The sequence below is a fragment of the Spirosoma pollinicola genome (genome assembly GCF_002831565.1).
GTDB lineage: Bacteria > Bacteroidota > Bacteroidia > Cytophagales > Spirosomataceae > Spirosoma > Spirosoma pollinicola.
Window position 1 is genome coordinate 3690969 of sequence record NZ_CP025096.1, and the last position, 57671, is coordinate 3748639.

The 57671-nt window shown below is 47.6% G+C and carries 49 protein-coding genes (2 of these 49 cut by a window edge); 27 read left to right on the forward strand and 22 right to left on the reverse strand.

What is annotated here, in order from left to right:
- Together CWM47_RS15415 and CWM47_RS15420 are read right to left on the reverse strand one after the other, a co-directional pair.
- On the reverse strand, nt 1–691 hold the start of the coding sequence (locus tag CWM47_RS15415; protein WP_100989007.1) for a DEAD/DEAH box helicase. It extends 737 nt beyond the left edge of the window; 691 of the gene's 1428 nt are visible here — the first part of the coding sequence; it begins with the start codon at nt 689–691; its stop codon lies off the left edge, out of view.
- A gap of 70 nt (nt 692–761) precedes the next feature.
- Entirely contained in the window at nt 762–1658 is an 897-nt protein-coding gene (locus CWM47_RS15420) for a fructosamine kinase family protein (RefSeq protein WP_100989008.1), read from the reverse strand.
- Nucleotides 1659–1747: 89 nt separating this feature from the next.
- On the opposite strand from CWM47_RS15420, the gene CWM47_RS15425 reads away from it, so the two are divergent.
- Nucleotides 1748–2944 carry an anhydro-N-acetylmuramic acid kinase gene (locus tag CWM47_RS15425; RefSeq protein WP_100989010.1) on the forward strand — a complete coding sequence of 399 codons (1197 nt, stop codon included), beginning with the start codon at nt 1748–1750 and terminating at the stop codon, nt 2942–2944.
- A 70-nt stretch (nt 2945–3014) separates the two neighbouring features.
- On the opposite strand, the gene mog is transcribed toward CWM47_RS15425, so the two are convergent.
- From mog to CWM47_RS15440, 3 genes are all read right to left on the reverse strand, one after another.
- Nucleotides 3015–3539, reverse strand: a complete 525-nt coding sequence (mog, locus tag CWM47_RS15430) for a molybdopterin adenylyltransferase (RefSeq protein ID WP_100989012.1) — start codon at nt 3537–3539, stop codon at nt 3015–3017.
- A 91-nt stretch (nt 3540–3630) separates the two neighbouring features.
- On the reverse strand, nt 3631–5451 hold the full coding sequence (locus tag CWM47_RS15435) for a glycosyltransferase (protein ID WP_100989014.1): 1821 nt from the start codon (nt 5449–5451) through the stop codon (nt 3631–3633).
- Nucleotides 5452–5546: 95 nt separating this feature from the next.
- Nucleotides 5547–6560, reverse strand: coding sequence for a N(4)-(beta-N-acetylglucosaminyl)-L-asparaginase (locus CWM47_RS15440; RefSeq protein ID WP_100993892.1), 1014 nt, complete (start codon nt 6558–6560; stop codon nt 5547–5549).
- Nucleotides 6561–6639: 79 nt separating this feature from the next.
- On the opposite strand from CWM47_RS15440, the gene purU reads away from it, so the two are divergent.
- Complete coding sequence (purU, locus tag CWM47_RS15445) at nt 6640–7533, forward strand: formyltetrahydrofolate deformylase (protein WP_100989016.1); 894 nt, start codon at nt 6640–6642, stop codon at nt 7531–7533.
- Nucleotides 7534–7595: 62 nt separating this feature from the next.
- Here the strand turns inward: purU and CWM47_RS15450 are convergent, their stop codons facing one another.
- On the reverse strand, nt 7596–8339 hold the full coding sequence (locus tag CWM47_RS15450; RefSeq protein WP_100989018.1) for a copper homeostasis protein CutC: 744 nt from the start codon (nt 8337–8339) through the stop codon (nt 7596–7598).
- Between the two features lie 317 nt (nt 8340–8656).
- Here CWM47_RS15450 and CWM47_RS15455 point away from each other — a divergent pair, with 317 nt between their 5' ends.
- The gene (locus CWM47_RS15455) at nt 8657–8878 is read left to right on the forward strand and encodes a DUF2795 domain-containing protein (RefSeq protein WP_009284883.1); all 222 of its coding nucleotides are present in this window, start codon (nt 8657–8659) and stop codon (nt 8876–8878) included.
- Nucleotides 8879–8966: 88 nt separating this feature from the next.
- On the opposite strand, the gene CWM47_RS15460 is transcribed toward CWM47_RS15455, so the two are convergent.
- The gene (locus CWM47_RS15460; protein ID WP_100989020.1) at nt 8967–9449 is read right to left on the reverse strand and encodes a sterol desaturase family protein; all 483 of its coding nucleotides are present in this window, start codon (nt 9447–9449) and stop codon (nt 8967–8969) included.
- 219 nt (nt 9450–9668) lie between these two features.
- Between CWM47_RS15460 and CWM47_RS15465 the strand changes: the two genes are divergently transcribed.
- Together CWM47_RS15465 and CWM47_RS15470 are read left to right on the forward strand one after the other, a co-directional pair.
- A complete protein-coding gene (locus CWM47_RS15465; RefSeq protein WP_100989021.1) occupies nt 9669–10337 on the forward strand; it encodes an AlbA family DNA-binding domain-containing protein in 669 nt (222 codons plus the stop codon).
- An 82-nt stretch (nt 10338–10419) separates the two neighbouring features.
- Nucleotides 10420–12486 (forward strand): OPT family oligopeptide transporter, encoded by a 2067-nt coding sequence (locus CWM47_RS15470; protein ID WP_100989023.1) that lies wholly within the window; start codon nt 10420–10422, stop codon nt 12484–12486.
- A 20-nt stretch (nt 12487–12506) separates the two neighbouring features.
- On the opposite strand, the gene CWM47_RS15475 is transcribed toward CWM47_RS15470, so the two are convergent.
- The 3 genes from CWM47_RS15475 to CWM47_RS15485 all read right to left on the reverse strand — a co-directional run bounded on the left by CWM47_RS15475 (nt 12507) and on the right by CWM47_RS15485 (nt 15028).
- The gene (locus CWM47_RS15475) at nt 12507–13625 is read right to left on the reverse strand and encodes a DmpA family aminopeptidase (protein WP_394341999.1); all 1119 of its coding nucleotides are present in this window, start codon (nt 13623–13625) and stop codon (nt 12507–12509) included.
- Nucleotides 13626–13753: 128 nt separating this feature from the next.
- Nucleotides 13754–14047, reverse strand: a complete 294-nt coding sequence (locus CWM47_RS15480; protein WP_100989025.1) for a chaperone modulator CbpM — start codon at nt 14045–14047, stop codon at nt 13754–13756.
- A gap of 81 nt (nt 14048–14128) precedes the next feature.
- Complete coding sequence (locus CWM47_RS15485; protein ID WP_100989027.1) at nt 14129–15028, reverse strand: DnaJ C-terminal domain-containing protein; 900 nt, start codon at nt 15026–15028, stop codon at nt 14129–14131.
- A gap of 151 nt (nt 15029–15179) precedes the next feature.
- Here CWM47_RS15485 and CWM47_RS15490 point away from each other — a divergent pair, with 151 nt between their 5' ends.
- The 3 genes from CWM47_RS15490 to CWM47_RS15500 all read left to right on the forward strand — a co-directional run bounded on the left by CWM47_RS15490 (nt 15180) and on the right by CWM47_RS15500 (nt 17014).
- Nucleotides 15180–15962 carry a hypothetical protein gene (locus CWM47_RS15490; protein ID WP_100989028.1) on the forward strand — a complete coding sequence of 261 codons (783 nt, stop codon included), beginning with the start codon at nt 15180–15182 and terminating at the stop codon, nt 15960–15962.
- Nucleotides 15952–16437, forward strand: a complete 486-nt coding sequence (locus CWM47_RS15495; protein WP_240625914.1) for a PIN domain-containing protein — start codon at nt 15952–15954, stop codon at nt 16435–16437. Before CWM47_RS15490 ends, CWM47_RS15495 begins: the two co-directional genes overlap by 11 nt.
- A gap of 97 nt (nt 16438–16534) precedes the next feature.
- Nucleotides 16535–17014: a DUF6265 family protein gene (locus CWM47_RS15500; protein WP_100989030.1), complete on the forward strand. Its 480-nt coding sequence runs from the start codon at nt 16535–16537 to the stop codon at nt 17012–17014.
- Between the two features lie 66 nt (nt 17015–17080).
- Here CWM47_RS15500 and CWM47_RS15505 read toward each other — a convergent pair whose 3' ends face one another.
- Both CWM47_RS15505 and CWM47_RS15510 read right to left on the reverse strand, forming a co-directional pair.
- Nucleotides 17081–20374, reverse strand: coding sequence for a S41 family peptidase (locus CWM47_RS15505; protein WP_100989032.1), 3294 nt, complete (start codon nt 20372–20374; stop codon nt 17081–17083).
- Between the two features lie 160 nt (nt 20375–20534).
- Nucleotides 20535–21383, reverse strand: coding sequence for a 3-keto-disaccharide hydrolase (locus tag CWM47_RS15510; RefSeq protein WP_100989034.1), 849 nt, complete (start codon nt 21381–21383; stop codon nt 20535–20537).
- 143 nt (nt 21384–21526) lie between these two features.
- On the opposite strand from CWM47_RS15510, the gene CWM47_RS15515 reads away from it, so the two are divergent.
- Nucleotides 21527–22624: an SMP-30/gluconolactonase/LRE family protein gene (locus CWM47_RS15515; RefSeq protein WP_100989037.1), complete on the forward strand. Its 1098-nt coding sequence runs from the start codon at nt 21527–21529 to the stop codon at nt 22622–22624.
- An 80-nt stretch (nt 22625–22704) separates the two neighbouring features.
- Here the strand turns inward: CWM47_RS15515 and CWM47_RS15520 are convergent, their stop codons facing one another.
- Together CWM47_RS15520 and CWM47_RS15525 are read right to left on the reverse strand one after the other, a co-directional pair.
- Nucleotides 22705–23301: a 3-keto-disaccharide hydrolase gene (locus tag CWM47_RS15520; protein WP_100989039.1), complete on the reverse strand. Its 597-nt coding sequence runs from the start codon at nt 23299–23301 to the stop codon at nt 22705–22707.
- A gap of 84 nt (nt 23302–23385) precedes the next feature.
- A complete protein-coding gene (locus CWM47_RS15525; RefSeq protein WP_100989041.1) occupies nt 23386–24507 on the reverse strand; it encodes a lactonase family protein in 1122 nt (373 codons plus the stop codon).
- Nucleotides 24508–24766: 259 nt separating this feature from the next.
- On the opposite strand from CWM47_RS15525, the gene CWM47_RS15530 reads away from it, so the two are divergent.
- Nucleotides 24767–25651 (forward strand): OmpA/MotB family protein, encoded by an 885-nt coding sequence (locus tag CWM47_RS15530; protein WP_100989043.1) that lies wholly within the window; start codon nt 24767–24769, stop codon nt 25649–25651.
- 126 nt (nt 25652–25777) lie between these two features.
- Here CWM47_RS15530 and CWM47_RS15535 read toward each other — a convergent pair whose 3' ends face one another.
- Nucleotides 25778–26551 carry a lipoprotein signal peptidase gene (locus CWM47_RS15535; RefSeq protein ID WP_100989045.1) on the reverse strand — a complete coding sequence of 258 codons (774 nt, stop codon included), beginning with the start codon at nt 26549–26551 and terminating at the stop codon, nt 25778–25780.
- Between the two features lie 65 nt (nt 26552–26616).
- The gene (locus CWM47_RS15540; RefSeq protein ID WP_100993895.1) at nt 26617–27831 is read right to left on the reverse strand and encodes a proline dehydrogenase family protein; all 1215 of its coding nucleotides are present in this window, start codon (nt 27829–27831) and stop codon (nt 26617–26619) included.
- Between the two features lie 276 nt (nt 27832–28107).
- Between CWM47_RS15540 and CWM47_RS15545 the strand changes: the two genes are divergently transcribed.
- Nucleotides 28108–29211 carry a chorismate mutase gene (locus tag CWM47_RS15545; RefSeq protein ID WP_100989047.1) on the forward strand — a complete coding sequence of 368 codons (1104 nt, stop codon included), beginning with the start codon at nt 28108–28110 and terminating at the stop codon, nt 29209–29211.
- Between the two features lie 121 nt (nt 29212–29332).
- On the opposite strand, the gene CWM47_RS15550 is transcribed toward CWM47_RS15545, so the two are convergent.
- Nucleotides 29333–30295 carry a DUF4249 domain-containing protein gene (locus tag CWM47_RS15550; protein ID WP_100989049.1) on the reverse strand — a complete coding sequence of 321 codons (963 nt, stop codon included), beginning with the start codon at nt 30293–30295 and terminating at the stop codon, nt 29333–29335.
- The gene (locus CWM47_RS15555; protein ID WP_100989051.1) at nt 30295–32721 is read right to left on the reverse strand and encodes a TonB-dependent receptor; all 2427 of its coding nucleotides are present in this window, start codon (nt 32719–32721) and stop codon (nt 30295–30297) included. Before CWM47_RS15555 ends, CWM47_RS15550 begins: the two co-directional genes overlap by 1 nt.
- A gap of 217 nt (nt 32722–32938) precedes the next feature.
- On the opposite strand from CWM47_RS15555, the gene CWM47_RS15560 reads away from it, so the two are divergent.
- Nucleotides 32939–34279 carry an NAD(P)/FAD-dependent oxidoreductase gene (locus CWM47_RS15560; protein ID WP_100989052.1) on the forward strand — a complete coding sequence of 447 codons (1341 nt, stop codon included), beginning with the start codon at nt 32939–32941 and terminating at the stop codon, nt 34277–34279.
- A gap of 109 nt (nt 34280–34388) precedes the next feature.
- Here the strand turns inward: CWM47_RS15560 and CWM47_RS15565 are convergent, their stop codons facing one another.
- Complete coding sequence (locus tag CWM47_RS15565) at nt 34389–35216, reverse strand: hypothetical protein (RefSeq protein WP_240625915.1); 828 nt, start codon at nt 35214–35216, stop codon at nt 34389–34391.
- Nucleotides 35217–35750: 534 nt separating this feature from the next.
- Between CWM47_RS15565 and CWM47_RS15570 the strand changes: the two genes are divergently transcribed.
- From CWM47_RS15570 to CWM47_RS15620, 11 genes are all read left to right on the forward strand, one after another.
- Nucleotides 35751–37898 (forward strand): S46 family peptidase, encoded by a 2148-nt coding sequence (locus CWM47_RS15570; RefSeq protein WP_100989054.1) that lies wholly within the window; start codon nt 35751–35753, stop codon nt 37896–37898.
- Nucleotides 37899–38004: 106 nt separating this feature from the next.
- The gene (locus CWM47_RS15575) at nt 38005–38529 is read left to right on the forward strand and encodes a DinB family protein (protein ID WP_100989057.1); all 525 of its coding nucleotides are present in this window, start codon (nt 38005–38007) and stop codon (nt 38527–38529) included.
- Between the two features lie 26 nt (nt 38530–38555).
- Complete coding sequence (locus CWM47_RS15580; RefSeq protein ID WP_100989059.1) at nt 38556–40763, forward strand: S9 family peptidase; 2208 nt, start codon at nt 38556–38558, stop codon at nt 40761–40763.
- Nucleotides 40764–40872: 109 nt separating this feature from the next.
- A complete protein-coding gene (locus CWM47_RS15585; protein WP_100989061.1) occupies nt 40873–41535 on the forward strand; it encodes a hypothetical protein in 663 nt (220 codons plus the stop codon).
- A 96-nt stretch (nt 41536–41631) separates the two neighbouring features.
- Nucleotides 41632–42312, forward strand: a complete 681-nt coding sequence (locus tag CWM47_RS15590; RefSeq protein WP_100989063.1) for an NUDIX hydrolase — start codon at nt 41632–41634, stop codon at nt 42310–42312.
- Between the two features lie 89 nt (nt 42313–42401).
- Complete coding sequence (locus tag CWM47_RS15595; protein ID WP_100989066.1) at nt 42402–42836, forward strand: nucleoside deaminase; 435 nt, start codon at nt 42402–42404, stop codon at nt 42834–42836.
- Nucleotides 42837–42902: 66 nt separating this feature from the next.
- Nucleotides 42903–43733, forward strand: coding sequence for a hypothetical protein (locus tag CWM47_RS15600; protein WP_240625916.1), 831 nt, complete (start codon nt 42903–42905; stop codon nt 43731–43733).
- Between the two features lie 51 nt (nt 43734–43784).
- The gene (locus CWM47_RS15605) at nt 43785–44756 is read left to right on the forward strand and encodes a polyprenyl synthetase family protein (protein WP_100989067.1); all 972 of its coding nucleotides are present in this window, start codon (nt 43785–43787) and stop codon (nt 44754–44756) included.
- 101 nt (nt 44757–44857) lie between these two features.
- Nucleotides 44858–45481 carry a rhomboid family intramembrane serine protease gene (locus tag CWM47_RS15610; RefSeq protein ID WP_100989069.1) on the forward strand — a complete coding sequence of 208 codons (624 nt, stop codon included), beginning with the start codon at nt 44858–44860 and terminating at the stop codon, nt 45479–45481.
- Between the two features lie 38 nt (nt 45482–45519).
- On the forward strand, nt 45520–46416 hold the full coding sequence (locus CWM47_RS15615; RefSeq protein ID WP_100989071.1) for a LytTR family DNA-binding domain-containing protein: 897 nt from the start codon (nt 45520–45522) through the stop codon (nt 46414–46416).
- A 135-nt stretch (nt 46417–46551) separates the two neighbouring features.
- Entirely contained in the window at nt 46552–47250 is a 699-nt protein-coding gene (locus CWM47_RS15620; protein WP_100989072.1) for a DUF2306 domain-containing protein, read from the forward strand.
- Between the two features lies 1 nt (nt 47251).
- Here CWM47_RS15620 and CWM47_RS15625 read toward each other — a convergent pair whose 3' ends face one another.
- Nucleotides 47252–47878, reverse strand: coding sequence for an SGNH/GDSL hydrolase family protein (locus CWM47_RS15625; protein WP_240625917.1), 627 nt, complete (start codon nt 47876–47878; stop codon nt 47252–47254).
- A gap of 182 nt (nt 47879–48060) precedes the next feature.
- Nucleotides 48061–49138, reverse strand: a protein-coding gene (gene prfB / locus CWM47_RS15630; protein WP_157815974.1) for a peptide chain release factor 2 whose coding sequence is annotated in 2 segments (ribosomal slippage) — nt 48061–49077 and nt 49079–49138 — 1077 coding nt in all. Because the reading frame shifts where the segments join, the coding sequence is not laid out codon by codon here.
- Between the two features lie 258 nt (nt 49139–49396).
- On the opposite strand from prfB, the gene lpdA reads away from it, so the two are divergent.
- Nucleotides 49397–50797, forward strand: coding sequence for a dihydrolipoyl dehydrogenase (gene lpdA / locus CWM47_RS15635; protein WP_100989077.1), 1401 nt, complete (start codon nt 49397–49399; stop codon nt 50795–50797).
- A gap of 114 nt (nt 50798–50911) precedes the next feature.
- Here the strand turns inward: lpdA and CWM47_RS15640 are convergent, their stop codons facing one another.
- Nucleotides 50912–51655, reverse strand: a complete 744-nt coding sequence (locus CWM47_RS15640) for a glycosyltransferase family 2 protein (RefSeq protein WP_100989079.1) — start codon at nt 51653–51655, stop codon at nt 50912–50914.
- A gap of 144 nt (nt 51656–51799) precedes the next feature.
- On the opposite strand from CWM47_RS15640, the gene CWM47_RS15645 reads away from it, so the two are divergent.
- From CWM47_RS15645 to CWM47_RS15655, 3 genes are all read left to right on the forward strand, one after another.
- The gene (locus CWM47_RS15645; RefSeq protein ID WP_100989081.1) at nt 51800–52864 is read left to right on the forward strand and encodes a TerC/Alx family metal homeostasis membrane protein; all 1065 of its coding nucleotides are present in this window, start codon (nt 51800–51802) and stop codon (nt 52862–52864) included.
- A gap of 87 nt (nt 52865–52951) precedes the next feature.
- The gene (locus CWM47_RS15650) at nt 52952–56962 is read left to right on the forward strand and encodes an AAA domain-containing protein (protein WP_100989083.1); all 4011 of its coding nucleotides are present in this window, start codon (nt 52952–52954) and stop codon (nt 56960–56962) included.
- 199 nt (nt 56963–57161) lie between these two features.
- Nucleotides 57162–57671, forward strand: partial view of a hypothetical protein gene (locus tag CWM47_RS15655; protein ID WP_100989085.1) — the 5' portion only. 408 nt of this gene lie beyond the right edge of the window; only the first 510 of its 918 coding nucleotides appear in the window; its start codon is at nt 57162–57164; its stop codon lies off the right edge, out of view.

Consider the following 57671-nt stretch of genomic DNA (forward strand, 5'->3'; position numbering starts at 1 on the left):
TGGTGCGGAAGTTGGGCGCTTCGTAAATCACCTGATTAACCATGTCGGCAGTGGATGCCTGTGGGCTTACCTCTACTTTGATAGGCGCTTCCAGAAACTCGCCCGACAGCCGTTCGACACGTCCGCCAAACGTTGCCGAAAAAAGAAGGTTCTGCCGTTTGGTCGGAATAATCTCCAAGATTGACCGAATCTGGGGCATGAAGCCCATATCCATCATCTTGTCGGCTTCGTCGAGTACCATTGTGCGAATCTCTTTCGTCACAATCTCGCCTGAACGATACAGATCCATGAACCGGCCGGGTGTTGCCACAATAATATCGACTCCTTTTCGAAGCGTTTCAATCTGTGTTTTTGGGCCAAGGCCGCCGAAAAGTGCCAGATGACGAAGGTCGGTGTATTTTCCCAGCTCCATAACGGCCTGATTAATCTGCATGACCAGTTCGCGGGTTGGCGCCAATATCAACGCACGCGGGTTATTTCCCTGTGCATACTTCACCTTCATGAGTATAGGAAGGAGGTAAGCTGCTGTTTTGCCGGTTCCGGTCTGGGCAATCCCCAGCACATCATGATTCCCCAGACTCAGCGGAATCGTTTTTTGTTGAATAGGTGTCGGTTCTGTATAACCAAGTTCGGCCACGGCATTTAGTAATTGCCGATTTAACTCGAACTGTTCGAACGAAGTAATTTCCATAAATGTCTGGCCCTATCTCCCGACAGGGCCGTTTGTATAATACTCGGATAACCTTCTGATTAGCCTGAATTTAGAACTGCTTTAATATTCGCTCTACGCCACTAACATAGCCTGAGCCAAACAGATTCACATGGACGAGCAATGGATACAAGTTATAGACGGCTACACGCTCGTTGAAGCCGTCCTGTAACGGAAACGTTTCATGATAGGCGTCATAAAAACGGTCGTCAAAACCGGCAAACAATTTCGTGAAAGCTAATTCAGCTTCACGAAAACCATAATACACCGCCGGGTCTACCAGGGCGGGTTGCCCAGCCTCATTCACCAGCACATTTCCAGACCATAGATCGCCATGAAGCAGCGCGGGCCGCTCGTTAGGAAGCAGATCGGGCAAACGCAACCTAAGCCGAAATAGCGCATCGTAGGTTTGTTTAGATAATAGGCCTTTGTAGAGCGCCAAGCCAGCCTGTGGCAGCAGCCTATGCTCAAAAAAGAAATCACATCCGTTAGCGGTAAGCGTATTACTTTGGGGTAATGAACCAATGTAATTGTCGAAGTTCAAGCCAAAGGTTGGTTGCGTATGCGAATGAAGAACGGCCAGCGATTGCCCCAGGGTTTCCCAATACATTTTGTCCGGGTTTCCGGAATCAATGTATTCGAGAATCAGATATGACTTGTCCAGAAGCCGGCCATAGCCAATTACTTTAGGAATAGGCAAGGCGTCGGTTTGTCGAAGCAGGTCAAGGCCTCTGGCTTCCGTAGCAAAAATATCAGTCAGATCATCGCCGGTTGGCTCCAGCTGATGCCACTTGACAAAAAAAACGCCTTCCGACGAAAATACCTGCGCCGACGTATTAATGTTACCCCCCGATAAAAACTGCGTTTCGATCACCTGGACCGGCTGGCCTAGTGCCGAAAACAGAATGCTTTCAAAAAAAGAAAATTGCTCGTCGCCCCAAAAATCCATGCGTTATTTGCGTGTCGGCTTTTCTAGTACACTAGTTACCATTCAATTTGTTTGTGTTTGGCAGACCAATCAGAATTAATCAACATGCTATGAATTCACAAATTCAGCACCTTTACGATATAGCCCGAAAACCGGAACGCCGAATTATTGGCCTTATGTCGGGTACGTCGCTCGATGGTCTCGATGTTGCGCTTTGCCGTATTTCGGGTAGTGGCCCTGATACAAACGTAACACTCGAACAATTCGCTACTGTACCTTTTGATGAAGAGCTCAAAGCTGAAATTCGCACGATCTTCGCCAAATCGACTATCAACTTCGAGCAACTTTGTTTATTGAACCCTTACATTGGTCGGCTTCATGGTCAACTTATTCTCGACTGCCTGCAAAACTGGCAAATTGAGCCCAGTAGTATAGATATTGTTGCGAGTCATGGGCAAACCGTTTATCACGCCCCCAAAAGTCAGCACCGGCGCGATAAGTTCCCTAATGCTACCCTGCAGATTGGGGACGGCGACCACATTGCGGCCATAACGGGTATACTTACGTTCAGCGATTTTCGGCAGAAACACGTTGCACATGGGGGCGAAGGGGCACCATTAGCCGTTTATGGTGATTATTTTATGTTTTCGGAAGCGGGTGAGAACCGCATTTTACTGAACATGGGAGGCATTGCTAATTTTACGTACCTGCCTGCCAATGGCGATGCCAGCAATGTATTTACAACGGATACCGGCCCCGGCAACACGCTTCTGGATGCATATGCCCGCAAATTTCTGAATAAGCCGTATGACGAGGATGGAGCTTTTGCTTCGCTGGGTCAAGTGAATCCGGATTTACTTCAGGCCTTGAAAACCAATCATTTTTTTGACGCTGCTTTCCCGAAAACAACCGGCCCCGAAGTGTTCAATGTAGCGTATGTTGAGCAAGCACAAGCCCTAAGTAAAACAACGAATTTACACCCCGCCAACCTAATGGCCACGCTTGTTCAGTTCAGTGCCGATACTATTGCCGAGGCCATAGAGCAGGTCACGAAAGAAGATGAAACCTACCGGATATACATGAGTGGAGGTGGCATGCACAATCCTGAACTAACGGGTAGGCTTCGGCAATTGCTGCCCAACTGTATATTCGGGCTAACGGATGAGCTTGGTATTAATGGCGATGCTAAAGAAGCAGTCTTGTTTGCCGTATTAGCGAATGAAAGTCTGGCAGGAGGAAATACCTCGTTTGGCGACAGGCAGGGCGTGCCAACCGTTTCGATGGGGAAGGTTAGTTTTCCGAAATAGTCCCAGGCTAGATCTAACAGACCTATAAGATTTCTGAAACCTTATAGGTCTGGGACGGAACTGGTATCACTTAGCTTTTTGGCCGGAAAACGGTCATTCTATCCTCATGCGTTGTTAAAAATGGACCGCCGATGAGGTCAATGCAATAAGGGATAGCCGGAAACACCACCGACAAGCATTGGCCGATGGCTTTGGGTTTGCCGGGTAAATTCAAAATGAGGGTCTGGTTTCGAATACCCGCTGTTTGGCGCGACAATATGGCCGTAGGCACGTATTTTAAACTTTCCTGGCGCATTAACTCCCCAAAACCGGGCATCATTTTCTGACAAACAGCTTCAGTAGCTTCGGGCGTAACATCGCGAAGGGCCGGGCCAGTGCCCCCGGTTGTAACAACTAAACAGCACCCTTCAACGTCGGCCAGTTCGATCATTGTGGCTTCCAACTGGTCTTGCTCGTCGGGAATGACGCGGTACACAGGCTGCCACTCGGAGCTAAGCCATTCGGTCAGGAAGCCAACCACAGCTTTTCCCGGAATGTCTTCATATATACCGGCACTCGCCCGGTCCGACACGTTGATTATACCAATGTTAATCATAGTTTGAAATAAATGTAAAATGAATAATGGTTAATGTATAATGGAATTCATGATTCCATTATACATTAACCATTATTCATTTTACATTACCTTAAGGTTTCCTCCGCTTCAGTGCTAAATCATGCGCGGTGTCGTAGTAAGACCGCAGGCTGCTCCAATCAAAAACATCGGCAATGCTTTCAACGCGGTTCCGTTGCTGAATACGGTCCCGCTGGGCCATCCGGACGAACCGATAGAGCACATCGGCTAATTGGTCGGCAGCTTCATCGAACGACTGTGTTCGACGATTGATGACGTAAATACCCCGATTCTCGTAATCACGCATGATCTGCATGATGAAATCGCCAAAGCCCGATTGGTCGCTCGTAACGGTTGGAATACCCCGCACAACGCACTCCAGGGGTGTGTATCCCCAGGGCTCATAATAGCTCGGGAATACGCCTAGGTGGCATCCGCGTACAAACTGGCTATAATCCAGACCGAAGAGGGGGTTAGTAGACGCAATGAAATCGGGGTGATAAACGATTTTTACCCGGTCATACTCGTTGTTGACCAGATTGGCCTTCTGGATAAACCGCGTCATATCGTCTTCCTGCACCAGATTGTGCGTAACAAAAGGTGGCAAATGCTTCGTTTTCCAGCTCTGCACCGTGCGCCGTAGCCGAAGCCGCCAATATTCATCGACAAAGTTATTCAGGTCGGGTAATGTTGTACCCTGAGGGTCAGAGGCCGCAGCCTGGAACAGCCGCTCACCAACCTGTTTCTCAATACTTTCGCAGGTTTCCTGAATTTCGTCCAATAGAGCTCTGGAATGAAGTACATCAGGGTTGATTGACGTGTAAGGCTGTTTGGTAACCATGAACATCACGATCGTCATGTCCATATTGGCTTCGCGCATCCGGTAGTTTACACGGGCAAGGGCTTCGAGGGTTAAGTCATATCCTTTATTGGTAAATTCAAAGCGCCCGGATGTGAAAAAGTAGAGGGTTTTTTCCAGATCAAACGAATAGCTCTGGAAAAAGTGGCCCATCACAAACTCATGAATCTTCTGCTTGAATCGAACGTGCAGGTTCTGGAATTCGTGGACGGCGGCAAAACGCGTCACGTTCAGTCCATTAGGTAGAACTAGGTCGGGGTTTCTGCCCAGAAAAACTTCGCATTCGCGAGCCGTTACATCGCTCACCGTCGTGAAAACGTGCGCCTGTAAAGCCGACAGCCGTTCGATAGTGGCCTGCGTTTCAATACCGTAATGCTGTGCTTCCCGTTTCCAGTCGAAAAAAGGAAGCTTGCCATAAAAACCGGGTTCATTCTGTGCCAGGTAGCGGCCAAGCATAGTAGCATGTGTTGTAAACACCGTGGCTACCTTAACATTGTTGCGACGCAGATCGGGCAGTCCGGTACTGGCCATCCATTCATGAAAATGAGCAACAAAATCAACACGTCGGGCGTGGTCTTCGGCTAGCAGGGTAATAAAAACGCGCACCATCTCGCCAAAAGCAATCGTTTGATTGACAAGATCTTCGATGTTAAGTGTCGACAGTTGGTGATTAAGCCAAAGCTGTGTTTTTATTTCGTTGAGTTGATTGACGTTTATGCTACTAATGTCAAATAACACCACCCGCGGGCGACCCGTAACGAGCCAGTAGCCATACTCGACGCGGTAGCCTAACTGCCGCATCTTACGAACTGTTTGCCCAATCTCGGTTTCATCAGAGTCAGTAATAGGTTCGAATTCAGCAGCAGCTCGCTGGGGAAAGTAAGGGCCTAAGGCAACGTAGTTATCGTCCCATTTCTCGACCATTGCCGGTACTTTTGACCGGATCACTGTATATATTCCGCCTACTTGATTACACACCTCCCAGGCGATTTCCAGTAGTAATTTCCGCTTCGATGTTGAGAATACCGCTTCCAAATTAGTTAGTCGTTTTGGCGCAATGATTAGTTGTGGCGTTTTTTAAGGTCTTTTCACTGCAAATAAACAATATAAACAATAAGAGATAAATTTGTTTATTTTAAATATGACTTGGCATCGGTCACCTGAGTCTGCTTATTCTGCGATAGCGTGAAGTTAAAGCCGGTTTGAATACTGAAAGCCCCGTGTTCGCCTTTCTTATTCACAGCCAGAAAGCCAACCTGTATATCTTTGAATTCCTGCCTATTAACAATGCGAAGAGCGGCTTCCTCGCACGCCTGTTGCGGTGTTCGTCCCTGGCGCATCAATTCTACAACCAAAAATGAACCGCAGGTACGCATAACTAATTCCCCCAACCCGGTGGCACAGGCTCCACCAATTTCGTTGTCGACAAAGAGGCCTGCTCCGATAATGGGCGAGTCACCAACACGACCACGCATTTTGTAGGCCAGACCGCTTGTTGTGCAGGCACCTGAAATATCGCCTTTGCTGTCGATGGCTAACATACCAATTGTATCGTGCCGCTCAATGTTGGCAATGGGTTTGTATTTGGCCGTTTTCAGCCATTCACGCCACTCCTTTTCGGCTTTTGCGGTAAGCAGATTTTCTTTTTTGAACCCTTGCGAAAGAGCAAACTGAAGAGCTCCTTCGCCACTCAGCATGACGTGGGGTGTTTTTTGCATCACGGCCTTGGCTACTGAGATGGGATGCATGATGTGTTCCAGAAACGTGACTGAGCCAGCATTTCCTTTCTCATCCATAATACAGGCATCGAGCGTAACGTGCCCATCGCGGTCGGGGCGGCCGCCATACCCTACACTCATATCCTCAGGGTCGGCTTCGGGCACGCGGACACCAGCCTCTACGGCATCCAGTGCGCTGCCCCCCTTATCGAGCACCGCTTGAGCGGCTATATTGGCTTTCGGTTGCTTCCAGGTTGAAATAACTAAAGGTGCTGGTCCGGCACCTACCACACCAGACGTAGACAAACTACCCGCCGAAGTACTACTGGATGAGCCAGAAAGCGTTGATTTAATAGTACTAAATGATAGTGAAGGGATAAGCCCGGCCAGCGAGCTAAGGGTCAGAAAACGGCGTCGATTTACCATGATATAAGGCTTACGGCTCAAATTAAAGGAATAAACGCTTGGCATTTACTACTTTTAAGCGATTTATTCCAAACGATGTATGGCTGTTCCCGATAAACATATATTGCTCATGGATGGCCCCGATAGCAAGGGCCTGATTTATCACGTGACTGGCGTCCTGTTCAGGCATGGCCTTAACATCATTCACAATGATGAATATGTAAGTCCGTCCGGGCGGTTTTTCATGCGAACAGAGTTTGAAGCCGGGTCTGTCTCCTTCGACAGTGCCGCTTTGCTTAACGAATTGCAGACGACTATACCTCAGTCGGGGAGTTCTACTGAAAGTGAAGTGAAAACGGCTCATTCGTCAGGCATTACTTTCCGGTTGAATCCAAAGCGTAAGAAAAACATTTTGGTGATGGTAACGAAAGAACATCACTGCCTTGGTGAATTGCTTATTCGGTATGCGTTTGATGAACTGGATGCTGATATTCTGGCCGTTGTAAGCAATTACAATATCCTGCAACCGCTAGTAAGCAAATTCGGCATCCCGTTTCATTACATCTCGCACGAAGGCAAAACCCGTGAGGAACACGAAGAAGCTATTTTGCGGACACTGGCAATTTATGAGCCGGAATACCTCGTTCTGGCAAAATATATGCGGGTGTTAACGGCCGGTTTTGTAGATCAATTCCCAAACCGAATCGTCAATATTCATCATTCCTTTTTGCCTGCTTTCGTCGGCGCGAATCCATACCGCCAAGCCTATGAGCGGGGTGTTAAAATTATTGGAGCAACGGCTCATTTTGTCAATAACGATCTGGACGAAGGGCCAATTATTGCTCAAAATGTGAAGGAGGTCGATCACCGTCATACCGCGGTCGATATGGCGACAGAGGGTAAAGATGTTGAAAAAATTGTGTTATCGCAGGCGCTGAAACTGGTGTTCAACGACCGGGTCTTTATTTCGGGGAATCGAGCGATTGTTTTGTGAAAAATATTGATTTTCTGTCATTCTGACGAAGGAGAAATCTTAATACGCTAAGTGAGTCAAACTCAAGATTCCTCCTTCGTCGGAATGATAGAAATAACCGCCCGAATTTTTGCTTCGTTTGCTTCAATGTATTCATACTCGTTGGGTTGTACAGATGCCATTGATACCGATGGTTGGCGGAAAACCATGCCGCTATCTTCTTTCTGCCCACCGCTTAAGTGTAGCGAACTGACACCCGCGTCAATAAGTAACTGGGCATTTTGGCCGTTTACACCCGCGCCAGCCATAATTTCGATGCGTCCGGCGGCTGCCTGGGCTAGTTGGCGGAGAGTTTCTACCCCACTTTCGGCGGTTTGTTGCTGACCGGAGGTGAGAATTCGCACGGCCCCCATACGAATAATGGCTTCTAGCGCTTCGAGTGGATCGCGGGTCATGTCGAACGCCCGATGGAAGGTGACAGGTAACGGGTTAGCCAGCTCGATAAGTTGTCGTGTCTGCGTTTCATTAACGGTTCCGTCGGCCTGCAAAACACCAAGCACAAGCCCATCGGCACCCAATGCTTTGGCTAACTGTATGTCGGCCTTCATAACGGCCAGTTCAGTTTCGGAGTATAAGAAATCTCCACCCCTGGGCCGAATCATAACGTACAGCGGAATGGTTACATTTTGGCGGGCTAGTTGAATTAAGCCTGCACTAGGGGTTGTGCCGCCTTCGGCCAAACCACCACATAGTTCGATTCGACCAGCCCCTGACCGCTGGGCCGTCAGGCACGAATTAAGAGAATAAGCACATATTTCAATAAGCATAAATTAGTTTAGGCAACTGATACGTAAATGAAATTTGGCAAATCGCCATTCTGAATCTATATTAGGACTAACTAGTTAATTTTAAGGAATGTAGACTCGAAGGCAAATAAAGCATTTACCCAGCTTGTTTCTATCCGAAACGCTAAATAGTGACTTTATTTTACGGGGAAGAAACATTCGCCAGTTTTAGGCGTTAATGGCCTAAATCCTGTAAAAAGAAGAGCCGAGAACATTTTTGCTAAAAAGAGCTTGGATATTAACGGTTTTTTTACTTTTGCACCCATATCAAAAATAGTCATTAAAATATCGGACATACTATGTACTGGACACTTGAACTGGCATCCTATCTGGAAGATGCCCCCTGGCCTGCAACCAAAGATGAATTAATTGATTATTCGATCCGCTCAGGCGCCCCGCTCGAAGTTGTTGAAAACCTTCAGGAACTTGAAGATGATGGGCAGCCTTACGAGAGCATCGAAGAAATCTGGCCGGATTATCCAACCAAAGATGACTTCTTCTTCAACGAAGACGAATACTAGTTGTCCGGGCATTTCACTAAAAAAGGCGTATCCATTAATGTAGATGCGCCTTTTTTAGTGATAAACTCAAGTAAAAGCTGTTGTTGCTCTAGTGCGACTTCGCTTCAGTTTCAGCTTTTGCCGTTTTTACAGGTCGGTCATATTTTTTGGGAGCATACAGAAAGCCAAAAGCTTCGGCGCCTTCGCGCGTATGCACTTTATGATGAATGTAATGCGCACTCATAATACGTTGCATGTATCGGCCACTGGTATCAATTTTTACTTTCACCCGCCGATGGACAATGACATCATGGAAAACGAAGTAGAAAAAACCATAGAGGGTAACCCCGGCACCGATCCAAGCTAAATACGCCAGCTCAGGAATTTCGACGCCCGCGAGAATCAGGCCAATAGCTGTTAAGCTAAAAACTACTGCGAATAAATCATTTATTTCAAAAAAGCCTTTGTGATGATTGTGGTGATCGTTGTGCCAACTCCACAAAAAACCGTGCATCACGTACTTGTGCGTAAACCACGCAACGCCTTCCATGAATAGGAAAGTCCCCAGAACCAAAGCAACATTTACCAGCATTTTTGTGTTTCTTAAGTAGTTTAGATAAGAAGTTATCAGAAGTGACATCGTTGTGCCAATTCTGCTTTATTTGTCCTGTTACCTATTTTGCTAACGGTTTGTAACATCAAAAAGTTGACAATACTAAACCACGATTTTAATACGAAATAGAGATAAGGGCCAAATAATTGCAAGTTTGTGGAAAAGCCGTATATTTATAGGGAGTCAGTTTTCAACCAGATGAACCCATCGGTTATGGACTATCAGGCACTCAAGAACCTGGTAAAACGGGGAGAGGGTAGCAATTTAGAGTTCAAGCTGAAAACAAATCATCCCGAAAAAATTATTCGGGGCGTGGTTGCCTTCGCTAATACCAACGGAGGGATCATGCTGATCGGTGTCGGCGATGATAAGAAAATTCCCGGTTTGAAGTATGCCGATGAGGACGAATACCTGCTCGTTCGGGCGATCAATAAATTCTGTTTTCCGCACATTTCCTATACCATCGACCGGGTGCAGCTCTACGATGAGCGCGAAGTACTGGTAATTCGGGTGCCGCGCAGCCCAACGCGTCCGCACTACATTATTCCCGATCCGGCCGATCCCGATAACAAAAAAGCGTATGTGCGCGTGGGTGACAAGTCTGTGCAGGCAAGCCGCGAAGTGCGCGAAATTCTGAAAGGCGAACAGGCCGAGCGGGGTATTCGCTTTACTTATGGTGATAAAGAGCATAAACTGATGCAACATCTTGGCGAGCATAACAGCATAACGGTCGATCTGTTTGCGTCTATTGCTGGTATTTCGCGTCGAATTGCCTCCAGAACGTTGGTATTGCTGGTGCTGGCACACGTGCTCGAAATTCATCCCAGCGACGTAATGGATAAATATACAACCCGCGCAATTCAATAAAGTTAAGGGCTGTTTTGCGGTATGTTTGGAGAATGTCTTACTTTGTTGTGCTCAGGAATGAAGCTTAACAAACCTCAAGACAATGTCCTTACCTACACCTGCACATAAGCCGTTTGTACCCGCAACCGAATCTCCTGCTGAATTTACACTCAAAGCGATCATAACCGGAGCGGTGTTTGGTGTACTTTTCGGGGCCGCAACGGTTTATCTTTCCTTAAAAGCCGGGCTGTCGGTATCAGCTTCCATCCCTATTGCCGTACTCGCCATTTCTCTCGGCCGTCGATTTCTAAATACGACCATTCTCGAAAATAACATTATTCAAACTACTGGCTCAGCGGGCGAGAGTATCGCGTCGGGAGTGGTGTTTACTATGCCGGGATTTTTATTCCTGACCAATGGCTCCGGTGCCGACTTTTTCAATTACTGGACTATACTCACGCTGGCCATTCTGGGCGGACTCATTGGTACATTGATGATGATTCCGCTTCGGCGGTCGTTGATTGTGCAGGAACACGGCACGCTTCCCTATCCCGAAGGCACGGCTTGCGCGTCGGTACTGATTGCGGGCGAAAAAGGCGGTGATTTTGCCAAAACGGCCTATCAGGGCTTGGGCATCGCGTTGCTGTATGCCCTGTTGCAAAAAGTGCTGCACGTTATTGCCGAGGTGCCGGTTTGGGCAACGAAGCAAACGAATCGTTATTTTCCGTCGGCGCAGGTGGCTGGCGAAATAACACCGGAGTACCTGGGTGTAGGCTATATTATTGGCTTTCGTATATCGGCAGTACTGGTCGGTGGTGGTATTCTGGCCTGGCTAGGACTTATTCCGTTGCTCGCATCGGTCGTGCCGGGCGACACCATTGCTCTACAATTACAAAAACTAGGCTATCTAGCCAACCTGCAAACGGCGGGTGGCCCGGGTGGCTGGAATCCGGCAACGCATACCTTTACAGACACGGCTGCGGCCATTTACCGGGCATACATTCGTCAAATTGGTGCAGGAGCCGTTACGGCAGGTGGATTTATGACCCTTATCAAAACCATTCCAACCATTATTTCTTCATTTCGGCAAAGCTTTACCAAAGCGTCGATTAACGCGATTGAAACAGAAAATTCCTTGAGCGGACATAGTGGCGTGGCCCGTACGGAGCAGGATTTGAGCGTTCGGATTGTTATTATTGGTTGTATCGTCTTAGCCGCCTTAATGGTCGTGTTACCTCAAATTCCGGGCGATTCGGTGGTAACAAAATTGCTGATTGCCGTACTTGTCATTGTTTTTGGCTTCTTTTTCGTAACGGTCGCTAGCCGGATTGTGGGGTTAATCGGGTCGAGTTCGTCGCCGGTGTCGGGTATGACTATTGCTACCATCATGGGTACGTCGCTCGTGTTCATTGGTTTTGGTTTAACAGGAAAGGCTTTCGAGCCAGCCGTTTTGGTGGTAGGCAGTATGATTTGTGTAGCGGCTGCCAACGCCGGCGGAACTTCGCAGGACCTTAAAACCGGATATATCGTCGGCGCAACACCGAAGTACCAGCAAATGGCCTTATTTATTGGGGTTATCGTGTCGTCATTGGTGGTTGGAGCAACGGTGAAAATTCTGGATACACCGACTCCTGATTTACTGGCGCAGGGAATCACACACGCCATTGGCTCCGACAAGTTTCCGGCCCCACAGGGAACGTTGATGGCTACGCTCATAAAAGGTCTTTTATCGTTTAATCTCGACTGGCAGTTTGTGCTGGTTGGCGTGTTCATTGCTTTGGTATTTGAGCTTGTGGGCGTAAGTGCGCTGGCGTTCGCGGTAGGTCTATACCTACCGCTTTCGACAACCTTACCCATTTTTGCCGGTGGCTTGGTAAAAGCCATAGTGGAATGGAATGCGAAGCGTAAAGGAACGGTCGAAGAAGATGCTGATCTGGGAAAAGGCAGCTTATTTGCCACGGGACTAGTGGCCGGAGGGGCACTGGCGGGTGTCGCAGTGGCTTTATTATCGGTTAATGAATCAATTTATAACGGATTATCATCGCTCACGCTGGAGCCTTTTCTGGGTGGAGTACTGGGCGAAGGCGGCTATATGCTGCTAGGGGCTTTAGCCTTTGCAGGATTGGCCATTACACTCTGGGGTGTAGGAGAAGGAAGGCAGGAGAGTTAATTGGACGATAACGCATACGATCAATGCACTTGACCGGCTTTTTTCAACAGCTCAACTACTTTGTCCACCGGCAACTGCTCTACCCTATGGTTTTGATCGCCGGAGAGGGTTTGGGCGGCAAACAGCGAGTTAATAATGGCTTCTTCGGTGGCTTCGATAGCGGCCATGAACAGGGGTGATACGTTGTCGTTGCGTAAGACTTTCTGCTCATCGAACGAACTGGCCGTTTCGTGCGGGATGGTGTAAGCGGTCGATACCGCAATGACATAATCGCCACTGCCATTTGAGGCAATGCCGCCGGTTTGCGCCAGGCCCATGAATGCCCGTTTCGCCAACCGTTTGAGATTGCGGGCATCCAGTGGCGCATCGGTCAGGATGATCATCATGCAGGAGCCGTCCAGATTTTCCTTAAACGAGTAACGCCCTAGTTCAACCCCAACCGGCACGCCGGAAATTTTTAAAACACCACCAAAGTTTGTCTGAACCAATGCCCCAACCGTGTAGCTGCCCAATGACGCAGGTAATTTGCGTGATGCCGTACCAATACCGCCTTTAAAACCGAAGCAAACGGTTCCGGTTCCGGCTCCCACGTTGCCTTCTTCGACAGGCCCATTTTTGGCTTGTTGTAGCGCATCCAGTACATGCTGTTTCGTCACGTGCCGCCCACGAATGTCGTTCAGGAATCCATCGTTTGTTTCGCCCACAACGGTGTTCACCGAACGAACCTGCTCATTGCCTTTCTGGGATAAGGTGTAATCAATTACCGCATCGGCAGCGGTTGGTACACTCAACGTATTGGTTAAAATAATAGGTGTTTCTAGCGTGCCCAACTCGTCAATCTGGCTATAGCCGGTTAGCTTACCGAAGCCATTGCCAATGTATATAGCTGCCGGACTTTTCTGTTGAAACAGATTGCCAGCATGAGGTAAAATCGCTGTAACGCCTGTGCGAATGGTCTGGCCCTGTTTTAGCGTTGTCTGCCCAACAAGCACACCAGCTACATCGGTAATGGCATTGAGTGGTCCTGTAGGCAGTACCCCAAACCGGATGCCATAGTCTCGGGGGCGTTTGGTGATTTGGGCCATTAGCGATTGAGCAACTGTAACAAGTAGAGTGGTTAACAGGAATAAGCGATACATAAGTGGCATGCAAATGGGAAATTGGTTCGTGATGCTAATGACCGCTAGCATCAGCTATTTATACAGCAAATACGCCCTAAGAATGAGCCTATTTATTATGCTAATGTCCTGCCAAAGCATCCAATGGATCACTTCTCGTAGAAGACCAGCCGATTTTGCAAGTGCGTTACCTGATGTTGTAAGCCTTCCAGGCGTTCCAGTAAGTCGCTTACTACGTCGAGGTCGTCGAGGTGAATAGATAGTTCCTGATATAGCCGGACGAATTTTTCCAGACGAGGGAGTTGCTCCGGCTGAACGTAAAGTGACTGTTCAACACAGACCGTTTCGACAAGGCCCTGTTGTTCCAGCGAGTGTACAAAGGCGATTTCCACATGATGATGAACGCAGAATTCGCTGATGGGGATAAGGTGGTTAGGCTGCATGGGGAAACGGTTTTATAGGTAACAGTAGTTGGTTTGCGGTTTTCGCACGAGCTAACCGTAATCCAACTACCATAAACTTTTTTACATAGCGGCTAATTGTCGAAAGAGTTCTTTCTGCTCGTCGGTTAGCTTCGTTGGTAATTTGATCTGCCATTGGACATACAAATCGCCAAACGAACCTTCCTGTTTATAAACGGGAAAGCCTTTGCCTTTCAAACGCACTTTGGCACCGTTCTGGGTTTCGGGCGGTATGGTTAGTTTCACTTTGCCGTCCAGCGTTTCAATGATTTTGTCGCCACCCAGCAAGGCCGTGTACAGGTCAATCTCTTCATCGACGTACAAATCGTTGCCTTTACGTTTGTAGTGACTATCGTCGGCAATAACGAAGGTGATGTACAAATCGCCGTTTGGCCCACCATTGACGCCCGGAGAGCCATAACCAGTCAGCTTTATTTTCTGACCGTTTTCGATGCCTGCTGGTACCGTAATGCGAATATTTTTACCGTCGACGGTTAACGTTTGTTTATGTGTGGTATAAGCGTCGCGCAGATTCAGGTGCAACTCAGCCTGGTAGTCCTGTCCCCGGAATTTTGCCTGCTGGCGGCTACCGCGCGGACCAGCATCCTGGCCGAACATCGACGAGAAAAAATCCGAGAAGTCGGACCCGCCGAAGCCTCCTGAAAAATCTCCTGAATCGCCTTGTGCGTATTGCGGACGTGACCGCTGTTGCTGGCGTGCCTGTTCAAACTGGTCGGCGTGTTGCCAGTCTTTGCCATACTGATCGTACTTTTTGCGCTTGTCAGGGTCGCTCAGAACCTCGTTCGCTTCGTTGATCTGCTGGAATTTCTTGCTGGCCTCCGCGTCGTTTGGGTTTAGATCGGGATGGTGTTTCCGGGCCAGTTTACGATAGGCTTTCTTGATCTCTTCGTCCGAAGCCGTTTTCGAAACCCCCAGAACGCTATAGTAGTCGATAAAGTCCATGTTATGTAGGGGCGGGTATATAGGTGAATGATAATTATTTACTACTGTGTAAACACATAATCTGGTGGGAAGGTTGTTTTGGTTGTGGGAAATCGGAGTGATCCACACAAGTTCAATAGATCGCTATTTTCCTTTTTGTTAGCTTTACGCTGTGGACAAGACAGGTTTCATCGAAATACGGATCACTGGCGCCAAAGGTAACCTCGATCTGACGCCCGACACATATGATGTTCGGGAGGTCATTGCGGTGCTTGAACAGGTGGAGGGTTTGTTGTTTCCGGCCGATAAGAAGGAGCGCCCAATTATCAGCTACCAGATTCAGGGAGGCTCAGTACGGCATATTTTTAAAACGGCTGTCCAGTATATAATCGGATTTAATGCCCTGATTGGGCTGATCAGCCAACGACAGGATATTGACTTTCTGGAATCGGGCACAGCCAAAGCGTTTGAAGCGTTTCAGGATATGTCTGTCCAGAGGGGGTATACACTAAGCATCCGCACGTCGGAGCCAGCGTCAAACGAACTTCGCATTGACCGCACGACTAAATTTTATCGGACAGAAGCTGTTTGGGCCGAAGCAGAGTTTTACCTCTATGGTCGGGTCACAAACGCTGGTGGAAAAGATAGGGCCAATATTCATATTCAAACCGATGATTACGGGCTGGTTATCATTAAGACGCCAATTTCTATTTTGGAGCATATCGAAGGTAACATTCTCTATCGAACCTTCGGCGTTCGCGTCATTGGAAAGCAACATACAGAAACGGGCGAGCTTGACCGATCTGATGTGCGCTTTGTGGAATTAATCGACTATCATCCGAATTACGACGAAGCTTATCTTCAATCGCTTCGCTCTAAAGCTAAGAAAAACTGGTTGGGAACGATTAAGCCGGATACTTGGCTGCGTGAATTAAGGGGAGGTTATGATGCCTAAATCTGTTTTGCTGGATACCAGTTTTTTTCTTCGCTTTCTTAATGACGAAGACCCTTTATACGTCCATGCAGATGGGTATTTTCGGCATTTTTTACGTGAAGAGATGACAATGCTTATCTCCACTATCTCTGTCGCCGAGTATTGCGTTGGGGGTGATATTAGTGAACTGCCATTAAAAAATTTACAAATTCTTCCCTTCAATGTTAGCCATGCTAAGCGAACGGGCGAATTTGCCCGGCTTGTATTTCGCCATAAAAGTAAGCTGGATCTGGCAAATCGAATGATTATCCCAAATGATACAAAGCTATTTGCACAGGCAGATGTGGAGGCCAATGTAGCTTATTATCTTTCATCAGATACCGAAAGTCAAAAGATTTATGGGGCATTGCGAACGTTGAATGCGGGGCCAAAATTTGAGTTTCTAAACTTAAATGTGCCACCTTCAGAAGCGTTTGGTCTTCTGGATTTACGGTAAATATTCATGGTTTAATCCTTTGCAAAAAGCCGTCTCGCAGTAATACGGGGCGGCTATTTGCAAACACCTGTTTTTAAATTTACTTTTCTTTAGCCCCATGAATCGACTATTTATTATCCTTGCTCTTCTTGTATCCTTCACGAGTCAAGCCCAAACCGGTAGTTTATCCGATGTTGCTTTTATGGAAGGCCGTTGGCTCGGCACCTTCAACGGTGGACCAATTGAAGCTTCCTGGATTGCTCCTGTTGGCGACAATCTCACCGGGTTTATGCGCATGATGAACGGTAACAAAGTCACGATGTACGAAATGTTGATATTCGAACAGACCGAACAGGGTCCTATCGTACTGGTCAAGCATTTTAAACCCGGTCTGGTGGGGCAGGAAGAGAAAGATAAATCGGACCGTTACAAGTTCATCGAAGCCGGTAAAGAAAAGGCTTTGTTTGAGAAAGAAGACGGCTCTATTCGCATCATCTACGAAAAGCGGGGCAAAGACCAACTGGCTATTCAGCGGGGAAATCAAAAAGACGGCAAGTGGTCCTTTGCTGATCTGTTTGTGTTTAATCGAGTGAAGTAGAGGAAGTTTAATGAATGTATCAGACAGCATCCTGCTGTCTGATACATTCATTAAACTTCCTCTACTTCACTCCTTTCCGCTGCTCACTTTCGAAGCTTTAGCCTCGTTCAACTCCTTGAGCAATTCGGCTACGGCTATGTCCATCTGACTATTTTTGTCGGTGTAACTCTCGCCAATAGGCCGTGATACGGCAATGTCGACCGGGCGGGGAGCTAATTCCATATTCTTGCCAGTGTTGTCTGTGATTTTGGAGAATGGTAGCCGCAGGTTCGATCCGTCGATGAGTTGAGCGGCCGAGGTGAAAATGATCCAGCCCGCCGTTGGCTCGCCAACTACCTTCCCCAGTTTAAGCGTCCGGTAACCCTCTGTGAAATCTTCCGCGTCAGACAAAGAATGCTGATTGGTTACCAGAATGGTGGGCGTTTCCAGTGCTCGTTGGCCCAGTTGCGTTCGGGCGGGGGCTGCCGGTAATCCACGCGACGTCATGGTGAGATATCCCTTGCGCGTAAACACGTCCAGCGCATAGGCATTGACGAAACCGCCGTTGTTGTTCCGAACATCGACGACAACGCCTTCTTTGGCGTGGTTATCGGCATCCAGGTCGAGGCTCAACTGTGCCAGGGCATCCGCCGACATATCATACATATGCACGTAGCCCAGCCGACCACCGCTTGCTTTCTCCACATACTGGCGTTGCTGCTGTACCCATTGTTTGTAAAGCAACCCTTTTTCGGTTGTCAAGTTGACCGGGCGCACCGTCACTTCCTGCGGGGGAGCGGCCGGCGATGATGCGATCATCAAAGAAATACGCCGATTAATCTGGTTCTCAAGTAATTGATCGAGGTTCGTGGTAGCACTAATTTTTGTGTCGTCTACGGCCAATAAATAATCTCCCGCTTTTATAGTGCCCGACAAAGCCGCCGGACTCAACGGAATGACTTCGGTAATTCTCAGCCGACCGCTGTTTTCGTATTCGGTCCGGTCGAAGCGAAGGCCAAGTCGCCCCGTTGTTGTTTGTACCGAGCCTGCCGGTCCCGAAATTCCCGAATGAGACGCGTTCAATTCACCCAACATCAGACTAATCAGTCGGCGCAATTCGTCGGGTGTGCGGGCACCAGCGGCCATAGGCTCGTAGGAAGCCCGAACAGCCTTCCAATCTACACCGTGGAAGGTGGAATCGTAAAATCCTTTATTCTGAATATCCCAGGCTTGCCGAAAAACCTGAACCTTTTCGTCGCCGAAATCAACGTCCATTTCGGCCGTTACCGCCAGTGGTTTAGGTTCTCGTTTGTCCAGCGCAATAGACTGAATTTTACCCTGTTCGAGGTAAAAAATCTCTTTGCCATCGGGCGAAAACTGCGCTCCGTTCTTGTTTCCTGCTGTTGAAGTCAGTTGACGCGCTACACTCTGATCGCGGCCCAGTTCATCGAGTGAATAGGTGTATAAATTCTGCTGACCCGCTACGGTAGCGATCAGAAGCAATGTTTTCCCGTCTTTACTAATCGAGTGGGCATCTACATCAACCCCAACCGGCAATAGGCTCAACCGTTGACGAATATCCTCAAAAACAATCTTCGTAGCACCGCCCTTATCTAGTTTGGCCGTATCGCCGAGCGCACGCGTGCTGGTGTCACGAGCGGCTGTTTTGGCAAGGGCGGGCGTAGTTGGGGCTGGTTTCAGCGTTTTTGGTACCTCTTCATTAAACAGATCCCGGAATTGGTCTTCGCGAAACTTGGGCGAGCGGGGCACCAGGTCGATACGGGCAATCTGGGCGGTTTCGGTGCGCTGCGTTGTGCTGAACAGAATGTATTTTCCATCGGGGCTCCAGGTCACATTGCCGCCAAAGGTATTAGCCAGAAAACTAACGGGTTTGCTGTCGCCACCAGCGGCTGGAATAACGGATATATTCCGGAAGGTTTTTGCACCATACGACGCAAACGCGATCCATTTCCCATCCGGCGACCAGACAACGGCTCCGTTGGAGCCAAAGGGTGGGCGACCGAGGTACGCTTTTTTTACTAGCCGATCTTTCTTTGTGGTTATGTCCAGCACCCGCAGCTCCTGCCCGTTTCGGACGTAAGCCAGCGATTTACCATCGGGTGAGAACACGGGCGAACCATCATCCAGTGAACCATCCGTCAGGCGGGTTTCGTCGCGGGTGGCAAAGTCGTAGCGGTACAGGTGAGCTACGCCATCACGCGTTGAGGTGTATACAAGGCTGCGGCTATTGGGTGTCCAGGCCGGTTGCGATTCGTTTGCTGCGCTGTGGCTGATTCGGGTAGCGTCGCCACCATCTTTGGCCGATGCGGCAAAGACTTCACCGTGCGCAACAAAGGCCACTTTTTTGCCATCGGGCGAGAGGCTCAGTTCACGGAATTGGTTTGTCAACTTCAATCGGTCAACAGCCGGGCTGGCTGCCACTCCCCGAAGATGAATGGCGATGGGCGCAGTTTGCTGACTGGCAATGTCATATTTCCAAAGTTGAAAATCGCGTTCAAACACAATGGCTTTGCCATCATAGCCAATGGATGGCCACAAAACCCGCCCGTCAGTAAATTTGGTTAGCGGGCTCGGTTTGCCACCCAATGGTTGCATCCAAAGATTTTGGGCCTGTGTGCGGTCTGATACGTAAAAAAGGGTTTTCCCGTCCTGACTCCACATCGGCCAAAGTTCCTTGGCACCCCCTTCCGTCATGCGTTCGTAAGCAGTTCCGGGCTTTTTGGCATCTGAATGGTATAACCAGATTTCGGTTTCGTCAAGATGGCTATGGCCTTTTCGCCACCATTGGTTAGAGGCAATTCCCCGTGCCGAAAAAGCCAGTGTTTTGCCATCGGGTGCAGGGGCTCCGTAAAATTCATTCGCGTAGCGGTCGGCGGTAATAGCCATTGGCGTACCCCCATTGACTGATACCCGGTAGATGTCATTCATGCCGGCAATATCCTTGCTGGTTGATTGAAAATAGATCATTTTTCTGTCGCGCGACCAGGCGTTCAGCACCTCAGCCCCATCGTCGTAAGTAAGTCGTTTAATGTCGCCAGTTTCCAGAGTCAGGAGATAGACATCACCATTGCCGGTTCGCGAAGAAACAAAGGCCAGGTACTTACCATCCGGCGAATACAGCGGGCGCGATTCATTGTCAGGATGCGAAACCAATAGCCGGGCTTCTCCACCAGCGCTGGGGACCGTCCAGATATCGCCCCCCGAGACAAACGCTACCTCGGTGCCATTGGGCGAAAGACTTGGTTCGGCAAAGGCAAATTTAGGGGTAGGAGCTGCTGGTTGTGCTTGCCCGAATGAACAGGGAACTACAACTGTGAGCAGCAAAAAACGAAAGAGTAATGATGTTGTAGAGAAGTGCATAGTGCAATAAACCCTTTTGGTTAGTTAACTAAATGGAAAGGGATGGGAAAAGAAACCGCCCAGTCAGTTTAATCAAGCTAAAAATAAGTCCATATGACCGCTATGCCAAACTAAATATGGCCTAATAGAATTAAATCTATACTATTTTACTGGTCTAATACTACTGTGGGAGTAAGGCCGCTGGCAACTGCGTGATGGATTGAATCTGAATGTTGCGGTAAAACACTTCGGCACCCTCCGACTGAATTTGAATTTTACCTCTCGTGAGGGGTTCCTCTTTGCCATTAACTATGTGGCGCGTTTTGGTGAGTACCAAATTCACCTTGCCATTCATGACATGCAGACACGTGTCGCTGAAACAGTACAGTTCAAGAACGTTCCACTCGCCCGATGGTTTTTCGGAATCCGGGTTTTTAAGGCACGACCGGCCAACAGGTGTTTTATCCTGAAAGGTAATCCGCGGGGCGCCAGGGTCATAAACGTAAGTGTCCTTTTCATTCTTACGGGCCGTAATATCGGTTAGCACATTCATAACGCCCCAATAATCTCCACAGTCGCCTTCCTGAACCTGTAATTCGAACGATTCCATCCATAACATGGGGGTTCCGTGTGGTCCATTACTGTGGTAAAGCAAACCACTATCTCGGGGACGGTCCAGTTTAGGGGGCCACTTCTTTTTACCCCACTTGAACTCCATACGAAGGTGATAGTTGCCGTAGTCTGCCAGCGTGTTGATGCCGCCGAAGGTTTCGCCCGAAATGCGTAAGGCTGGTTTTCCATCGACTGTAACAACCGAAAAAACATGGTTTGGGTCGTTGTTGAGGCCAATTGGCAGGGCCTTTTCATTCTCGCCGTCTTTAGCATACGGCTTATCAAGATACGTCTCCCAGCCAGTGAGGTTTTTTCCGTTAAACAAGGATTGCCATTTTCCCGATTTTACGGACGATTGGGCCGCAGCAGCCGTAACGATCAGGCAACTCGTACAGATTAACAGCAAACGTATTTTCATAAGTTGTTGGTTTTTTAAGCGATAAACAGCCAGAGATATGAGCACGGCTTTTCTTTAGTTATGGGCTTTATACCAAATGATTCCAACTTTTACAGGAACACTCAGTTTATGTCGGAATACGTTTATTTACTCTACATAAAACTATGAAGCAGTTTATTATTCCGGTTCTACTCGGACTAGGGTTAGCCGCAGGCTGTCAGAAGAAAGAAAATGCAAAGGGTGTCGATACGGGCAATCTGGACAGTGCTAAAGAAAACGTTTCGACCGTTGGCGACCCTAAGCTATTGTACACGCTGCCTGCCAAATACAATACGCCCGATGGTATGGCGCTGGCTCCCGATGGATCTGTTTATTTGTCTATCCCCAATCTGGCGGATAATAGCTACCCCGGCGTTATCGTGAAATTTGCCGCTGATTCAGTGCAGTTTTTTACCAGCCTACCTGTACACCCCGATACCAAGCATGCCTGCCCAATGGACCTGGCGTTTGGTCCCGATGGTAGTTTGTACTATGCTGATAACCAGTACGAAAACGACAAAAATTACAAATCCCGACTCATGAGGATTCGGATGAAGAACGGTAAGGCTGAGAGCGTGGAGCCGGTTGTAACGGGCTTTGGCTTATCGAATGCTGTTGTCTGGAAGGGCAACACTGTTTACGTTACTGACAGCCAATGGGATATGCCTGACAACGACAAAGGCAGCGCTGTTTTTCATTTTACGCTCGATGAGCTAAACAAAGGTGTGGTGGCTTTGAAACCGAAAACGATGGATTCGCACATACTGACGACGTTTACAACAACAGTAAACGAAACGGGGGTAGACAATGGAGCGGATGGGCTGGATTACGACAGCAAGGGGAATTTCTATACCGGCTCATTCGGCGATGGAACGCTCTACAAAATGACGCTTAAGCCTGATGGTTCACTGGCTTCTAAAGAAGTAGTGAAGGTAAGCGAGCCGATTCTCTGCGTTGATGGTCTAATCGTTGATCGAAAAACAGATATGATTTACCTCTGTAATTCCCGCATGAATTCAATTATGCGTGTTGCGCCTGATGGGAAAGTGGCCACAGTTGTTCAGAATGGCGATACCGATGGTAAAGATGGCCGAATCGACCAACCCGCCGAAGTCTTACTAAAAGGGAACCGGTTGTTTATCACTGACTACGACAAGCCCGAAAAGAAGTTCGTCAATACCAAAGCCGACGACGTACATACGATGTCGTATGTTGATTTGTAATGTGGCCCTCTGGTCCGCAAAGTTACATGGTTGCTCTATATTAACCGTATAGCTTTGAGGACCAGAGGTCCACGCTACAGTTACAACTCCTGCAATTTGAAATTCTTCCAGCGAACTTTAATGCCGCCACCGTCGTGGATTTGCAGGGCTACGGAGCCTTCGCCTTTGCCAATTTTTTCGTCGGTCAGGTCAACCATCTGAGTACCGTTCAGGAACGTTTGTACATGGTCGCCTTCAACCCGGATGCGGAGCTTATTCCAGTCGGTTGGTTTCAGGATGGTTTCTTTCTCGTCGGGAATCTGAATCAACCAGCCACGTCCGTATGATTCATAAATACCACCTGTATCATGATTTGGTGGCGCAACTTCCACCTGCCAGCCGTTTACTTTAGTGCCCTCTACCGTCGACCGGAAAAATACACCGCTGTTGCCGTTGGCTTCCTCTTTGAACTCCAGCGTCAGGTCGAAATTCTTGTAGTGTTTCTCCGTTGCCAGATAGCCATATTGTTTATCCGGACCACTTTCGCAGATGAGTTCGCCGTTTTCGACATACCATTTTTCGGTACCGTAAATTTTCCAGCCGCTCAAGTCCTTGCCGTTGAACAGCTTGATTGTTTTTGTTGGAGCCGTGAAGGCAAAGGCTGCCATGATCAGGCAGAAAGCCATGCAGTACTTCATTGAGTATAGGGGTTTTCGACGGGTTGAAGCGCCGTGTTTGATAAGCGGGGGCAAATTAAGGTGTTATTCGTTAGGACAAAAATACTATCTAGCCGTCATCAGGATGCATACCGGAGCAGGAACCTTCACTGATTGGCCTGTATAGGTCAGCTTACCCGTTTTCTGATCGCGTCGGAAAATAGTAATATTGTCTGAATCCTGATGGGCGACAAAAATGAATTCACCTTTAGGGTCAATCAGGAAATTACGGGGTGTTTTACCCTCGGTAGGCTGATCGCCCACTTTCGTCAGCTTTCCATCTGTACCAATAGCAAAGATGGCGAGTGTGTTAGCCCCCCGATTCGACTGATACAAAAACTTGCCCGATGGGTCAATATGAATATCAGCACTGGTATTCTGGCCCGTAAAGTCGGCAGGTAACGTTTTGACGTTGTCCTCTAGCAACGTTAATGCGCCCGTTTTGGCATCACGGGAAAAGACAGCAACCGTTGAGGTCAGTTCTTCGACCAGATAGGCGTATTTTCCATTAGGGTGAAACGTAAAATGACGCGGCCCTGATCCGGGTTTAACAGTTGCGTAAGGTGTTGTGGCTGGTTTTATCTTACTTGCCTTTGCGTCAACATCAAAAATATTTAGCTTATCGGTTGTCAAATCAGCTACATAAACAAAGCGGTTGTCGGGCGCGAGCGTGGCCGAGTGTACATGAGCCCTTTCCTGCCGTTGTGTATTTGGTCCAGTACCAATATCTTGAACGCTGTCGGTAGGAGCACTTAATTTACCATCGGCGTTGATCGGTAATACCGCCAGACTGCCCCCCCCATAGTTGGAAACGAAAGCCGTTTTGCCAGTTTGATCAACACTAATATGGCAGGGCCCCCCGCCGAGTGATGATTGTCCATTCAAAAATTGAAGCTTGCCAGTCGCTTTATCAATGGCATAGGAACTAACACCACCAAGCTTGTCGGCTCCTTCATTAACAGAGTACAGGTAATTGCCATTTGGATGAAAAGCCAGAAAAGAGGGACTTTTTGCATTGGAAACGGCCTGAATAGGTTGCATGGTACCAGCTTTTCGGTCAAATTCGAACACATATATACCTTCACTTCCCCGGAGAGAGTATGTGCCAACATACATGCGTTCTTTGCCCGACTGAGCTTGCGCTGTCAGGCCTGCGCCAATCAAAACAGTAATCAATAGTTTGTTCATAAATCATAGAAGTGATTCTGGTTAATAAGCATGGAGTTCAGGTAAACTACCGATTTCATTTATGGGGGTTTATGGATAGAATTAAAGTTTTTCAAAAAAATTAGTAAGTAGATGAGGAAATTATCAAACAGAATTGTTTTACATGAAGAAAGCTGTGAAGTCGATTCGCCAGAATGATTTACTTTTGTATCAACGATTAGCGTCATTCATTCCCAGCATTTATCGTTTAACCTAACTTTTTGTTTATACCTCCAGTAGTATGAAACGAGTATTGATTCTTTTTGCGGCCGTAGCAATGCTAGCTTCCTGTAACAGTAAGAAGCGCCTGGCCGAAATCAAAACCTTACAGGATGCACGCGATAAGGCAGTTGCTTCGCTGAACGACTGCGATCAGCGCACAGCTACACTTCGTTCGCAGTTGTCGGCCAAAGACACCGATTTACAAGGCAAAGACAAGCAAGTGGGTGATCTGCAATCGCAAATTGATTACCTCAAAAAGACGAACACTAACCTCCTCGACCGGATGTCGGATTTGTCGATTGTGAGCAAATCAGGTGCTGAAAGCATCAAAAAATCGCTCGAAACGTTGAACGAGCAAACAAAATATACCAATAACCTCAACTCATCTATTCAGCGGAAAGATTCATTGAATCTGGCGCTCGTGATGAGCCTGAAACGGTCACTAGACGATATTAATGACCAGGATGTACAGGTTGAAGTGAAAAAAGGTGTTGTTTATGTCTCTCTTTCAGACAAGCTTTTATTTAAATCGGGCAGCTATGAGGTTTTACCAGCTGCCGAAGTCGTTTTAGGTAAAGTAGCTAAAGTTGTAAACGACCATAAAGAGCTTGATATTCTGGTAGAAGGTCACACAGATGCTGTCCCCATTGCAACGAACGCTATCAAAGACAACTGGGATTTGAGTGCTTTACGGGCTACTTCGGTTGTTCGGACATTGCAGAGTAAGTTCAGCGTATCTCCTGAGCGTATGACAGCCGGTGGCCGATCAGAATTTTCGCCTAAAGACGACAATACAACGTCTGTAGGTCGTCAACAGAATCGCCGTACTGAAATCATCATTACGCCAAAGCTTGATCAATTCTTCAACCTGATGTCGAGTGGCCAGGCTGGTGGAAGCAAGTAACGTATACGTATCTCCGATAAACTGGGGAAGTTCATAGCATTAAAAAAGCCCGTATCTGCATCAGATACGGGCTTTTTTAATGCTATCAGTCAAACTCTGGCTAACATTTGCAACATGATCAAACCTTTAGTCTAAACGCTTTGGTTCTTCGGGTATAACCGACTCAGGCGTGGGCTGTTGACTATCATCTGATGATGTTTCTGTTTCTTTGTTCATTGGTTTCTGTTCATCATCTTCATCAAGAAACTCGGATGCAGGTAATACGGATGCCTCTACCGCATCCGGGCCGGAAATGGGAAGAAGACTGTCTTCAATAGGTGGCTCACCAAAAAAGCGGCGTTGAAAAAACAGGATGATGCACACACCAACGAAGATGCAGGAATCGGCAATGTTAAAAATAGGCGTTGAATAGTACTGACCGCCCCAAACAGGTACCCATTCAGGAATAAAACCTTCCCAAACGTCCACAAAAATCATATCAATTACCTGCCCATGAAACCAGGGTGTAGGCGATCCATAGGGGGCATTGTTAAGAAATACGCCGTAAAATGTGCTGTCAATTACATTGCCGACAGCACCGGCCAATATCATCGCCATTGCCCAGAGTAGGCCATTAGGCGCTCCTCTATGCGCCAGACTTACCAGATAATAGCCAATTCCGACCATGGCAAACAGTCGAAAAATGCTCAGTAAAAGTTTACCGTATTCGTGCCCTAACTGCATTCCGAACGCCATACCTGGATTCAGCACGTAGTGGAGTTTGAGCCAATCACCAGCAACTTTAACCTGGCCTGCAAAGCCGGGTGCCATGTAGAAATGTACAGCCAGCTTCACGCCCTGATCAAGTGCAATCAGGAACAGCGTCAGCAGAAAATACTTATAGGGACTTTTCTGAATCATATTAAAAAATACAGCAAGGTACCGACCAATCGACCGGGGCCTTGCTGTGTATGTGTACTCGGTTATTAACAGCCTTTACGGCGTTTCAATTCATTACTAATCAGCGAGAACTCGCGGCTGCTCTGCCCGGAAATTGACTTGTTCTCTTCGGCCCGGCGGAACAGATACGGCATAACCGATTCAACAGGGCCATAGGGCACATATTTAGCCACGTTGTACCCGGCATTGGCCAGATTGTACGATATATTGTCGCTCATACCCAGCAACTGGGCAAAGTAAATATGCACATCATTGGGTTGAATACTCATTTCCTTCATGAGCTGAACACAATAATGGCAACTGGCTTCATTATGGGTGCCTAGGCAAATGGAAATGGTTTCGCGGTTCTGTAAACAAAAGTCGATGGCCTCGTCAAACGCCAGATCGGTATCTTCTTTTGTTGGCTGGATCGGGTCCTGATACTCCTCTTCGTGGGCGCGAAGTCGCTCTTTTTCCAGATACGCACCACGCACCAGTTTCACACCCAGATAATAGCCTTTTGCCTGCGCTTCGGCTGTATCGCGCCGAAGGTGAGCCATGCTTTCCCAACGGTACATCTGGTAGGTATTATAGACAATGGGGCGCTCGTGATTATAGCGGTACATCATCTCATAAGCCAGCGTATCGATCGTATCCTGAATCCAGCTTTCTTCGGCGTCGATGAAAACACGTACGTTTCGCTCGTTGGCTCGCTGGCAAATGGTATCGACACGCTTCATAACGCGGTCAAATTCAGCTTTTTGCTCTTTGTTCAGCGAATCGCCAATTTGAATCGCTTCGAGCAGGTCGGTCGAGGCAATACCAGTTACCTTAAAAACAGAAAAAGGAATGTCATCAGATTCACTGGCCCGCTCGATCGTACGAAGAATTTCGAGGGTTGTTTCGTCGAAACTTTTTTCAGTTTCCTCACCCTCAACAGAGTAGTCGAGAATGGTACCTACATGAACATCATGTAGATGTTGGATTGTTTTTTCTGAGTCCTGAATGCTCTCTCCTCCACAAAATTGACCGAAAATTGTGCTTTTAATGAGGAATTTGATAGGGAGACGTAAACGTAGGGCAATCTTTATGAAAAAAGTCCCTAAATTTACCAACCATCCCTTATTCATCAACGCAAATAACCAGTAAGTCTTTCGGAGTTTAAAGTCCGACTGGGACGAAAAAGCAATCGAAGTGTCCTCAAATGAGAGGGGGCGGATAGTTGACTTTAAGTCTGTAAGGCCCTGGACAGTCTCCGGCATTAGATTACCTCGGTTCGACATATCAGTGCTCCGTTTGGGCGGTGCTACTAGCATAACTTAAGTGCGTGTCGGCTAACACGACCGAAATATATAACGAAATTTCGGTCAATCAGTTAACGTGCCGGCACGGCTTGGTTCGACAAACTAAAAACGGTTATAGACAAATGAAGGAACCGGCTTGAAAAACAGCCAATTCCCTGACAAATATACCATAAATTTAAATTGAAAGTTCCCCTGTAGGGTAATAGGTTATTACTCTTAGATTACCCGTTTAGTATGAAAGTAGAATTAGCCGTAGAGCCGCTTGGATCGTGGATTGATACCAACGGCAAGCCTCTGATCATTGCTGGTCCTTGCAGTGCCGAGACCGAAGATCAGTTAGTTGAAACCGCTCGCCAGTTGAAGGCACTGGGCGCGGTTCACGCCATACGCGCGGGCGTTTGGAAGCCCCGCACCCGGCCGGGTAGTTTTGAGGGTATGGGCGAAGCAGCCTTGCCCTGGATTCAGCGCGCCAAAGCCGAAACGGGTCTGCCGTTTGCGGTTGAGGTTGCCACACCTCAGCACATCGAACTGGCTCTGAAATATGGTGTTGATATCCTATGGATTGGTGCCCGCACGACAGTAAACCCATTCAACGTACAGGAAATTGCTGATGCCCTGCGTGGTGTTGACGTACCTGTACTGGTTAAAAATCCGGTAAATCCAGATCTGGCCCTTTGGGTTGGTGCTTTCGAGCGTATCGCTGGAGCCGGTATTAAAAAACTGGGCGCTATCCACCGTGGCTTTGCAACGGGTGAGGCCAGCAAGTACCGCAACATCCCGATGTGGCAGATGGCTATTGAGCTGAAGTCGATCTTCCCTCAACTGCCAATCATTGGTGATCCCAGCCACATGGCAGGTAAACGGGCTTATCTGAACGAATTGGCTCAGATGGCACTTGATCTTAACTACGATGGGCTGATTGTTGAGTCGCACATTGATCCAGATAAAGCATGGAGTGACGCTGCACAACAGTTGACACCTGCTGCTTTTGGCGAAATGCTCGATCACTTGGAAATTCGTCAGGTTGAATCGCAAAATCTGGAATTTCAGAGCTTTGTTGAGCAATCACGTCGTAACATCGACAATGTTGACCGGCAGATCGTTGAGATGCTTGGTGCTCGTATGGCCCTTGTTGAGCGTCTGGCTGAATACAAGCGTGATAACAACGTAACGCTGTTCCAGCCTGATCGTTGGAAAGAAATTCTGCAAACACGTACCGACCTCGGTAAAAAACTGAATCTGTATCCAGAACTAGTGGAAGAAATCTACAAGATTATCCACATGGAGTCGATTCGGAAGCAAACCGAGATCATCCATAGCACAACGCAAAGCGTATAGTTAGTTTTTAGTTAATTAATGAAATGGGTGAAGTGAGTGAAGTAAGTGGCGTTGTAATGCTTCACTTACTTCACTCACTCCACCCATTTCACTAATTAACTAAAAACTAACTACACTTTCTTTACTTCAATTTCAGCGTTAACGTCGCGTTGTTATAACCGGCAAAACACCCAAGTCCACCAGCAATATTGCTTGGAATCAGGACAGGTTCGGCGAATGGATTATTACGTGATCGACGTTGCCGGATGATAGCCTCCTGATAGCGGTAGTACGATTGCTCAATACTGAGCAGGTTCACTGTTATAGCGGCCGTATTGTATTGATTATAAAAACCAGTTTGCTCATTAATGGCTGATGAGTTAGCATTTATAAAAGCCCTGCCCGAAGGGATAACGGTGCCGTCGAGCCCTACATCAGTAAACAATCCCCGGTTGTCATCGTCGAACGAAAGACTGTTGTAATTTTCTTCCCGAATATTTACCGTTGTTGTGTACCGAAAAATACCGGCAACCTGATAAGCGTTCTCTTGACCGACAGGGTCTTGCCAACTTACTCGTATATAATAGCGTCCGTTTAACCTGCGATTTTGTGTTTCGGCCAATGAATCAAATTTAATCACTGTTGGGTCAACGGCTTGTGGAATAGTGCAGGTACTGGTTGCCAGTTGGCCATTGGCTGTTTTGACAGTCAGGGTATAGGTTCGACCTGCTATAACAGGGAGTTGCTTGGCACTGATGCTATAATAGGGGAGAATGGTGTCATTGCGGGGTGTTGTGTTGTTATACGTTAATACAACCGAACGGTCGCCTTCCGATAGGGTGACGATAGCGTCGGTGACGTTATTGCCTGTCTGTAACAAACTGATACTATCACCCACTACGGTATTGGAGCGCGTAACTTTGACCGTCAATACGGTATCTTGCGGACAAAGAAAACCACTGACCACCAGTTTGGAGGACTCCAACCCTAATTGCCCTGGATCAACTTCATTTCGCAGGCCGGTACACTCCTGAAGCAGTATAATTCCCGTGAAGCAACTAATAAGTAGCAGGATGGCGCGATAAATTCGTCTTGATAAACGCATCAGAATTTGAAGTTATAGCTAACGGCTGGTACAACAGGGAATACAGAATAGCGGAACAGAGCTGTTCGAGTGGGCTCGGTAGCCGTAGCAGGAACCGATTCAAGTCGGTAGAAAAACGGGTTCCGGCGGTCGTAGAGATTGTAAACACTGAATTCCCAGGTTCGTTCATGGTGTTTCATCTTCTTGTGAAACTGAACGCCCAAGTCGAAGCGATGATACGGCTCCGCCCGAAAACTATTTTTCTGGGTTCCATAATCATCAACGGTACGTCCGGGGCTGAAAAAAGATTGAACGATACCGGGCGAGCCACCATATACCAGCGCATTGCCAGCGCGATAGCTATCAAAACGTCCCACTGGAACGGTCAGAGCGTTACCCGTTCCGTACACCCACACTGCCGACAATGTTATTTTCTTACTTAAGTCATAAATGCCTACCAACGAAATGTCGTGCCTGCGGTCGTAGCGTGGGTAATAGGGCTGGCCACCGTTCAGTTCGGCAAATTGCCACTGAGTCCAGGAGAGGGTATAACCTGCCCACCCAGAAAATCGCCCTGCTTTTTTCTGTAACAAAATCTCCACGCCATAAGACCAGCCCCGTCCTGCTGTTACATTATCTTCCCACCGTAAGCTGTTGGCCGATGTTGGATCATTGATAAGTAAAAAACTGGCTCCTTCCTTATAATTGATGATGTTACTCATTGACTTATAATAGCCCTCAACCGTTAGCGTCAACCCCCTGACGAACTCACTACCGGTCGTAAAGTCTTTGGCAATACCCAAAGCAACCTGCTGTGATTGTTGTGGCTTAACACGGTCGGTACTGGGAACCCACAAATCAGTAGGCAGACCGATGCCCGTATTTGACAGCAAGTGAACGTACTGGTTCATGAGGGCATACGACGCCTTGATCGACAAATCGGGTTTAAGTGTAAACGCTCCCGAGAGCCGGGGTTCGGGTTTGATATACGTTGCATTCGTCTGGTGAAAATAACTTAGGCGCAGTCCACCATTTATGCGCCAGCGGCTGGACGGCCGCCAGGTATCTTCTGCATAAATACCTGACTCAAGTACATCAATCGTGTTAATATTGTTAATGGCCTGATTAATACCGGCATTTTGAAGCACTACCGCACTGGGTGTAAACCGATGGTATGTACTCTGAAGCCCCACTTTCACCGAGTGTTGCGGGGTTGGATAGTAATCGACATCGTATTTGAGCGAAAAATCCCGAATACCGGAATTGTACTGGAGTGAATAGGTGTCTGTAGCGAGTGTACTTTTTTCAACCGCTGAGATCTGGAATTTATAATCGCTGAAAATCAATGATAAGTTGGCAAACAGCTTCTGATTAAACAGGTGATTCCAGCGGAGCGTGCCAGTGGCATTGCCCCAACCTAGCCCAATGTCGTTATTCTGGCTATTGTCGTGTGCATAGAACTTGTCGCGGCCAAAATAGCCGCTCAGATAGACTTTGTTTGTTGGGCTAAAATCGTAGTTCGCCTTGGCGTTCAGGTCATAGAAATAATAACCAGCCTGCATCTGCCCTTTGGTCTGTGCATTAATGAGCGGTGCCGCAACGATATCGAGGTATGTTCGGCGGCCAGATATCAGAAACGACCCAGAAGGCTGGCCCGGCTTTTTGTTCTTCGTCAGTGGCCCTTCAAGCGTTAATCGGGAAGCGATTAAGCCAATTCCGCCTTCTCCATGCAGTTTCTCCCGGTTGCCATCCTTCATATTCAGGTCAATAACCGACGATAGCCGCCCGCCATACCGCGCCGGGAAGCCACCTTTTATTAACTCGACGCTTTTGATGGCATCGCCATTAAAGACCGAGAAAAAGCCAAATAAGTGACTGGCATTATAGACAACGGCATCATCCAGAATGATAAGATTTTGATCGGGACCACCGCCCCGAACATAAATTCCCGTTTGACCTTCGGAGCCTTTCTGCACGCCCGGCATAAGTTGAAGTACTTTCAACACATCTTTCTCGCCCAGAAAAGCCGGTATTTTTTTGATCTGGCTTACCGGAACATCAATCGTACTCATCTGTGCACTTTCGCTCACTTTTTCGGTTAGACGTCCCGCTGTCACATCGACTTCGGCCAGTCGCTGGCCGGGCGTCAGCAATACATTCAGCGTTTGATTCGTGCGTAGCCCAATGGTACGTGCTATGGCATCATAGCCCACAAACGAATAAGCCAGCCGCAGGCTATCCTGTGCTGGTAGGGTTAGTGAATAAAATCCATAGGTGTTGGTGGTCGTACCCGTAGTGGTACCGGGGAGGTACACATTTACGCCAATGAGGGCTTCCTGACTCACCGCTTCTCGTACGTAGCCGCTCACTGTGAAGCGAGGGGGCGGGTTTTGTGCCCATAAGACTGTGGTAGATAAAAACAATAAAACCAGTAATCGTATTCGCATAGGTAGAGTAAGTATAGCTAAAGAGAGCGCGTTGAGGCTGTAAGGAATGGACAAGATAAAAAGTATTGGACGCTCTGGTAACATTCCTTGGGAATACTATAACAAAACGATGAAGTGCTGCCGTCCATTGCTCAATTTCAGTTATGAATTCGAACAAAACGCCTGACTATAAGGTACTATAGTCGTTAACGTTCACTGTGCTTAACGTCTGATATATATGCTTCAATTCGATAAACTTTCGCTCAATATACCTGATACGAACAAGCCTCGCGTCGTCATTATCGGTGGCGGATTTGGCGGAATGAACCTGGCCAAGAGTCTGCGAAATACCGATGTGCAGATAGTGCTTTTCGATAAGCAGAATTATAATGGCTTCTGGCCATTACTTTATCAGGTAGCCACCGCCGGGCTGGAGCCAGATGCTATTGCCGAGCCGTTTCGCAAAATGTTCGACGGGTTCGACGACTTTCATTATCGGATGGTACGGGTCAATAAAATAGACCCCACCGCCAAAACCGTAACGACCCTAATCGGCGATTTGCATTACGATTATCTGGTCATTGCCAGCGGGTCGAAGTCGAATTTCTTTGGCAATAAGGATATTCAAAAATATTCGTTTCCGCTGAAAACGATTCCCGAAGCCTTGAACGTAAGAAGTCAGTTTTTGCAATGTTTTGAACAGGCCAGTGTCACAACCGATCCCGCCGAACGCAAGAGTCTGCTTACGTTTGTCATTGCAGGAGCTGGCCCGACGGGGGTAGAAATGGCTGGTTCGCTAGCCGAAATGCGGAAACACGTGTTACCAAGCGATTATCCGGGTCTGGATTTCAGCCAGATGTGCATTTATGTCGTTGAGGGATTAGGTAAGGTATTACCACCCATGTCTGACGAAGCCGGGAAGAAAGCGCAGCGATACCTCGAAGATCTGGGTGTTATCATTAAGCTGAATACGCTGGTTGAAAATTACGACGGCGAAACGGTTACGTTTAAAGGGGGCGAACAGATACGAACTCAAACGTTGGTTTGGGGTGCGGGTGTAACCGGTGCAATGATTGACGGTATTCCAGCCGAATCAACGGAGCGAGGTAGGATTCTGGTCGATCCAATCAACCGCGTTCAGGGTTTGAACAATGTATTTGCCATTGGTGATATTGCCTTCATGAAGCTGGATGACTTCCCCAAAGGGCATCCTGGTGTAGCGCAGCCTGCCATTCAACAGGGCGTGCATTTAGCAAAAAACATACGTCGGCTGTTGAAAAACGAACCGACCGAACCCTTTAAGTACTTTGACAAGGGATCATTAGCCATTGTAGGCCGTAGTCGCGCTGTAGCCGATTTACCGGGGAATATTCATCTGGGTGGCTTTATTGCCTGGATGTCTTGGCTGTTTGTCCACATCTGGTATCTGGTCGGATTCCGCAGCAAGTTAGTTGTCTTCAGTAACTGGGTGTACCGATTGTTTACCTACGAACGGGGCACGCGCATTATCATTCGACCATTTATCCGAAAAGACGATAAAGTAGGGCAGGAGATTATGGCCCAGAGTGAGGCAGAATGATAGTAATGAACACGGATTTTTATGGTTTTTATGATGCATTATGATCTTTCAAGGCGAAAAAATAAATCATAACCCATCATAAAAACCATAAAAATCCGCGTTCCATACATTACAGCTTACCAATCGGGACATTAAAGCCAAAGAGGTATTTGTATTGCATGGAGTAGAAATGATGGGTGGCTAAGCCTTGCTGATCGGCACCGAGCCGCGTATTGGTATAGTCGGCCCAGGCTCCCTGGAGGTCGGTTTGTATAAAAAAGTACCGGAAAATATCGAGCTTTAAGCCCGCACTTACCGCAGCTACAACGCCATGATAATGGAAAGGCCCCTCCTGACCGTTGCCCAATACCGTTGAGATGGTGTACGAAATCAAGGGGCCACCACCTACCTTCCCGAGCGCACTTAATTGAAGGTGTTTCGACGACCAGAGTTTTTGCCGCTTTACCAGGTTGATCATCAGGTAATTGTTTCCGTTCGTGTGTTGCAAGTGGACAAAATCCGGCGTCACCAGCGTATCCTTATCAATTTGGTGCCCCCTGATTTGGCCCTGCACATGCATGACCTGATTATCTGTAACGATATACTTGAGGTGATCCCAGCTTAGTTCGATACCAAGATCGTGTTTATCATCAAAAAAATACCCCAGGTTCATGTCATACTGCGGAACGGTCAGGTTGGTGATTTTGTAGAAATCGGTCAGATCGGGCCGGTCGTGCGCTTTGGCATTGATAAAGGTGAAGTCGTAATTATCGGTAGTTGTATTCCGAAAATGAATGGTGCTTTTCGTGTACCATTCGCGGTTGTAGCCCCAGGTGAAGTAAAAACTACCCCGTTGTTTGCCTATTTTGAATGTCTTGTCGGGAGGTGTTTGTTGCGCGTAAGCTGTTTGGAAGAGGCAATAGAAAAGTAAAGGCACCAGTAAATGTGTCCGTCTCATAGTGTATGTATCGAATGGTGGTATTGAGGTTAGTACCTCAGAGGGTGAAGTGAAAAATAATCCTATGAGTTCCGGAACGGATGATCCAACAAAAAAAGCGCCAACTTGCTAAGAAGGCGCTTTCCTTATTTACTAACTTAATTACCAGCCACGGTGATACCCATGGTCATAGGCGTGATCATATCCACGACGGCCGCCGTAGGGCCTTGGTGGTGGGCCGGCATGACGACGGGTAGAGTATCCCGCATTTCTGGTGTTATAATACGTTGGCCCACAACTGGATACGGATACGATCATTAGCAGGGCTATTAAGAATCCAAGCAATTTTGACGTTTTCATAGCTATCATAACTGGTTATGTTTTTTCAATTTAAAGGTTAGATAGTCTAGGATTTAAATAGATTAATTGCAGGCATTAACCTTTCGTTAAAATCGTGTGATTTGCTTGCGCTGGCGTCCATTCAACGGTCATTTAAGTAAAACGTTTAGGGTAAATTCACGTTTTACTAGAGAGCACACTGTCTTTATTCAACCTATGTATTATAAAAAAATCCGTTCGGCTGTATTGGCAAGCATTTGTTTGGCAATACTGGCTGGCTCCGTTTCAGCACAACCGGCTGACACCACAAAAGGTGGCCCGCTTGATCTGGGTAAGATGTGGACGTTCGATAATCCACCATCTGCCTTTTTTCAAAAAACATACAAGTTTACTGCCGACGAAAAATGGTTTGACGAAGCGCGGTTAGCCTCACTCCGATTTGCCGATTATTGCTCGGCCTCGTTTGTATCGGCCAATGGGCTTGTGATGACGAATCATCATTGCGCCCGCGAATCGGGAACGGGGGTGACACGGCAGGGCGAGGACCTGAACGCTACTGGATTCTTCGCTAAAACACCCGCCGAAGAGCGTAAGGTGGATGGCTTGTTTGTGGATCAACTCGTGAAGATCGAAGACATTACCAAGCAAATTCAAGACGCTATGAGTGGTGCTGATGGGGCGGCAACCCGCTCAGAACAGGCCCAGCTTCAGGCGCGTGAACAGGCGTTTGAAACCGTAAAGCAGGAATACAGTACCAAGGAAGGCTGGAAAGGGCTGGAACTGCAAACGATCACGTTTTATAACGGCGGCCGGTATGCGCTCTATGGCTTTAAACGGTATACAGATGTACGGCTGGTATTTATGCCGGAGTTGCAGCTTGGCTTTTTTGGGGGTGATTATGACAACTTTACGTATCCCCGTTATGCGCTGGACTGTTCATTTTTTAGGGTGTATGATAATGGCAAGCCGCTAAAGACAAGCCACTTTTTTAAATTTAATATAAATGGCGTTCGAGATGGCGAGCCGATTTTTGTGATCGGCAACCCGGGCCATACCGAACGACTTAAGACTGTTGCCGAACTTGAATTTGATCGTGATTTGCAAACGCCCGCTACCATCCAACTTCTGCGAAATCGCTCGGCTGCCTTGCAGACTTACAACGAAACGGCGAAAAGCGACAGCGTTCTGAATGAAATTTTTAGCTATGAGAACAGTCTGAAAGCTTATGGTGGACAGCTTGAGGGTCTGCGTGATGCTAGCTTACTAGCTCGTAAAGCTGCATTTGAGGATCAATTTAAAGCCGCAGCAAGAGTAAAAAACCTGCCTGCTGACCAGTTGAATACCTGGGACGATATTGCCGCAAATACTGCTCAGTTGCGGGCTATTTTTAGAGATGCGAACTACCTGGCGCCCAGCGAGCGAACGATGGGTGAGTTATTGACGTTCGCCAACGTTGTCAGTCAGTATAGTGAATTGCTGGCCTCCCGTCCGCAGGATGCCGAACGGGCGCGCTCGTTGCTGGAAACCCCGGTGGTCAAAAACCGGGCGCTGGAAGAAGCCTATCTGGAAGCTCATCTGTCTGAAGCGCAGACCGCTCTGGGCAACGATGACCCTTATGTCAAAGCGGCTTTGACCGGTGCGGATGGCAAGCTGCGAAGTCCAAAAGAAACGGCAGCTTATTTGCTGAAAAACACCAAATTGAACGATCCCGCTTTTGTGAGCGATTTGGCAACCCGACCTAATGCGGCTGCCTCATCAAAAGATCCGATGCTGGTTTTAGCCCGTATTGGCTTTCCCCGTTATGTGGCGGCAGGTCGGCAGGCGCGGCAAATTACCCAAAAGCAGGAAGTGTTGCGTGGGCAATTAGGTCGGATGCTGTATACGGTGTATGGAACAGCCGTGCCGCCCGACGCTACGTTTTCCTTACGAATTAACGATGGCGTTGTGCAATCCTACAATTATAACGGTACAAAAGCCCCAATCCTGACCACCTTTGCTGGTTTGTACGACCGAAATTACTCGTTTGCTGATAAGGCTCCCTGGAATTTGCCCGCCCGCTGGAAAAACCCACCGATGGAGTTGTTAAAGCAGCCTATGTGTTTTATCTCCACGAACGACATTATCGGCGGTAATTCGGGTAGCCCCATGATCAATAAAAACCTCGAAGCGGTTGGCCTGGCATTCGATGGCAATATGGAAAGCTTACCCGGCGAATTCATTTTCGTGCCCGATGCCAACCGGACGATTTCGGTTCATACGGGCGGCATCATAGCGGCTATGCGCTACATCTACAAAGCCGACCGATTGATAACCGAATTAACAGGTTCGCCAGCCGTTGTAAAACCAAAACCAGCAAAAAAATAAGGGATAGGTAGGCGGATTAAACAGATCGAGCAGATTTTAACGGATTTAAATTGCTAATTTGATCCATTAAAATCTGCTCGATCTGTTTAATCTTTGTTCAATTCCTATGACTAAATCGGATATTCCGGTAATGCCGAAGTTCTTCGATCGGTACATCAATCTGGCCGGTAACGACTGGTTACTTCTCGACGCTCTTACCCAGAATGCGTCTTTCGAAACCCTCATTCCTCTCCAAACGCTCGAAGCACTGGGCGATCTTCGTTATGCGCCGGGTAAATGGACGGCGAAAGATATCGTACAACATATCATTGACACCGAGCGAATTATGAGCTATCGGGCTATGCGTTTATCCCGAAATGACCAGACGCCTTTGCCGGGTTTTGACGAGGAGTCATTTGGTGAATTTGCGAACGCTTCACACCGAACAATTTCTGATTTATATGATGAGTATGCTATTGTCAGAAAGGCAAGTATTGCGTTGTTTACCAGTTTTGACAACGAGATGTTATTAAGAAGTGGCACCTGTTCTGAACAGAAAATCTCGGTAATAGCCCTTGGCTTCGTGCTGGTTGGCCACGCAACCCATCACGCCAACATTCTTAAAGAGCGATATCTTCCCCTTTTAGCTTAATTATAACTACATACAACCTACACTTCATGAGAGCAAAATTCTTACTGCTGATTGCTATTACGGCGCAGGCGGTATATGCACAGCCAAAAGCCAAAGTTACCGTTACGGACTTAACCCGTATCAAACAGGTGGGCGGTATCGAATTAGCGCCCGATGGGCAACGGGCTATTTACGCCCTCGCGACCATTGAACCCAATCCTGACCAGAAAGAAGAGTACGAGTACAAAACACACATCTATTTGACTGGCCTAAAACCCGGCGACGGCAAAGCCTTAACCCGTGGCCCCGAGTCGGCAAGACAGGCGGTTTGGTCGCCCGATGGACAACGAATCGCTTTTGTTCGGACGGTAAAAGGGAAAGGGCAAATTTTCGTCATGTCGCTGGATGGGGGAGAGGCTTGGCAGCTAACGAACGGGACTTACGGAGTCTCATCACCAAGCTGGTCGCCCGATGGCAAGCGTATTGCGTTTTCGGCGGGCCTGACAATGGCGCAAATGCTCACCGATTCGCTGGTGAACCCCGGCAAAATGGGTCCGCTCTGGTCGCTCGAAAAGCCCGGTTTTTCCAGTAACAACTTTATCAAAAGCGATAAAAAGATCAAGCCAAACCCTGATGGGTCGCTGGCCGAAGTCCGGGCTTATCTCGAAAAAGACGTTGAGGATAAAAAAGCCAAAGTTTTCAATCGCTTAAACTTTCAGGGTGAATCGACTACCGAGCCCGATATGAACTTTACACACCTCTATGTGGTGGACGTGAAAGAAGGTGCCACGCCTAAAGCCCTGACGCGCGGATTCTATTCGTATCAGGGCACGAACTGGCTCCCGAATGGCGAAGGGCTTCTGGCCGTAACCGATCGAGATTCGCTCAAACACCCTGACCGCGAGCAGGATAATATAATCGTTTACATTTCTGCCGATGGGTCAGGCACTCGAAAAGCGATACTGTCCGAAGCTGGGAAAAGTTACCGCGCCCCCGAAGTTTCGCCCGATGGCAAGCAATTAGCCTTTCTGGTTAGCCCATCGGAAGGTGTCAATTTCGCTCAAATTGGCCTTGCTGATCTGAATGGCTCCAGCGTTTCGAAGATTGAACTCGTCACCTTCGACCGGGCGCCTAACGGGCTGAACTGGTCAACTGCCCCGGCTGCGGCAAAGGGTAAAAAAGGAACAACAGGCTATGCAATTTACTTTACAGCTTCTGCTAATGGGGGCTCTCCGCTGTATCGGCTTGACCCCGCCACGCGGCAGGTTACGCAATTGACGGATTTCACGGCGGGCGTTACCAGCTTCGATGTAAATGGCAATCGGGTTGTACTGGCGAAAACTGAAGTGGCAAATCCATCGGAACTGTACCTGACCGATGCTACCGCCAAAGCGCAGACCAAACTAAGTAATCACAATGATTGGGTGGCGCAACGTCAACTAAGCCAACCTGAAAAGCGGACGTACAAAAACTCGTTGGGCCAAACGGTTGACTATTGGATTATGAAGCCCGCGTTTTTTGACGCCAATAAAAAATACCCGCTTCTCCTGAATATGCACGGTGGACCAACGGCTATGTGGGGGCCGGGTGAATCGTCGATGTGGCATGAGTTTCAGTACATGTGTTCGCAGGGGTATGGCGTCGTCTATGCAAACCCACGCGGCTCGGGTGGCTACGGGCTCAATTTCCAACGCGCCAATATTAAAGATTGGGGAACTGGCCCAACGGAAGACGTGCTGGCTGCCGTTACCGATGCCGCCAAAGAGAATTGGGTCGACACCAGTCGGCAGGTAATTACAGGCGGTTCTTATGCCGGTTATTTAACCGCGTGGATCGTTGGGCATGACAACCGATTCAAAGCGGCCTTTGCGCAACGGGGGGTTTATGACCTCACCACCTTTCTGGGCGAGGGCAATGCCTGGCGGTTAATTCCTAATTATTTTGCTTATCCCTGGGCCGCCGATGCTAAAGTATTGGATGCTAACTCACCTTATACCTTTGTTCAGAATATCAGAACCCCCTTGTTAATTAAGCATGGCGAAAATGACCTTCGTACGGGGCCGATTCAGAGCGAAATGATGTACAAGAGTCTCAAAATTATGGGTCGCCCGGTTGAGTATGTCCGCATGCCCGGTGCTACCCACGAGTTGAGCCGTACGGGTAATGTTCGGCAGCGTATTGATCGCTTGCTGCGTATTTATGAGTTTTTTGAGCGATATGTGGGTGCTGAAGCACAGGCATTAACGCAAAAATAGAGCACCTGACTGCGAGCGCAGTAAAAATTTGCCGGATACTAAAAGAAACGATTTGTCGATCATTGGATTGGGTTTATTTGTCTGTCACGAAACAGAATAACTCAATCCAATGAACAGACATCATTTTATACTCGCTCTATTGTTCGTTACCGTAACCAATACATTTGGGCAAATTGCCAACAGCAATACGCTGAAAGCGCAGATTGACGGTAAGGAGTTTACCACACAGCCCCGCCGGGTCAGGATCGGTAATTTCTGGTGGATAACGGCCAATACGGTTAAGCCCGATAAATCACTCAGAGTATGGCTGGGCGCTTATGACAAACGGGATATTCTCGAAACCGGAACATATCTAATTGTTGACGCCGATAAGCCTGATACGAAAGAAAACCGGAAGAAAATTGAAGACCTGACCAAGTATAAAGGCTTCGCTGCAATTAAATATGTTGAGGAAACCAAAGAGCCCCGCATGGAGTATCACGTTGGTAAATCGCAGAACGCTGATGAAACCATTGAGGTAAAAATGGGTGCCGATGGTTTTCTGGAAGCGACTTTTCATGGCACTCTGGTAGGGAGTTACTGGAAAGAAAAGGCAACGGCAACCGTTTTTGGGGGTATGGGTCGACTCATAAACAAGATGGAGGATAAAGCTATTACCAAAACATCTGGCTACGACTCCGACATTGACCCCGAAGGAAACGGCTACAAAAAACAGGATAAACAAGACCAGATTGTTATCTCGAACGGCAGTTTCAAGCTAAAAATGAATTAAATCAAACAGGATAACCAATCTGGTAAATCCATCGTTACGTCTTTAACCTGACCATCGTTTTCAGGTTAAAGACGTTTTGCTTTGTATAATTGATCTATGAGTCATCACAACGAATCGCTTGAAGAAGCCCCTAAGTTTCGGTACTGGAAAAGTCAGGCAGAAGCCAATGGCTTGAAAATTAATGATATAAAAGAGTTTTATATTCGGCGTCGGCATAATGGTGAAATATTGTTTGCCATGCTCGAAGTCGATGCCGATACGCCCGAAGGAGACAAAATTCCTCCCGCCCTCTTCCTGAAAGGTCATGCCGTTTCGATGCTGGTGTGTTTACTGGATAAAGAAACGCGGCAAAAATTTGTGGTTTTGGTGAAGCAACGGCGCATTGCCGATGGCTCACAAACCTATGAACACCCGGCGGGCATGGTCGATGCGAGCGATGCCCCCGACGAGGTTGCAGCCCGTGAGCTGGAAGAGGAAATTGGCCTGATCGTGCAGGCTAGTGAGTTAACTAAACTCAATCCGCACGTGTGGCATCCAAGTACGGGAACCAGCGACGAAGGCATGCACTTTTTTTATGTCGAGAAAGAAATGAGCCGTGCCGATATTATGGCGTTTCACCTGAAAAACATGGGTAATCAGGCGGAGTTTGAGCGGATCACGAGCGTGGTAGCTACCCTGCCCGAAGCCCATAAATTGATTACAAATGTCAATGGCTTATTGCTCCATTTTCTGTACCTGCAACACGTTGGTGATTACGAAACAATGAAATTATTATAGTATTCGGTATTTGGTGTATAGTGGGCTGACGCGAAAGCATCACGTATGCGTCAGCCCACTATACACCAAGTATTATAAACAGAAACAACATGGATGAATTTATGCAGGAGGCCATTCGTCAGGCCCGAAAGAGTTTACGTGAAGGAGGTATCCCTATTGGGTCTGCCCTGATTAAAAACGGCGAATTAGTGGCATCAGGTCATAATAAACGGGTGCAGGAAAACAATCCCATTCTGCATGGCGAAATGGACTGTCTGAACAACGCCGGGCGGGTTGGCTCGTTTCGCGACACGGTTATCTACTCCACGCTGATGCCTTGTTACATGTGTGCCGGAACAATTGTCCAGTTTAAAATTCCGAAGGTCATCGTTGGTGAATCCCGGACGTTTTCGGGGGCAAGGGAATTCATGGAACAACACGGCGTAGAGGTAATTGACCTTGACCTTCCCGAATGTGTTGACATGATGAATCAATTCATTGCCGAAAAGCCAACGCTTTGGAATGAAGATATTGGTGAGCTATAAAAAAGTATAGTAGTTACCTTTTGTTGTTAAATGCGTCACATAAACGTATTCTAATGAACTACGTTTGTGAGTTTTCTGTGGCGTTTTTTTCTTCTGCTAACCTGTTTAGTTTATTCTCGTGAATCACAATCCCAGTCGCAGCGTTCTGACATATGGCGGGAGAAATCAGGTACTCTGCTACTGAACGCCGGGATAGGAACTACCTATTATACGGGTGATTTGACCGAGGCCGGTAATCTTGGGCATTTGCGGCTGGGTGCAGCTATAAACGGAGCAATTGCTTATCGCTATTCGCCCCAACTCACATTCCGGCTCGAAGGACAGGTCTATTTCATTCGGGGCTCGCAAAAAAGCACCCATCTTGCCTATAATAACCTCTCGTTTTATAGCGTAAATCCAGACATTTGGGCTGGTATTCAGTGGGATTTCTGGCAAGAAAACGACAAAAATCATGTCATCATTCCATATGCATTGTTGGGAGCTGGCCTCACATATATGACGCCCAGAGCCACATTTGCCGGTAGCTATGTTAGTTTGGCCCCTCTACATACCGAAGGAGTCGATTACAATCGGTTACCCGTCATTATTCGCTATGGATTGGGTGTTCCCATTGTTGCTACGGAGCGGTTTAAGTGGAATCTGGAAGCGGCATATACCCATGTGTTGAGTGATTATCTGGACGATGTAAGTACCGTATATCCTGACCGGAGTAAACTGGATGTCTTCGCAGCGGCCCTGTCAGACCGTCGTCTTGAACTGGGAACAATACCTAATGCAACGGGGGCGCAACGCGGCAACAGCAATCGGCGCGATGGGTATTTTGTGTTGTCGGTGCGCCTTATCTTCATTGTCAGGACATACGTACAACGGAATTATCGCCGGAGTTTTCCCCGTTAGGCTTTTGAGGGCTTTTACCGTATTTTTGAGCTAAAACCCGCTCCTTATCGAATGAGTCCAGCTATTTTTATTGATGCTCTTCAAAACGAACTTCAGTCTATAGAATACGGGCAGGAACCGCCCGAGCTTTACGATCCAATTAAGTATATTATGAATTTGGGGGGTAAGCGTATGCGCCCGCTCCTGACATTGATGGGGGCCTATCTCTTCACCGACGATTGGCAAAAAGCGATTCGCCCGGCTCTGGGCGTTGAAGTTTTTCACAACTTCACGCTCATGCACGACGATATTATGGATCAGGCACCCCTTCGCCGAGGCCAACCAACCGTACACGAAAAATGGAACGGCAATGTGGCTATCTTATCGGGCGATGTGATGCTCGTGAATGCCTATCAACTCCTGCTACATATAGAAGCTACCAAGCTGGCTACTGCCCTGGCCCGATTTAGCCGCACAGCGGCTGAAGTGTGTGAAGGGCAGCAGATGGATATGAATTTCGAGACTCGCTGGGATGTTTCGGAAGCGGAATACATTGATATGATTCGTCTTAAAACATCGGTCTTGCTCGGCTATGCACTTGAATTGGGCGGCTTGATTGGCGGGGCCGATGAAGAGACTACCCGGCATTTGTATGATGGAGGCATGAACATTGGTATAGGCTTTCAGTTAAAAGATGATCTTCTGGATGTGTATGGAGACCCGGCCAAATTTGGTAAGCAGGTTGGTGGAGACATTATTGCTAATAAAAAAACCTTTCTGCTTATTGAAGCACTGGCCCAGGCAAAAGGCACTATCCGGGACGAATTAATTAGCTGGCTCACCCGAACCGATTTTAATAAACAGGAAAAGGTAAAGGCAGTAACGGCCATTTACGACCAGTTAGGAATTCGGCAGCTTACCGAAACCCGTATCAATGAGTATTTCGCACTTGGATTTGCTAATTTCGATCAGGTCAATGCCGATCCTGATCGTAAATCGTTACTTATTCAATTCGCCCGACAATTAGTCGAACGTGAAAGCTAAATAGAGATATATATGATGTAGAATATGGCTGACGCGAGAGCAATACAGGCTATATTCTATACCATATATCCTATATCATACATTCGCTATTTTATTAAACCATGAGTATTACTCTTATCATTATTGTTGTCACGGTTGTTATTAGTGTGGCGGCCTGGAACAACTACAACCTGATGAATTCTTGGATTATGAATCCATATCAGGTGGCTAGTCGCGGGCAATATTACCGGCTGATAACATCAGGATTCCTGCATGCCGACTGGGGGCATCTATTCTTCAACATGCTCAGCCTGTATTTCTTTGGTGGGTTCATCGAACAGGTGTTTGGTATGCTGTTCGCTGGTAATGCACCTTTGTTTCTGGTTGGCTTTTATTTAGTAGCTATTCTGGTTTCTGATATTCCAAGTTTCCTGAAGCATCGGAACGATCCCGGCTACAACTCGCTGGGTGCGTCGGGGGGCGTATCGGCCATTATTTTCGCGGCTATTCTGTTCCGGCCTTTAACGCCAATTTACTTGTATTTTATTCCAATTGGCATTCCCGGCTTCATCTTTGGGGGATTATATCTGGCTTATTCCTATTATGAATCGAAGCGGGGGGCGGGAAATGTCAATCACGATGCTCACTTCTATGGTGCCTTATTTGGCGTTCTTTTTATGATTGTTGTGTATCCGGAAATTCTGCCCAGTTTTTTTGATCAGATTGCCGGATGGCGGTTATTTTAATGGGTGTATAACGGACTTTCCACTAGTGTCTACGCGCTATGTTCCGACTACTCAATCAACCTTATCCCATAGACGATTCCCCCTTGCGGCAGTTGAGTAAGGCGGCTGTGATTGGCTTATTCGTTGGCCTTTTTTTGCTGGTATTTCAACCGTTTGGTCTGAATCTCTGGGAGACCTCTTATAAAGCAATCAAAATACTGGGCTTTGGACTGGTAACATTTCTGGTCACAGCTGTTAATTTCGTTCTGTTACGACTACTATTCCCGGCTCTTTTTGCTGAAGATCGCTGGACGGTTGGGCGTGATATGGTGGCTGTAATGGCAAATATTCTGTTGATTGCGGTGGCAAATCGACTCTATTTAGGCTGGCTGCTGGGGTCGACAGATAGTAGTGAAATGAGCTGGTCCGGTATGATTATCGTTACGTTCGTTGTTGGCATTTTTCCTGTCATTGGCATGATTTTGGCCAATTATATTACCCAGCTGAAGAAATATAGTAACGCAGCCGCAGCCATACCTATTCATTCCCATTCTGCCGAAATCGCTTCGCCGACAGACGCACTATCTGAAAACCTGAAACAATCTGCCGATACGACGGTGACACTCGTTGCCGAAAATGAAAAGGATACGCTCTCTTTATCGACAGATGCTTTACTCTATATCGAATCGAGTGATAACTACTGTACTGTCGTTCATTTGAAAAATACTCAGGTTACGAAGCCGCTTCTAAGGAGTAGTTTGAGTCGACTGGAAAAACAAATTGGTCGACCACACATTGTACGGTGCCACCGCTCGTATGTTGTCAATCTCGACCGCGTGGAGCGTGTCACCGGCAATGCACAGGGCTATAAACTTCACTTATTTTCCGGCCAGTTCGCGGTGCCAGTAGCCCGGCAGTATAACGAGACGCTGATTGCCGAACTAAAGGCTTTGTGAAACGTCCCGCCATTCGTCCCAAAGGGTATTGACGCTTACCAAACGCCCCAAAAGGTTCTGGATACCCCTTTTAGTTCCTGCTTTTCAACACGTTGCCGTAGGTTTGTCTCAACGAAAACAAACCCGGCAACGGCCATGAAAACGATTATTATCTCCCTCCTGATTATTCATATTGCCACTGGCTGTACTGCTTTGCTGGCTGGTCTGATTCCGATGTTCTCTAGAAAGGGGAGCCGTCTGCACAATCGAGCTGGTCTTATTTATGTATACTGTATGATTGTAGTGGCTGTGTCGGCGCTGTTGTTATGCGTGCTGCAACCACTCAAAATGATGCGCATATTCCTGACAGGTATTGCCATTTTTAGTTTTTACCTGAGTATGACCGGCTGGCGGGCTACAAAACAAAAAAAGTCAGGGCCCGCGCAGGCAGATAGGATACTAACCTATATTACATTGGCGGTAAGTGTGCTGATGGTGGGTTTTGGTATATACCTGATGGCCTTGAATGGCACCTCATTCTTCCCGATTGTTTTTTCATTCTTTGGGGTATTGACTTTTATTTTTGCCCGGAAAGATTTCCAGCTAATCAATCATCCGGTCGAGAAAATGCATTGGTTTTTTCAGCATTTTACACGTATGGGGGGCTCCTATATTGCCACATTCACAGCGGCTTTGGTAACGAACATCGGCCGCATTGTCCCTACAAATGCACCTGACTGGATCGCAACCGCAGGCTGGATTGCACCGAGTATCATTGGGGGTATGATAATCGGGCGAACTGTTCGCTATTACAAACAGAAGTTTGATAAGCCAGAGAAATCCGCTTTAGTCTAACTTACTTTTCCAACAATTCTTTCGCCACGGGTAATGCTTTTTCGGCCCATTTTTTCATCTGCCTGCCCGAATAGTGAAGGCCATCGGAAGCAAACTGGCCCGGATCGCCAGCAGCCAAGCGGCTGATGGGTGTGATGTCGACAAAGGCGATGCCAACTTTCTGGCATTCTTCCTTCGCGATACTATTAAACTGATCGATCTCGCTGCCAATCTTGACTTTGTCACGATCAGCCGCAAAAGGAGAAGTACCCCAATCGGGAATGGAAAGTACAAGGACATGTGTTCCATTACCTCCGGCTAATTTAGTAGCAGTTTGCAGCAGTTTCCGAAACTCTGTTCGATAACGTGCCTGATCCTGAGCTCGATACTGATTATTGACGCCAATCAACAAAGAAACCAGACTGTACGTTTTCTGATTGCCAGTAGCTTTAATGGCATCCTGTAATTCAGCCGTAGTCCAGCCCGTGCGAGCAATAATATCTGGATTGGCCATGTCCACCCCGTTTTTACGCAGCATTCCCGCCAGTTGAACGCTCCAGCGGTCCGTTTCATCAACGCTTTCGCCGATGGTGTACGAATCACCGAGGGATAGAAAGGAGACCGGCAAGCGGCCTTGCGGGATTTTCACAAGATTTGAAGGATTAAACAAGATTGCCGATATGGCAAAAAAAATTTGAGGAAACAGTACGCTTATGTAAAAGCCCATCTTGCCTAAAAGCCTAAAAAACGAGTTATTTGTTTGTAATGGATAATCTTGTTTAATCCTTCAAATCTTGCGAAAATCCCGCAGGGCCGCCTGTGCGGTTCTGACTACTCCTGTTCCAGCAAAAACGCCTTGATAAACGGGTCAATGTCGCCATCCAGTACAGCATCCGTATTCGATGTTTGGTAGCCCGTTCGGTGATCTTTCACACGTCGGTCGTCGAGCACATAAGAGCGGATTTGGGAACCCCACTCGATTTTCTGCTTGCTGGCTTCTACCTCAGCGCGAGCCGCATTCCGTTTCTGAACCTCAATTTCGTAAAGCTTTGATTTCAGAAGCCGAATAGCTACCTCCTTATTTTGCAACTGGCTGCGTTCCTGCTGACATTCGATAATAAGGCCCGATGGCTTGTGTTTTAACCGAACTGCCGTTTCCACTTTGTTCACATTCTGGCCACCCGCCCCCCCCGAACGGAACGTATCCCAGTCAATATCGGCTGGATTGACCTCAATATTAATGGTATCGTCAATTAAAGGATAGGCATATACCGAAGCAAAAGACGTATGCCGACGCGCATTGGAGTCGAAAGGCGAAATACGAACCAATCGGTGAACGCCATTCTCCGATTTCAGGTATCCGTAGGCCAATGGGCCATCTATTTCAATCGTCGCCGATTTGATACCCGCCGTATCGCCATGCTGATAATCGACCTGTTTCAGGCCATATCCATGTTTTTCGGCCCAGCGCATATACATGCGGTAGAGCATATCGGCCCAATCCTGGCTTTCGGTACCACCGGCTCCGGCGTTTATTTCGAGAACCGCGCTAAGCTGATCCTCTTCATTACCCAGCATTTTCTTAAGTTCCAGTTCTTCAAGTGTTACCGAAACTTTAGCACCTTCCTGGTCTACTTCTTCTTCGGATACGTCACCCGCTTCGTAGAACTCGTATAATGTTTCAAGGTCACCAAACTGGCTGTTTAATTTTTCGTAACCTGTAGTCCAGCCTTTTAAACCTCGAACTTGTTTCATTACCCCTTCGGCCCGGGCTGCGTCGGTCCAGAATTCGGGCTGAAATGTTTGCTGTTCGAGTTCAGCTAGTTGTTCTTTCTTGTTATCGTAGTCAAAGATACCCCCTCAAAGCCTCTACTCTGGCTCTCAAGTCGGTCAACTGGTCGGTTGTCATGAACTTGTCGTACTTGTTTGAAAATAATGAATTATGACACAGAGATACACGGAGAAGCACAAAGCAACACGGAGGTATTCTTTTAATTTTCTCTGTGAGTCTTTGTGCTCCTCCGTGTATCTCTGTGTCGTAACACAAAGATAGAACAAAACAAGGTGGGGTAAGGGTTTACCGCCGGTATCAACTTTTCAGCCTACCTTTGCGTTCTCCTCTTGAGACGAGTTTATTTTTCATTCTACATAATTCATTCATTAACTAATGGCTTCACAGTACGATGTAATCGTTGTGGGTAGCGGGCCGGGCGGCTATGTTGCTGCTATCCGGGCGTCGCAGCTGGGTATGAAAACGGCCGTCATTGAGCGCGAAAGCCTCGGCGGTATCTGTCTGAACTGGGGTTGTATCCCAACCAAAGCCCTGTTGAAATCGGCGCAGGTTTTTGAGTATATCAAGCACTCTGCCGACTATGGCATTACCATCTCGGGCGAATCAAAAGCCGATTTTGGTGCTGTTATCAAACGGAGCCGGGGCGTTGCTGATAGCATGAGCAAGGGCGTTCAGTTCCTGATGAAGAAGAACAAAATTGACGTTATCAATGGCTTCGGCAAAGTAATACCCGGCAAAAAAGTAGCCGTAACAGCTGCTGATGGCAAGGTTACTGAATATGAAGGTAAACATATCATTATTGCAACGGGTGGCCGAGCACGTGCGCTACCCAGTGTGCCCATTGATGGCACCAAGGTAATTGAGTACCGTAAGGCAATGTCGCTCGAAAAACGGCCCGATAGCCTTCTGGTAATTGGCTCCGGGGCCATTGGCGTTGAATTTGCTTATGTATACGCTAGCATGGGTACCAAAGTGACCATCATCGAGTTTCTGCCAAATGTAGTGCCGGTTGAAGATGAAGACATCTCGAAAGAACTGGCTAAGCAGTACAAAAAACTTGGTATTGATATCTATACAAAGTCGGAAGTAACGAAAGTTGATACCAGCGGTAGCGGTTGCAAGGTGTTTGTGAAAACACCGGATGGCGAAAAAACCTTCGACGTTGACCTTGTTCTGTCGGCAGCGGGTGTTGTAGCCAACATCGAAAACATGGGTCTGGAAGAACTCAGTATTTCGGTTGATCGGGGTAAGATTGTAACGGATGATTATTACCGCACAAACGTTGAAGGTTACTACGCCATTGGCGACGTAACGAAAGGGCAGGCATTGGCGCACGTAGCCTCGGCCGAAGCAATTATCTGTATCGAGAAAATTGCGGGCTTGCCGCACGTCGAACCCCTGAACTACAACAACATTCCGGGCTGTACGTATTGCACACCAGAAATTGCCTCGGTTGGCTACACCGAAAAAGCCGCTCGTGAAGCGGGTTACGAACTTAAAGTAGGTAAATTCCCCTTCTCGGCCTCAGGAAAGGCCAAAGCTGGCGGTGTACCCGAAGGCTTTGTTAAGGTTATTTTCGATGCCAAATATGGTGAGTTCTTAGGCGCTCACTTCATCGGCTCGAACGTAACGGAAATGATTGCTGAGGTTGTGGCTGCCCGTAAATTGGAAACAACGGGTGAGGAAATTCTCAAAACGGTTCACCCGCACCCAACGATGTCAGAAGCCATTAAAGACGCTACCGAAGCCGCCTACGGCGAAGCGATTCATCTGTAGCGTTTTGTCTTAGCACTGGTCACCCAGTGCAGCAAGAATGACAAAAAAGAATAAAAGGCCCCTAGCTTGATACTAGGGGCCTTTTATGTCAAACAAAATTATTTTTCAAGAAATTTAAGCCTTCAACACTTTCCAGTTGGCCAGGCCAATTTTTGTCAGGAAGTACAGGAATGACGTCCGTAAAACGCCAAGTCCATAAATGGAACTGCGTTTGAAGTTAATTGACGATGCTTCTTCAAAATACTTGGTAGGGCAGGTGACTTCGCCGATCTCGAAGCCTTTAAAGAAAATCTGAGCCACCATTTCATTATCGAAAATGAAATCGTCGGAGTTGTGTGTGAAGTCCAGACTGCGTAGCACTTCGCCGGAAAATGCCCGATACCCGGTGTGGTACTCAGACAGTTTTTGATTCATGAGCACATTTTGGGAGAAGGTCAGGAAGCGATTTGCGATGTATTTGTACATAGGCATACCGCCCTTTAACGCGCCCTTACCCAAAATTCGTGAGGCAAATACGACCGGATACAAGCCATTTCCGATAATTGAGATGATGGCTGGCAGTAGTAAGGGTGTGTATTGGTAATCGGGATGAAGCATTACAACGATATCTCCGCCCAGTTCCAACGCCTTGGCATAACACGTTTTCTGGTTGCCGCCGTATCCTTTGTTCTTGTCATGACGAATCACATGGCGAATGCCTAACTGCCGGGCTACCTCAACAGTATTATCGGGGCTGGCGTCATCAACTAAAATGACATCGTCGACTAAATCGAGCGGAATTTCACGGTAAGTGCGTTCCAGCGTCAAGGCTGCCCGGTAGGCAGGCATCACGACAATTACCTTTTTATTATTAAACATTACAGCAAAATTAAGCGGTGGGTGTTATCATGCCAATAAATAAGACGATTGATGCCGTTTCCTTTGACATATTGGCCGTAGATTTGTTGTTTAATCCAGAGCCTTATCAAGGCGAAAGCTCGACTGCTTATCTATTTCTTGTTTATGTTATCCAGCGAAACAATATTTTTTCTTGCCTTTGCCGCCTTCGTTCTTTTGATTATGGCTCTTGACTTAGGCGCTTTTTCAAAACGTCAAAGTCATGTCGTTCAATTTAAGGAAGCGGCTATCTGGAGTGCAGTTTGGGTTGCGTTATCAATTGCATTTTACTTTTTCCTGCAAAACTTCGGCTATCTTGTTCATGGCGTGAACGATATGTCCCGACTTCAGGAAGTTAGAGATAAGTACGCTGAGCACGTTGAACTTATACCTAGCAATTTTGCGGCCAGTTTGGCTCGTTTCCAGGCCAATATGTCGCTTGAATATATAACGGGCTATCTGGTCGAGTACTCGCTTTCGGCTGATAATATTTTTGTGTTCATCCTCATTTTCAGTTCGTTTGGTGTTCGGGAACGGTATTATAAAAAGATCCTTGTCTGGGGAATTCTGGGTGCCATTATTCTGCGATTCGTCTTTATTTTCCTTGGGTCAGCCCTGATCCAGCGATTTGAATGGATAATGTATCTGTTCGGAGCCTTTCTGGTCTACACGGGTGTTCAACTGTTTTTTCAGAAAGATGAAGATGAGAAAATCGAACCGGCTAAGCACCCAGTGGTTCGTTTCGCCAGTAAATATTTGAATGTTTACCACCGCAATGTTACCGATAATTTTTTTGTCCGCCGGAAGTCGGACCATAAGCTGTTTGTAACACCACTCTTTCTGATTGTCATTGTCGTCGCCTTTACTGATCTTGTGTTTGCCGTTGACTCGATTCCGGCCATCTTTTCGATCACAAAAGACCCTTACATTGTCTTCTTTTCGAACGTGTTTGCCATTATGGGCTTACGCTCCATGTTCTTTTTTCTGTCCAGCATCATGAGCCAATTCCGATTCCTGAAAATAGGTCTGGCCGTATTGCTAACCTTCATTGGTGCGAAAATGCTGGCCGAACACTGGTTGGCCGCACATGGCTTTAAGCCTGTTTATTCCTTGTACATTATTGTTGCCATCCTGGGAGTCAGTGTTCTGGCTTCCTGGCTAATACCGGAAAAGAAGGCATCCGAAGCATAGATGCGTAAAATTACCTAAGTCGGCAGTCTATGTGTACACTTTCCGTCTGAGAAACGTTAGTTTTGAGAAAGAGACTTTCCTTATCAGATGACGTTTGCGCTTGCTGCCGTATTAAAAACATTCCGTCGACGTTTAACGAACCTCAGTAGTCGTAATCGTTCTCTGTTGCTGACCACCTTACCCGCCGGTCAATTTCTGGATTTAAACGAAACGGACTTTCTGCTCAACAAGCCTTCGTTCACGGTCATTACCGATTTAATTGGTCGTAAAGCGTCAATATCGGTATGCGAAGTCCTCGACGCCCGGCAGGAGCGAAGCAACGAAGTAAGCCGCAAACTTCGGCGCATTGACCGAACAGCGCGATTTATAGAAGAGGAGCGAGGCACCGAAGACTTGTATGTAGGCTGGCCATTCGTAAAGGGTAAATTTCTAGACGATTCGGTTGTTCATTGCCCCTTACTCTTCTTCCCGGTGCAACTTTCACGACAGGGCAAGTTCTGGAAATTAGTTCGTCGGGGTGATGAACTGGCTTTTCTAAATCCAGCATTCGCTTTAGCTTATGGACAATTTAATCAGGTGAAATTGCCTGATGAGGTCGTTGAAAAGACTGTCGATGAGTTTGATCGGGACCCGCTCGTATTTCGAACCCAACTCTACGAATGGCTCAAAGACAGTCAGCTTGAAATCAACTTTAACCCGGACTTATTTACCGATACGCTCCAATTCTTCAATAAACAAAGCTCAAAAGACCTTGGCCAACTCGAACGTACCGGCGAGTTAAAACTGTATCCGGAAGCCGTACTGGGCATTTTTCCACAGGCGGGGTCTTTTCTTGTGCCAGATTATGACGCATTGATAGCAAAGACCGAGGAACGAGAGTTGAGTAGTGATGAGCCGCTTAACAATGGCCTTTACCCTTTTTTACCGCCGGATGTCTCCTCAATTCTTGCACCTTACTCCTCACTTCCAGAAAAAAACATTCATACCCCTTTGCCAATGGATGCGTCGCAGGAAGCGGCCGTTCGGGCTGTTAAGGCCGGGCAATCACTTGTGGTACAGGGGCCTCCCGGTACGGGTAAATCGCAACTTATTGCCAATTTAATGGCCGATGCCGCTGCGACAGGCAAACGGGTTTTACTGGTTTGCCAGAAACGAGCTGCCCTGGATGTTGTGCAGGAACGCCTTCGGGAAGTGGGTATGGTTTCCTTTCTGGCGTTGATTCATGATTTTCAGAATGACCGACGTGCTTTGTACACCCAGATTGCAGAGCAGATCGAACAGATTGAGGCCCATCGAAAGCAAAATAATAGTTTGAACGCCGTTCTGCTCGAACGGGACTTCGATCAGGAAAGTCGCCGTATTGATGAGACAGTTGGAGAGTTGCAGACGTTTAAAAATGCATTATTTGACACGGCAGAGAGCGGCATATCGGCCAAAGAATTATATCTGACTGCGCCGTTTGCAGATAGTACCCGATCTACTGTGGCGTTAGAGGATGTTTATCAACAGTTCCACCTGCAAGATGTGGATAACTTTGTTCAACGGCTAACCAGCTTCTCGGCTTATCAACAAGCGTTAGGGGCGGAGCATGTTTGGGGAAAACGCGTTAGTTTTTCGTCATTTACGAATGCTGATTTAAGCAAAGCCGATCAAATAATTTTGGGCTGGGTCCAACGTCGCCAGAGCGCGAATGAACAAATGGCGACCCTGATAGAAAGGCCGTTAGTGCTTGCGGAGTTGGTGGAATGGCAGGCGCATGACTGGGAACTAACCGCCTTGTTAGCCCTGCTGGATGTGCCTGATGCCGCGCAACTGTGGGAGATTGTAACTTATTTACGACAAACGCCCAATCATCCGGCACTAACAATTGAGGAATCTCGTCTGGATGAACTAGCCGATAGCTGGCTTGAGACATTGGCAACACCCGGGCCCGAACGGTCTTTGGTAACAACTGATTTACGCGCTTTTCGGGATCTATTGGACAATGCATTAACAGCACGCAATTCATGGGTTAGCTGGAACTGGTGGCAGCTCACAAATGCGGGGAAAACTCAATTGCAGGCGGTAGTGTCGGCCAATAGCCTAAGTCTATCCGAACCGGATTTGCATACGCTGGCGACTAAGGTTAGCCAGCGGATTCGGCTGGAAGCCATACACCACGAAGCCGCTCCTTTGCTGGCCGGATTATCGCTCGCTGAATCACCGGCTAGCTTGCGGCTTCTGCGTCATGCCCAGCATCTCACAGAAAGGCTAACTACTCTTGACATCCTCCAACGTCTGCCGACTTCGTTGTGGCAAACACATGTGCGTTTCGCCGATAGCGTGGGAAAGATTACACAGATCGCTACCGTTGTCGCCCGACAGCAAGCCGATGCGGCCACATATCTTACGGATGAACAACTAGCGCAAAGTTGGGCAGGTGATGCGTATGCTACAAAACTTCGTCAAACCCTCCGGCGGGATTTTGATTTGCTGGTTGAGGCCGACCGTTTACAGGAAAGTTTTTCGGAGGTAGAGCGTACTGTTGTACAACGCTTAACTGGCCATGAATCAACAAATTGGGTAACTATTTTCCTGGATAGCATTCGGGCAGCGTGGCTTGACCACATTGAGCGACTATATCCTGAGCTTCGGGGCGTGTCTTCGCTTAAAATAAATCAGTTAGAGCAAACTTTACAGGAGAGTATTCAGCGGAAAGAGAGCCTGAGCCGCGATAGTTTACTGATTAAACTCCGGGAGCAGACGTATCGAAACTTAACATTCAATCGCTTGAATAATGTAGTTACGTACCGTGATTTACTGCATCAGGTAACCAAAAAGCGGAACGTGTGGCCGGTCAGAAAATTGATGGAGTCGTATGCTGATGAAGTATTTAAACTAGTGCCTTGCTGGTTAGCCTCGCCGGAGTCTGTTTCGGCAATGTTTCCATTACGCGAAGGTTTATTCGATTTGGTTATTTTCGATGAAGCTTCGCAGTGTTTTGCCGAGAATGGGGCTCCGGCTATGGCCCGTGGAAAACAGGTCGTTATTACAGGCGACAATCAGCAATTACGCCCAAGTGACTTGTATCGAACACGCCTGGACGATGCCGAACCGGATGATGAAACGCCTGCGGCTCTCGAAGTCGAATCGTTGCTCGAACTGGCGGCCCAGCAATTGCCACAAATGTCTCTGACGGAACATTACCGCAGTCGCTCGCTCGATCTGATTACTTTTTCGAATACCCATTTTTACCAGAACAAATTATCGCTACTGCCGCATTTTGACGATATAAATCGACACGAACCCGCCATTCGTTATATGAACGTGAAGGGCATATGGCAACAAAACACGAATCCTGTCGAAGCAGAGGCTATTTTGACGCTACTCGATCAACTGGCCGTCGATCTTCCGGGTCGATCTATCGGTATTGTAACTTTCAACTATACGCAACAGCAGCTAATTCAGGATATGCTGGATAGTAACGCAGTTGAAAAGCCGCAGCCATCAGAAACGAATGCTAGCCCGCCAGATAACCATCTCTTCGTCAAAAACATCGAAAACGTTCAGGGCGACGAACGCGATGTAATCATTTTCTCGGTTGGATACGCCCCCGATGAGCGAGGGCGATTGTCGATGCAGTTTGGGAGTCTGAATGCCAAAGGGGGCGAAAATCGGCTGAATGTAGCCGTTACACGGGCGCGGGAACGTGTCTATGTCGTTACCAGCTTATGGCCGGAGCAGCTCACCGTGGCCGATACAGCCAACGAAGGGCCAAAGTTACTGAAAGCGTATTTATCGTATGCGCTGGATGTGGCCCAGGAGCGTTTTCAGCCAGCACCCAGGGCCGAACAGGTCTTATCAGTTGGCACGTTGCTAAAAAACAAGTTAGCTGAACAACACCCAGCCTGGCAACCCGAACTACCCTTTGCAGATTTAACCGTCAAGGCTGCGGATAATACGTATCAATCGCTCATGTTAACAGACGATGATGCGTATTACCAGCAAACGCTGAAGCAAGCACATGCCTATTTGCCTATTGCCTTAAAAACTCGGAAATGGCCGTTTGAGCGTGCCTGGAGCCGGGAGTTCTGGCGTGATCCTCGTCAGATTGGTTGAGGTGGCTGGATAAATGTATTGTATGTCAACGGCTTAATTATATAAGTGCGTATTTTAGTTGGCAGAAAGAATAAGATATACAAACGGGGAATTTCCCCTTGTTGGGATTAATCTGAATCAGGATATTTGCTTTGCTGAAATTACCGTGAGTGTGTTTAATCACTATCCCGATTAAATTTATTTCCAACTGTTTACTAATATGCTGCGCAACACCCTCATTTTTATGCTTCTGGGTTCTTCAATCCTGACGGGTTGCGCCACGTTAACAAGGTCGCAGGTACAGGCTGTTAACGATTTTGCTTCACTAGCCAGTCAGGGAGCTGAGTATCCGGAGAAAGTATTGAACAAGGTAATAAATAGTCGATATGACAGTCGGGTATTGCTGGCAAGTCAAAATGTATCGTCTGACGCTCCATTAAATTATAGCGCATTGACGGGTCTGTATCAGGCTAAACAAAAGGAATTGGTGCCCGTCAGACGTATAAAAAAAAGCATAGCTGTAATTAGTGACTATGCACTGGCGTTACAAAATCTATCCTCACCCGATTTTGCTAAAAACGCTGGCGCATCTGCTGATGCGCTGGGAAAGTCGGTAGATAATGTAACAACTCGATTGAATACAACTCTCCCGAACACCTCTATTTCGCCAATTGGTAGTGCGTTGAGCAAAACATTAAAGGAAGCGACTGGCCGCTATATTGGTTATAAA

What these genes read in the sequence shown, in the direction of transcription:
- CWM47_RS15420 (WP_100989008.1), bottom strand. Translation starts at nt 1,658, where the DNA reads ATGGATTTTTGGGGCGACGAGCAATTTTCTTTTTTTGAAAGCATTCTG.
- CWM47_RS15425 (WP_100989010.1), top strand. Translation starts at nt 1,748, where the DNA reads ATGAATTCACAAATTCAGCACCTTTACGATATAGCCCGAAAACCGGAA.
- mog (WP_100989012.1), bottom strand. Translation starts at nt 3,539, where the DNA reads ATGATTAACATTGGTATAATCAACGTGTCGGACCGGGCGAGTGCCGGT.
- CWM47_RS15440 (WP_100993892.1), bottom strand. Translation starts at nt 6,560, where the DNA reads ATGGTAAATCGACGCCGTTTTCTGACCCTTAGCTCGCTGGCCGGGCTT.
- purU (WP_100989016.1), top strand. Translation starts at nt 6,640, where the DNA reads ATGGCTGTTCCCGATAAACATATATTGCTCATGGATGGCCCCGATAGC.
- CWM47_RS15450 (WP_100989018.1), bottom strand. Translation starts at nt 8,339, where the DNA reads ATGCTTATTGAAATATGTGCTTATTCTCTTAATTCGTGCCTGACGGCC.
- CWM47_RS15455 (WP_009284883.1), top strand. Translation starts at nt 8,657, where the DNA reads ATGTACTGGACACTTGAACTGGCATCCTATCTGGAAGATGCCCCCTGG.
- CWM47_RS15460 (WP_100989020.1), bottom strand. Translation starts at nt 9,449, where the DNA reads ATGCTGGTAAATGTTGCTTTGGTTCTGGGGACTTTCCTATTCATGGAA.
- CWM47_RS15465 (WP_100989021.1), top strand. Translation starts at nt 9,669, where the DNA reads ATGAACCCATCGGTTATGGACTATCAGGCACTCAAGAACCTGGTAAAA.
- CWM47_RS15470 (WP_100989023.1), top strand. Translation starts at nt 10,420, where the DNA reads ATGTCCTTACCTACACCTGCACATAAGCCGTTTGTACCCGCAACCGAA.
- CWM47_RS15475 (WP_394341999.1), bottom strand. Translation starts at nt 13,625, where the DNA reads ATGTATCGCTTATTCCTGTTAACCACTCTACTTGTTACAGTTGCTCAA.
- CWM47_RS15480 (WP_100989025.1), bottom strand. Translation starts at nt 14,047, where the DNA reads ATGCAGCCTAACCACCTTATCCCCATCAGCGAATTCTGCGTTCATCAT.
- CWM47_RS15485 (WP_100989027.1), bottom strand. Translation starts at nt 15,028, where the DNA reads ATGGACTTTATCGACTACTATAGCGTTCTGGGGGTTTCGAAAACGGCT.
- CWM47_RS15495 (WP_240625914.1), top strand. Translation starts at nt 15,952, where the DNA reads ATGATGCCTAAATCTGTTTTGCTGGATACCAGTTTTTTTCTTCGCTTT.
- CWM47_RS15500 (WP_100989030.1), top strand. Translation starts at nt 16,535, where the DNA reads ATGAATCGACTATTTATTATCCTTGCTCTTCTTGTATCCTTCACGAGT.
- CWM47_RS15505 (WP_100989032.1), bottom strand. Translation starts at nt 20,374, where the DNA reads ATGCACTTCTCTACAACATCATTACTCTTTCGTTTTTTGCTGCTCACA.
- CWM47_RS15510 (WP_100989034.1), bottom strand. Translation starts at nt 21,383, where the DNA reads ATGAAAATACGTTTGCTGTTAATCTGTACGAGTTGCCTGATCGTTACG.
- CWM47_RS15515 (WP_100989037.1), top strand. Translation starts at nt 21,527, where the DNA reads ATGAAGCAGTTTATTATTCCGGTTCTACTCGGACTAGGGTTAGCCGCA.
- CWM47_RS15520 (WP_100989039.1), bottom strand. Translation starts at nt 23,301, where the DNA reads ATGAAGTACTGCATGGCTTTCTGCCTGATCATGGCAGCCTTTGCCTTC.
- CWM47_RS15525 (WP_100989041.1), bottom strand. Translation starts at nt 24,507, where the DNA reads ATGAACAAACTATTGATTACTGTTTTGATTGGCGCAGGCCTGACAGCG.
- CWM47_RS15530 (WP_100989043.1), top strand. Translation starts at nt 24,767, where the DNA reads ATGAAACGAGTATTGATTCTTTTTGCGGCCGTAGCAATGCTAGCTTCC.
- CWM47_RS15535 (WP_100989045.1), bottom strand. Translation starts at nt 26,551, where the DNA reads ATGATTCAGAAAAGTCCCTATAAGTATTTTCTGCTGACGCTGTTCCTG.
- CWM47_RS15540 (WP_100993895.1), bottom strand. Translation starts at nt 27,831, where the DNA reads ATGCCGGAGACTGTCCAGGGCCTTACAGACTTAAAGTCAACTATCCGC.
- CWM47_RS15545 (WP_100989047.1), top strand. Translation starts at nt 28,108, where the DNA reads ATGAAAGTAGAATTAGCCGTAGAGCCGCTTGGATCGTGGATTGATACC.
- CWM47_RS15550 (WP_100989049.1), bottom strand. Translation starts at nt 30,295, where the DNA reads ATGCGTTTATCAAGACGAATTTATCGCGCCATCCTGCTACTTATTAGT.
- CWM47_RS15555 (WP_100989051.1), bottom strand. Translation starts at nt 32,721, where the DNA reads ATGCGAATACGATTACTGGTTTTATTGTTTTTATCTACCACAGTCTTA.
- CWM47_RS15560 (WP_100989052.1), top strand. Translation starts at nt 32,939, where the DNA reads ATGCTTCAATTCGATAAACTTTCGCTCAATATACCTGATACGAACAAG.
- CWM47_RS15565 (WP_240625915.1), bottom strand. Translation starts at nt 35,216, where the DNA reads ATGAGACGGACACATTTACTGGTGCCTTTACTTTTCTATTGCCTCTTC.
- CWM47_RS15570 (WP_100989054.1), top strand. Translation starts at nt 35,751, where the DNA reads ATGTATTATAAAAAAATCCGTTCGGCTGTATTGGCAAGCATTTGTTTG.
- CWM47_RS15575 (WP_100989057.1), top strand. Translation starts at nt 38,005, where the DNA reads ATGACTAAATCGGATATTCCGGTAATGCCGAAGTTCTTCGATCGGTAC.
- CWM47_RS15580 (WP_100989059.1), top strand. Translation starts at nt 38,556, where the DNA reads ATGAGAGCAAAATTCTTACTGCTGATTGCTATTACGGCGCAGGCGGTA.
- CWM47_RS15585 (WP_100989061.1), top strand. Translation starts at nt 40,873, where the DNA reads ATGAACAGACATCATTTTATACTCGCTCTATTGTTCGTTACCGTAACC.
- CWM47_RS15590 (WP_100989063.1), top strand. Translation starts at nt 41,632, where the DNA reads ATGAGTCATCACAACGAATCGCTTGAAGAAGCCCCTAAGTTTCGGTAC.
- CWM47_RS15595 (WP_100989066.1), top strand. Translation starts at nt 42,402, where the DNA reads ATGGATGAATTTATGCAGGAGGCCATTCGTCAGGCCCGAAAGAGTTTA.
- CWM47_RS15605 (WP_100989067.1), top strand. Translation starts at nt 43,785, where the DNA reads ATGAGTCCAGCTATTTTTATTGATGCTCTTCAAAACGAACTTCAGTCT.
- CWM47_RS15610 (WP_100989069.1), top strand. Translation starts at nt 44,858, where the DNA reads ATGAGTATTACTCTTATCATTATTGTTGTCACGGTTGTTATTAGTGTG.
- CWM47_RS15615 (WP_100989071.1), top strand. Translation starts at nt 45,520, where the DNA reads ATGTTCCGACTACTCAATCAACCTTATCCCATAGACGATTCCCCCTTG.
- CWM47_RS15620 (WP_100989072.1), top strand. Translation starts at nt 46,552, where the DNA reads ATGAAAACGATTATTATCTCCCTCCTGATTATTCATATTGCCACTGGC.
- lpdA (WP_100989077.1), top strand. Translation starts at nt 49,397, where the DNA reads ATGGCTTCACAGTACGATGTAATCGTTGTGGGTAGCGGGCCGGGCGGC.
- CWM47_RS15640 (WP_100989079.1), bottom strand. Translation starts at nt 51,655, where the DNA reads ATGTTTAATAATAAAAAGGTAATTGTCGTGATGCCTGCCTACCGGGCA.
- CWM47_RS15645 (WP_100989081.1), top strand. Translation starts at nt 51,800, where the DNA reads ATGTTATCCAGCGAAACAATATTTTTTCTTGCCTTTGCCGCCTTCGTT.
- CWM47_RS15650 (WP_100989083.1), top strand. Translation starts at nt 52,952, where the DNA reads ATGACGTTTGCGCTTGCTGCCGTATTAAAAACATTCCGTCGACGTTTA.